At 63.3% G+C, this 56,889-nt stretch carries 51 protein-coding genes, 4 tRNA genes, 1 other RNA gene and 4 pseudogenes (1 of these 60 only partly in view); 28 read left to right on the top strand and 32 right to left on the bottom strand.

Going from position 1 to position 56,889, the window contains the following annotated elements; all coding sequences use genetic code 11:
• Positions 1-906, top strand: the 3' portion of a protein-coding gene (locus FPP74_RS06105) for a CYTH and CHAD domain-containing protein (RefSeq protein WP_144717466.1). It extends 723 nt beyond the left edge of the window; 906 of the gene's 1,629 nt are visible here — the last part of the coding sequence; the start codon falls outside the window, past its left edge; the stop codon is at positions 904-906.
• 18 nt (positions 907-924) lie between these two features.
• Here FPP74_RS06105 and FPP74_RS06100 read toward each other — a convergent pair whose 3' ends face one another.
• The gene (locus tag FPP74_RS06100; RefSeq protein ID WP_095278206.1) at positions 925-1,104 is read right to left on the bottom strand and encodes a hypothetical protein; all 180 of its coding nucleotides are present in this window, start codon (positions 1,102-1,104) and stop codon (positions 925-927) included.
• Between the two features lie 141 nt (positions 1,105-1,245).
• Between FPP74_RS06100 and FPP74_RS06095 the strand changes: the two genes are divergently transcribed.
• Positions 1,246-2,460, top strand: coding sequence for a galactokinase (locus FPP74_RS06095; RefSeq protein ID WP_144717464.1), 1,215 nt, complete (start codon positions 1,246-1,248; stop codon positions 2,458-2,460).
• 22 nt (positions 2,461-2,482) lie between these two features.
• Here the strand turns inward: FPP74_RS06095 and FPP74_RS06090 are convergent, their stop codons facing one another.
• The 5 genes from FPP74_RS06090 to FPP74_RS06070 all read right to left on the bottom strand — a co-directional run bounded on the left by FPP74_RS06090 (position 2,483) and on the right by FPP74_RS06070 (position 7,432).
• On the bottom strand, positions 2,483-3,877 hold the full coding sequence (locus FPP74_RS06090; protein WP_144717462.1) for a ribonuclease catalytic domain-containing protein: 1,395 nt from the start codon (positions 3,875-3,877) through the stop codon (positions 2,483-2,485).
• A 39-nt stretch (positions 3,878-3,916) separates the two neighbouring features.
• Positions 3,917-4,319: RNase P RNA component class A (rnpB, locus tag FPP74_RS06085), an RNA gene on the bottom strand.
• Between the two features lie 21 nt (positions 4,320-4,340).
• Positions 4,341-5,528 carry a bifunctional RNase H/acid phosphatase gene (locus FPP74_RS06080; protein ID WP_144717460.1) on the bottom strand — a complete coding sequence of 396 codons (1,188 nt, stop codon included), beginning with the start codon at positions 5,526-5,528 and terminating at the stop codon, positions 4,341-4,343.
• Positions 5,529-5,536: 8 nt separating this feature from the next.
• On the bottom strand, positions 5,537-6,259 hold the full coding sequence (locus FPP74_RS06075; protein WP_144717458.1) for a zinc ribbon domain-containing protein: 723 nt from the start codon (positions 6,257-6,259) through the stop codon (positions 5,537-5,539).
• An 18-nt stretch (positions 6,260-6,277) separates the two neighbouring features.
• A complete protein-coding gene (locus FPP74_RS06070; protein ID WP_186439397.1) occupies positions 6,278-7,432 on the bottom strand; it encodes a Nif3-like dinuclear metal center hexameric protein in 1,155 nt (384 codons plus the stop codon).
• A gap of 35 nt (positions 7,433-7,467) precedes the next feature.
• Here FPP74_RS06070 and FPP74_RS06065 point away from each other — a divergent pair, with 35 nt between their 5' ends.
• The 5 genes from FPP74_RS06065 to FPP74_RS06045 are packed head-to-tail and all read left to right on the top strand — an operon-like array spanning position 7,468 to position 11,435.
• Positions 7,468-8,127 carry an HAD-IA family hydrolase gene (locus tag FPP74_RS06065; RefSeq protein WP_255456083.1) on the top strand — a complete coding sequence of 220 codons (660 nt, stop codon included), beginning with the start codon at positions 7,468-7,470 and terminating at the stop codon, positions 8,125-8,127.
• Positions 8,114-8,614: a low molecular weight protein-tyrosine-phosphatase gene (locus FPP74_RS06060; RefSeq protein WP_304505082.1), complete on the top strand. Its 501-nt coding sequence runs from the start codon at positions 8,114-8,116 to the stop codon at positions 8,612-8,614. The genes FPP74_RS06065 and FPP74_RS06060 overlap by 14 nt, the downstream gene beginning before the upstream one ends.
• 11 nt (positions 8,615-8,625) lie before the next feature.
• Positions 8,626-9,615: an SURF1 family protein gene (locus tag FPP74_RS06055; protein ID WP_186439396.1), complete on the top strand. Its 990-nt coding sequence runs from the start codon at positions 8,626-8,628 to the stop codon at positions 9,613-9,615.
• Between the two features lie 22 nt (positions 9,616-9,637).
• Positions 9,638-10,354 carry a hypothetical protein gene (locus FPP74_RS06050; protein WP_095534942.1) on the top strand — a complete coding sequence of 239 codons (717 nt, stop codon included), beginning with the start codon at positions 9,638-9,640 and terminating at the stop codon, positions 10,352-10,354.
• Positions 10,355-10,364: 10 nt separating this feature from the next.
• Positions 10,365-11,435, top strand: a complete 1,071-nt coding sequence (locus FPP74_RS06045) for an NAD(P)-dependent alcohol dehydrogenase (RefSeq protein ID WP_144717454.1) — start codon at positions 10,365-10,367, stop codon at positions 11,433-11,435.
• Here FPP74_RS06045 and FPP74_RS06040 read toward each other — a convergent pair.
• From FPP74_RS06040 to FPP74_RS06030, 3 genes are all read right to left on the bottom strand, one after another.
• Complete coding sequence (locus FPP74_RS06040) at positions 11,416-13,236, bottom strand: exonuclease domain-containing protein (RefSeq protein WP_186439395.1); 1,821 nt, start codon at positions 13,234-13,236, stop codon at positions 11,416-11,418. The genes FPP74_RS06045 and FPP74_RS06040 overlap by 20 nt on opposite strands.
• Positions 13,237-13,572: 336 nt before the next feature.
• A tRNA-Val gene (locus tag FPP74_RS06035) sits at positions 13,573-13,645 on the bottom strand.
• Positions 13,646-13,712: 67 nt separating this feature from the next.
• Positions 13,713-14,123, bottom strand: coding sequence for a DUF3052 domain-containing protein (locus FPP74_RS06030; RefSeq protein WP_095546598.1), 411 nt, complete (start codon positions 14,121-14,123; stop codon positions 13,713-13,715).
• Between the two features lie 186 nt (positions 14,124-14,309).
• On the opposite strand from FPP74_RS06030, the gene aceE reads away from it, so the two are divergent.
• On the top strand, positions 14,310-17,066 hold the full coding sequence (aceE, locus tag FPP74_RS06025) for a pyruvate dehydrogenase (acetyl-transferring), homodimeric type (protein WP_144717447.1): 2,757 nt from the start codon (positions 14,310-14,312) through the stop codon (positions 17,064-17,066).
• 104 nt (positions 17,067-17,170) lie between these two features.
• Here the strand turns inward: aceE and FPP74_RS06020 are convergent, their stop codons facing one another.
• Together FPP74_RS06020 and FPP74_RS06015 are read right to left on the bottom strand one after the other, a co-directional pair.
• Positions 17,171-18,088: a YPDG domain-containing protein gene (locus FPP74_RS06020; RefSeq protein WP_144717445.1), complete on the bottom strand. Its 918-nt coding sequence runs from the start codon at positions 18,086-18,088 to the stop codon at positions 17,171-17,173.
• A gap of 2 nt (positions 18,089-18,090) precedes the next feature.
• Positions 18,091-19,083, bottom strand: a complete 993-nt coding sequence (locus FPP74_RS06015) for an alpha/beta fold hydrolase (protein WP_144717443.1) — start codon at positions 19,081-19,083, stop codon at positions 18,091-18,093.
• 22 nt (positions 19,084-19,105) lie between these two features.
• Between FPP74_RS06015 and FPP74_RS06010 the strand changes: the two genes are divergently transcribed.
• Both FPP74_RS06010 and FPP74_RS06005 read left to right on the top strand, forming a co-directional pair.
• The gene (locus tag FPP74_RS06010) at positions 19,106-19,417 is read left to right on the top strand and encodes an acyl carrier protein (RefSeq protein WP_144717441.1); all 312 of its coding nucleotides are present in this window, start codon (positions 19,106-19,108) and stop codon (positions 19,415-19,417) included.
• A 20-nt stretch (positions 19,418-19,437) separates the two neighbouring features.
• Positions 19,438-20,196, top strand: a complete 759-nt coding sequence (locus FPP74_RS06005; protein ID WP_095546593.1) for an HAD-IIA family hydrolase — start codon at positions 19,438-19,440, stop codon at positions 20,194-20,196.
• Here FPP74_RS06005 and FPP74_RS06000 read toward each other — a convergent pair.
• On the bottom strand, positions 20,193-21,578 hold the full coding sequence (locus tag FPP74_RS06000; protein WP_144717439.1) for an NAD-dependent succinate-semialdehyde dehydrogenase: 1,386 nt from the start codon (positions 21,576-21,578) through the stop codon (positions 20,193-20,195). The genes FPP74_RS06005 and FPP74_RS06000 overlap by 4 nt on opposite strands.
• Positions 21,571-21,927: a hypothetical protein gene (locus FPP74_RS05995; protein WP_095553508.1), complete on the bottom strand. Its 357-nt coding sequence runs from the start codon at positions 21,925-21,927 to the stop codon at positions 21,571-21,573. The genes FPP74_RS06000 and FPP74_RS05995 overlap by 8 nt, the downstream gene beginning before the upstream one ends.
• 363 nt (positions 21,928-22,290) lie before the next feature.
• On the opposite strand from FPP74_RS05995, the pseudogene FPP74_RS05990 reads away from it, so the two are divergent.
• A pseudogene (locus tag FPP74_RS05990) lies at positions 22,291-24,137 on the top strand (NAD(P)/FAD-dependent oxidoreductase).
• Between the two features lie 28 nt (positions 24,138-24,165).
• On the opposite strand, the gene FPP74_RS05985 reads toward FPP74_RS05990, so the two are convergent.
• The 4 genes from FPP74_RS05985 to FPP74_RS05970 all read right to left on the bottom strand — a co-directional run bounded on the left by FPP74_RS05985 (position 24,166) and on the right by FPP74_RS05970 (position 28,470).
• A complete protein-coding gene (locus FPP74_RS05985) occupies positions 24,166-25,083 on the bottom strand; it encodes a DMT family transporter (protein ID WP_144717437.1) in 918 nt (305 codons plus the stop codon).
• Positions 25,084-25,256: 173 nt separating this feature from the next.
• Positions 25,257-26,195, bottom strand: a complete 939-nt coding sequence (locus tag FPP74_RS05980; protein WP_144717435.1) for a nucleoside hydrolase — start codon at positions 26,193-26,195, stop codon at positions 25,257-25,259.
• On the bottom strand, positions 26,188-27,633 hold the full coding sequence (locus FPP74_RS05975; protein WP_095278254.1) for an MFS transporter: 1,446 nt from the start codon (positions 27,631-27,633) through the stop codon (positions 26,188-26,190). Before FPP74_RS05975 ends, FPP74_RS05980 begins: the two co-directional genes overlap by 8 nt.
• A gap of 30 nt (positions 27,634-27,663) precedes the next feature.
• On the bottom strand, positions 27,664-28,470 hold the full coding sequence (locus FPP74_RS05970; RefSeq protein WP_144717433.1) for a serine hydrolase: 807 nt from the start codon (positions 28,468-28,470) through the stop codon (positions 27,664-27,666).
• Between the two features lie 172 nt (positions 28,471-28,642).
• On the opposite strand from FPP74_RS05970, the gene FPP74_RS05965 reads away from it, so the two are divergent.
• Positions 28,643-30,412, top strand: a complete 1,770-nt coding sequence (locus FPP74_RS05965; protein ID WP_144717431.1) for an AbgT family transporter — start codon at positions 28,643-28,645, stop codon at positions 30,410-30,412.
• A gap of 71 nt (positions 30,413-30,483) precedes the next feature.
• On the opposite strand, the gene FPP74_RS05960 is transcribed toward FPP74_RS05965, so the two are convergent.
• The gene (locus FPP74_RS05960) at positions 30,484-30,849 is read right to left on the bottom strand and encodes a hypothetical protein (RefSeq protein ID WP_144717429.1); all 366 of its coding nucleotides are present in this window, start codon (positions 30,847-30,849) and stop codon (positions 30,484-30,486) included.
• 314 nt (positions 30,850-31,163) lie between these two features.
• Here FPP74_RS05960 and FPP74_RS05955 point away from each other — a divergent pair, with 314 nt between their 5' ends.
• On the top strand, positions 31,164-31,763 hold the full coding sequence (locus tag FPP74_RS05955; RefSeq protein ID WP_095278262.1) for a hypothetical protein: 600 nt from the start codon (positions 31,164-31,166) through the stop codon (positions 31,761-31,763).
• Positions 31,764-31,832: 69 nt separating this feature from the next.
• Here the strand turns inward: FPP74_RS05955 and FPP74_RS05950 are convergent, their stop codons facing one another.
• Positions 31,833-32,729, bottom strand: a complete 897-nt coding sequence (locus FPP74_RS05950) for a hypothetical protein (RefSeq protein WP_143340143.1) — start codon at positions 32,727-32,729, stop codon at positions 31,833-31,835.
• A gap of 640 nt (positions 32,730-33,369) precedes the next feature.
• Between FPP74_RS05950 and FPP74_RS05945 the strand changes: the two genes are divergently transcribed.
• Positions 33,370-34,071, top strand: coding sequence for a DUF3800 domain-containing protein (locus FPP74_RS05945; protein WP_095553518.1), 702 nt, complete (start codon positions 33,370-33,372; stop codon positions 34,069-34,071).
• Between the two features lie 235 nt (positions 34,072-34,306).
• Here the strand turns inward: FPP74_RS05945 and FPP74_RS05940 are convergent, their stop codons facing one another.
• Positions 34,307-34,570, bottom strand: coding sequence for a hypothetical protein (locus FPP74_RS05940; protein WP_143340144.1), 264 nt, complete (start codon positions 34,568-34,570; stop codon positions 34,307-34,309).
• 57 nt (positions 34,571-34,627) lie between these two features.
• Here FPP74_RS05940 and FPP74_RS05935 point away from each other — a divergent pair, with 57 nt between their 5' ends.
• The gene (locus FPP74_RS05935; protein WP_095553520.1) at positions 34,628-35,449 is read left to right on the top strand and encodes a phytoene/squalene synthase family protein; all 822 of its coding nucleotides are present in this window, start codon (positions 34,628-34,630) and stop codon (positions 35,447-35,449) included.
• 3 nt (positions 35,450-35,452) lie between these two features.
• Here the strand turns inward: FPP74_RS05935 and FPP74_RS05930 are convergent, their stop codons facing one another.
• Genes FPP74_RS05930 through FPP74_RS05920 form a run of 3 tightly spaced genes read right to left on the bottom strand, consistent with a single transcriptional unit; the run spans position 35,453 to position 37,445 of the window.
• The gene (locus FPP74_RS05930; protein ID WP_143340145.1) at positions 35,453-36,040 is read right to left on the bottom strand and encodes a hypothetical protein; all 588 of its coding nucleotides are present in this window, start codon (positions 36,038-36,040) and stop codon (positions 35,453-35,455) included.
• Between the two features lie 5 nt (positions 36,041-36,045).
• Positions 36,046-36,972 carry an ornithine cyclodeaminase family protein gene (locus FPP74_RS05925; RefSeq protein ID WP_095553522.1) on the bottom strand — a complete coding sequence of 309 codons (927 nt, stop codon included), beginning with the start codon at positions 36,970-36,972 and terminating at the stop codon, positions 36,046-36,048.
• Positions 36,973-36,995: 23 nt separating this feature from the next.
• On the bottom strand, positions 36,996-37,445 hold the full coding sequence (locus FPP74_RS05920; protein WP_095553523.1) for a hypothetical protein: 450 nt from the start codon (positions 37,443-37,445) through the stop codon (positions 36,996-36,998).
• 124 nt (positions 37,446-37,569) lie between these two features.
• Between FPP74_RS05920 and FPP74_RS05915 the strand changes: the two genes are divergently transcribed.
• Positions 37,570-37,642 (top strand) — tRNA-Asn (locus tag FPP74_RS05915).
• A gap of 167 nt (positions 37,643-37,809) precedes the next feature.
• Positions 37,810-38,283: a hypothetical protein gene (locus FPP74_RS05910; RefSeq protein WP_143340146.1), complete on the top strand. Its 474-nt coding sequence runs from the start codon at positions 37,810-37,812 to the stop codon at positions 38,281-38,283.
• A 72-nt stretch (positions 38,284-38,355) separates the two neighbouring features.
• On the opposite strand, the gene FPP74_RS05905 is transcribed toward FPP74_RS05910, so the two are convergent.
• A tRNA-Ile gene (locus FPP74_RS05905) sits at positions 38,356-38,429 on the bottom strand.
• 123 nt (positions 38,430-38,552) lie between these two features.
• Between FPP74_RS05905 and FPP74_RS05900 the strand changes: the two genes are divergently transcribed.
• The 3 genes from FPP74_RS05900 to FPP74_RS05890 all read left to right on the top strand — a co-directional run bounded on the left by FPP74_RS05900 (position 38,553) and on the right by FPP74_RS05890 (position 40,513).
• A tRNA-Asn gene (locus FPP74_RS05900) sits at positions 38,553-38,625 on the top strand.
• A 181-nt stretch (positions 38,626-38,806) separates the two neighbouring features.
• Positions 38,807-39,805 (top strand): NADP-dependent oxidoreductase, encoded by a 999-nt coding sequence (locus tag FPP74_RS05895; protein ID WP_095553525.1) that lies wholly within the window; start codon positions 38,807-38,809, stop codon positions 39,803-39,805.
• 9 nt (positions 39,806-39,814) lie between these two features.
• Positions 39,815-40,513, top strand: a complete 699-nt coding sequence (locus tag FPP74_RS05890; protein WP_095553526.1) for a type 1 glutamine amidotransferase domain-containing protein — start codon at positions 39,815-39,817, stop codon at positions 40,511-40,513.
• Between the two features lie 587 nt (positions 40,514-41,100).
• On the opposite strand, the gene FPP74_RS05885 is transcribed toward FPP74_RS05890, so the two are convergent.
• Complete coding sequence (locus tag FPP74_RS05885) at positions 41,101-41,550, bottom strand: Panacea domain-containing protein (RefSeq protein WP_095553527.1); 450 nt, start codon at positions 41,548-41,550, stop codon at positions 41,101-41,103.
• Between the two features lie 702 nt (positions 41,551-42,252).
• Here FPP74_RS05885 and FPP74_RS05880 point away from each other — a divergent pair.
• From FPP74_RS05880 to FPP74_RS12220, 5 genes are all read left to right on the top strand, one after another.
• Positions 42,253-44,697: a DEAD/DEAH box helicase gene (locus FPP74_RS05880; protein ID WP_095553529.1), complete on the top strand. Its 2,445-nt coding sequence runs from the start codon at positions 42,253-42,255 to the stop codon at positions 44,695-44,697.
• A gap of 357 nt (positions 44,698-45,054) precedes the next feature.
• On the top strand, positions 45,055-45,831 hold the full coding sequence (locus tag FPP74_RS05875) for a DUF6414 family protein (RefSeq protein ID WP_198947141.1): 777 nt from the start codon (positions 45,055-45,057) through the stop codon (positions 45,829-45,831).
• A complete protein-coding gene (locus FPP74_RS05870) occupies positions 45,818-46,948 on the top strand; it encodes an AAA family ATPase (RefSeq protein WP_233126943.1) in 1,131 nt (376 codons plus the stop codon). The genes FPP74_RS05875 and FPP74_RS05870 overlap by 14 nt, the downstream gene beginning before the upstream one ends.
• A 60-nt stretch (positions 46,949-47,008) precedes the next feature.
• Positions 47,009-47,161 carry a helicase-related protein gene (locus FPP74_RS05865; protein WP_095553530.1) on the top strand — a complete coding sequence of 51 codons (153 nt, stop codon included), beginning with the start codon at positions 47,009-47,011 and terminating at the stop codon, positions 47,159-47,161.
• Positions 47,162-47,318: 157 nt separating this feature from the next.
• Positions 47,319-47,477: a hypothetical protein gene (locus tag FPP74_RS12220; protein ID WP_158221614.1), complete on the top strand. Its 159-nt coding sequence runs from the start codon at positions 47,319-47,321 to the stop codon at positions 47,475-47,477.
• Between the two features lie 362 nt (positions 47,478-47,839).
• On the opposite strand, the gene FPP74_RS05860 is transcribed toward FPP74_RS12220, so the two are convergent.
• Both FPP74_RS05860 and FPP74_RS05855 read right to left on the bottom strand, forming a co-directional pair.
• Entirely contained in the window at positions 47,840-48,043 is a 204-nt protein-coding gene (locus FPP74_RS05860) for a hypothetical protein (RefSeq protein WP_143340148.1), read from the bottom strand.
• Between the two features lie 227 nt (positions 48,044-48,270).
• Positions 48,271-48,885 carry an SGNH/GDSL hydrolase family protein gene (locus FPP74_RS05855; protein WP_143340149.1) on the bottom strand — a complete coding sequence of 205 codons (615 nt, stop codon included), beginning with the start codon at positions 48,883-48,885 and terminating at the stop codon, positions 48,271-48,273.
• A 771-nt stretch (positions 48,886-49,656) separates the two neighbouring features.
• On the opposite strand from FPP74_RS05855, the gene FPP74_RS05850 reads away from it, so the two are divergent.
• Positions 49,657-51,360, top strand: coding sequence for a hypothetical protein (locus FPP74_RS05850; RefSeq protein WP_144717427.1), 1,704 nt, complete (start codon positions 49,657-49,659; stop codon positions 51,358-51,360).
• Between the two features lie 508 nt (positions 51,361-51,868).
• A pseudogene (locus FPP74_RS05840) lies at positions 51,869-52,606 on the top strand (IS3 family transposase); the annotation flags it as partial.
• Positions 52,607-52,700: 94 nt separating this feature from the next.
• Here FPP74_RS05840 and FPP74_RS05835 read toward each other — a convergent pair.
• Both FPP74_RS05835 and istA read right to left on the bottom strand, forming a co-directional pair.
• On the bottom strand, positions 52,701-53,468 hold the full coding sequence (locus tag FPP74_RS05835) for an ATP-binding protein (RefSeq protein WP_095553534.1): 768 nt from the start codon (positions 53,466-53,468) through the stop codon (positions 52,701-52,703).
• Between the two features lie 3 nt (positions 53,469-53,471).
• A complete protein-coding gene (istA, locus tag FPP74_RS05830) occupies positions 53,472-55,112 on the bottom strand; it encodes an IS21 family transposase (protein ID WP_144717425.1) in 1,641 nt (546 codons plus the stop codon).
• Positions 55,113-55,259: 147 nt separating this feature from the next.
• Between istA and FPP74_RS05825 the strand changes: the two are divergent.
• Positions 55,260-55,752: pseudogene (locus FPP74_RS05825) on the top strand (integrase core domain-containing protein); the annotation flags it as partial.
• Here the strand turns inward: FPP74_RS05825 and FPP74_RS05820 are convergent.
• The 3 genes and pseudogenes from FPP74_RS05820 to FPP74_RS05810 form a co-directional block, all read right to left on the bottom strand.
• Positions 55,736-56,096 (bottom strand): annotated as a pseudogene (locus FPP74_RS05820) (transposase); the annotation flags it as partial. The pseudogenes FPP74_RS05825 and FPP74_RS05820 overlap by 17 nt on opposite strands.
• A 56-nt stretch (positions 56,097-56,152) precedes the next feature.
• Positions 56,153-56,590: a hypothetical protein gene (locus FPP74_RS05815; protein WP_095553535.1), complete on the bottom strand. Its 438-nt coding sequence runs from the start codon at positions 56,588-56,590 to the stop codon at positions 56,153-56,155.
• A 138-nt stretch (positions 56,591-56,728) separates the two neighbouring features.
• The coding region (locus FPP74_RS05810; RefSeq protein WP_144717423.1) for an integrase core domain-containing protein at positions 56,729-56,889 on the bottom strand (161 nt) is incomplete at its 5' end.

Here is a 56,889-nt window from a genome sequence, read left to right as displayed (position 1 = left end):
GCCTCCCTGCGCGACAAGCGCGACGCCATCATGAGCTGGGAGCCGCGCGTGCGCGCCGACGAATACGACTCGGTCCACCAGATGCGCGTGGCCACCCGCGAGCTGCGCTCCCTGCTGGAGACTTTCGACGGCGTCATTACCGCCGGCGACCTCGCCCACCTCGAGGCGGAGCTCAAGCACGCCGCGGCGGTCCTCGGCATGGCCCGCGACGCCGAGGTGGTCGAGCAGCGCTTCCACGACCTGCTGGCCAGCGACCAGTCCGACAAGATCGACGTGATCACCGCCGCCCACATCAACCGCGACATGCGCGGCGTCTACGAGGAGGCCCATGCCGACATCGTCGACATGTTCGACTCCGAGCGCTTCACCGCCCTGCTCGCCGAGGTCGACGCGCTGCTTCACGACGCCCACACGCCCCACCTCCCCGGTGAGGTTGATGAGGATGAGGGTGGCGTCGACAAGCATGAGCCCGAGGAACCCGCCGACGCGGTGCTCTACGCGCACCTGCGGGCGGCGTACAAGAAGCTGAAGAAGCGCAACGCGAAGGTGGAAAAGTACTACGGCGACACCTCCCTGCCGCTGCTGCAGCGCGAGTCGTACGTGCACGACGTGCGCAAGACGGCGAAGAAGCTGCGCTACGCCGCGGTGGCCGCCAAGGACGCGGGCCTGAAGACTGGGCCGCTGGCCAAGGCGTGCAAGCGGCTGCAGACCATCCTCGGCGATTTCCAGGACGCGGTGACCGCGCGCGAGCACATCGAGCGCCTCGCCCGGGCGGCGCGCGACCGCGGCGAGGACACCTTCGCGTACGGCATCCTCTACCAGCGAGAACTGGAGATCGGACGCGCGGCGCTCGAGGGCTACCCGAAGGCGATCAAGGACATCAAGAAGGCATTCAAGCAGGTGTAGAGCCGTGGGGCTCGCGTCCTAGTCCTCCCAGGCCTCGTCCTGGTCGTCTGCGACCTGGTTGCGCTGCGCCGCGGTCTCCAGGGCGCGCTCCGCCTCCTCGCGGGTGTCGTACGGGCCCATGCGGTTGTCCCAGGACGCAACCTTGCCCTGGGTGACCTCGCCGGTGGACGGGTTGAAGTAGAACTTTTCGTCTGCCATGGTCGGCTCCTTCGTGTATTCCGGGGGTTCGCGGTGGGCCGCAAACGGTGGACATTTTGCCCCACCATACCCGCCGACGGCGGTTGGTAGTCTGGAGTTTCCTCGTACCAATCCCCCTTTGCGCAGAGTGGAGAACGCTTTATGTCTTTGTGGCCTGCCCCCGACGCCCAACCATCCGACCTGGTGGAACGCGCTCGCAAGGAGCACGAACGGCGCGTTGGCGCGCAGCCGACACACGTCGCATCCGCCCCGGCAACGTGGATCCTCGCCGGGGAAAACGTGGACCACTTCGGCGGCGCCACGCTCATCGGGCTCGGCGGGCTGCGCGCCGCGGTGGCGGTAAGCCCGCGCGACGACCATAAGCTCCGCTTCGCGGCCTCCGCGCCGGGCTCGGAGCCGGTCCTGACCACCGCCCCGCTCGGCGACCCCGACGGCGCCGACCACCCCCTGGGCAAGCGGTGGGCCGGCCTGGTCCACCAGCTGATCCAACGACAGGTGCTCTCGCGAGAAACGGCGGGCCTGGACGTGACGGTCGTTTCCGACATCCCGCTGGGCGCCGGGCTCGGGGCGCTTTGGGCCGCGGACTCGGCCATGTGCCTCGCCCTCGCCGCCGGGCACGGCGACATCAACGACGCGCCCTTCCGCGCCCGCCTCGCCGACATCGCCGCCCACGCGGTGGAGACGTACTCGTCGCTCAACGGCCTGCGCTCCCGCCACACCGCGGCCCTGCGCGCCACCGGCAACGGCATCGCCGTGATCGATTACGCGGACGGCTCGCTCACCGAGGCGCCGCACCCGACCCGCGAGGGCGTGCGCATCTTCTCCGTCGCGGAGACGTTCGGTGAGGCGGACGCGGGCCAGGTGGAGGGCATCGCCACCCACCGCGCGTTCATCAGCGCGGCGTGCGCCAACTTCGGCGTCCACTCGCTGCGCAAGCTGCCCGACGCCATCGAGCGCGTCGTCGAGTGGGTCCAGGCGCGCCACACCGTCGGCGACACCACCGCGCCAGCGCCGGAGACGGCACGGGCGTGGGTCCACTTCTGCGAGGCGGAGACGCTGCGCAGCATGGCCGTAGCCAGGGCGCTGCGCTCTCGCCACACCAACGACCTGTTCGCCCTGGTGAACTCGCCAACCGAGCTGCGCGGACTCACTGTCCCCACCGAGCTCGTGGCCCTGTGCCGCGAGCGGGGCGCGCTCGCGGCACGGCCCGCGGCCACCGGCACCTCCAGGGCGGTGCTCGCGCTCGTGCCGCGCCGGGACGCGGACGAGTTCGCCCGCCGCATGGCCGAGCAGTTCGACGTCGTCGAGATCACGCCGGGCACCACCGCGCGCCTCGAGGACGCCCCCGCGTCCTAGCCGGCAAACCTAGTCGGCAGACCTAGTCGGCGGGCCAGGCGAAGGAGACTTCGCGCTGGGTGGCGTCGGCAAGCACGAGCGAAAACTTCGTCTCCGTGCCCTCCCCCGGCGCGCCGACGGACGGGGCGAGCACCGGCGGGTCCGCGATGAAGATGCGGGCGCGGTCCTCCTCGTTGACCGTGAGCGTCACGCCCTCGAAGTTGTGGCCGACCCACGGCTCGAGCACGGTCGCCTCGGTCAGGTTCAGGCACGCCTTGTCCACGGTGTTGGCCAGCTGGGACGTCCGCCCCATCGTCTTCATCACCCTTGGTGCGTCCTCGCGCACCCACTCCGGCACCTCCGTGCCCGCGCAGATAGCCAGGCAGACCTCGGTGGCGTAGCGGTCGACCAGCCGGCGCAGCGGCGCGGTGACGTGACTGTAGTAGCCGCCGATGCCCGCGTGTACCTCCGGCTCCTTCTCCGACAGGTCCACGTAGCCCGCGCCGCGCAACAGCTTCTGCGCCTCGCGCATCATGGCCATCCCGCGCGGGGTGTCCGCGTCGATCCCGGCGAGGAACTCACCGATGTTGCTGCCGACCTCGTAGCCCAGGTTCGACGCCTCGCGCCGGAACTCGGCCTCCGCCTCACCGGTCGCGGGCCCGAGCGTGCGCAGGAACCCGACGCCAGCCTCCACCATCATGTTGCCCGCCACCATGCCGGTGAGCAGGGAGATCTCCGAGTTGTAGTCCATGACGGGGTGGCGCGGCTCGATGACCAGCTCGAAGGTCCCGCCCTCGCCGACCACGCGCACGCTGGGCAGCCGTAGGTTGATCGCCTCGCGCCGCAGCGAGCTGCGCTGCCGCAGCTGGCCGACCTCCGGGAGCAAGCGTATCGACGCGTGCGGCTCCCCCCGCGCGAAGTCCTCGTGCACCCCGTCGTAGTCCAGCCGGGCCACCGAGCGCACCAGGGCGCGCTCGACGTGAGCGCTGTCCACCTCTCCGTCCTGGTCCAGCTCGAACGTCCACAACACCGCCGGCCGGTCCACGTCCGGCAGCAGCGAAGCGGAACCCTCGCTCAGGCTCGGCGGGTGCAGGCGGGCCGGCTCGTCGGGAAGGTAGATGGTCTGGCCGCGCTGCAGCGACTCATCCTTCACCGCCCCGCCCGGCTCCACGAAGGCGGCGACGTCCGCGATCGCGTACGTGACGGTGTAGCCGCCGCCTCCCTCGCCGCGCTCGGCGATGTGCACCGCCTGGTCCAGGTCGCGGGAGCCGACTGGGTCGATGGTGACAAGGGGGATCGAGCGGGCGTCGATACGCTGCCCGGCGAACCGATCGGTGAGCTGCGTCGCTTCCTCGAGCACCTGCGGCGGAAAATCGGTGGGGACGGAAAATTCGCTCGCGATAGCGCGAAAGTTCAGCGGCGCGGCATACAGTTTCATACCCCGCCATCGTGCCAGAGTCTGCGGGAGCGCGCAGTGCGAATGAGCCGGCCTATGAGCCGGATTCTGTGCCCCGGACGGGGCGGTGACCATCCATCTGGGCCACCCATCGCTGGGCGCCTCAAGCAGCTACCTTCGAACATGGGCGGGCAGCCTCATCGCGTCCGACGACCCCTGCGCACGCGCAGCGGTTCTTGCCTTGCTCCCGGTGGGGTTTACCTGGCCGCCGATGTCACCACCAGCGCCGGTGCGCTCTTACCGCACCCTTTCACCCTTACCCCGCGACAAGCGCGAGGCGGTCTACTTTCTGTTGCACTTTCCCGCGGATCACTCCGGGTTGCCGTTAGCAACCACCGTGCCCTGTGGAGTCCGGACTTTCCTCGGCCACCCGCCAGCCCGCATGCGCGGCGGTTCGGGCGGCCGCGGTCACCCGGCCGACTCATTCGCAAGCCGTCATTGTACCTTACCTGTGGTGCGCGACATCGTTGACGCAGCGTACGACACCAAAATCGTCGTAGAAATCCACCACGGACACGCCGGCCAGGTCCAGGTAGGTGTGCTTGAACACCTCCGCCCCGGCGCCGAGCCCCTGCCGGATCACGCTCTTGATCGGCATCATGTGGCTGACCACCAGGATGGTCTGCCCGGCGCGCTCCTCCTGCAGCTTCAGCCGCGCGCGGGTCACCCGTCGGTGCAGCGCGGCGAGCGATTCGCCCCGCGGCGGGGCCTTGCTTACCGACGCCTCCCATTCCCCAAACTCCTGCGGAAACTTCCCCCGGGCCTCGTCCCTCGTCAGCCCCTCGAAGTCGCCGAAGTTGATCTCTCGGAATCCGTCGTTGGTTGCAAACGCGTCGAACCCGAGCGCGTCGGCCGCAGCTTCCGCGGTCTGCTGGGCGCGCGCCTGCGGCGAGGCGACGATCGCGTCGATGGGCCCAAACTGCGACTCTTGCGCCAGCGCGGTGAGCGCCCCGGCGGCCCGGCGCGCCTGCGCGCGGCCCAGCTCGGTCAGCTCCGGGTTGGAGGTGCCGGAGAGGCGGTGCTCTGCGGAGTGCGCGGTCTGCCCGTGGCGCAGCAGGATGAAGCGTGTGCGGGTTGCGCCGCTGTTGCCGTAGACCAGCGCGCCGGGGTGACCGGCGGCCGCGGTGGCGGAAGCGGCGCGGGTTTTCGGCGCCTTGGGGGTGGCGGTGGCGTCGGCAAGCGGCCCGCTGTGCAGGCTTGCGTCCTCCACGATGCGGGGCGTGCCGTCCTTCGTGGCGGCGTCCATCGCCTTGTTGGACAGCTCGTCGGCCTTCTTGTTCTTCGCGCGCGGCACCCAGGTGTAGGTGACGCGGTCGAAGCCGCCGGCGAGCTTGCGGGCCTTGACGGCGAGCTTCTGCATGTCAGGGTGCTTGATCTTCCAGCGGCCGTTCATCTGCTCGACAACGAGCTTGGAGTCCATGGACACCGCCACCTCGGTGGCTCCCAGCTCGGCGGCGGCCTCGAGGCCGCGCAGCAGGCCGTGGTATTCGGCGACGTTGTTGGAGGACTTGGAGCCCACCACGTAGACGATCTCGGCGAGGGTCTCCCCGCCCTCGCCGTAGACAACTGCGCCGGAGCCGGCCACGCCGGGATTGCCGCGCGAGCCGCCGTCAGTAAAGACGCTGACCTTCATCGGCTCCCCTACTCCTCGATGGTCAGGCCGGTGCGGGCCGCAGCCTCGTCTGGGGTGAGGCGCACGCGCACGAGCAAGGCGCCGCAGTTCGGGCAGGTGGGAATCTCGTCGGCGGGCGTGCCCATCACCGCGGCGCGCTCGGAGGCGGGCAGCTGGATGAAGCAGGCGTTGCAGGTGCGGCCGTTGAACGCGGCGGCGCCCATCTCGTCGTAGACTTCGAGGACGTCGTCGGGGAGCTTGTGGCGCAGCGCGGCGGTGTCCACCTGCTCGCGGTCCGGCAGCGCCTCAACGGCGCGGCGGGCGGCCTCCACCTTGCGGTCCGCCTCGTCCAGGCGCGCGCCGTGGTTGTCGCGGTTGTTGCGCAGCGCGGCGATCTCGTTGTGCGCCTCCTTGAGCTCGGAGAGCAGGTCCGCGATGCGCGACTTCGCCGCGTAGCGGTCGTGCTCCAGGTCCTTGCGGCGCTCCGGGTTGGTCTCGGCGCCGAGCTGGCGCTTGTCATCAATCTCGCGCTTCTTCAGCTTGCGCTCGTCCTCCTGGATGCGCAGGATCTCCAGCTCCATGTCGTCCACGGCCATCTGCGCGGCGGCCGACGCCGCTTGCAGGTCCTTGCGCTCCTTGAGCAGCCTCTCCAGCTCCTGCTCCTCCGGCCGCGCCGAGTCCGGGTGCGCGGCCACGCGGTCCGCCTTGGCCAACTCGAGCAGGATCGGCTGCTCCTCTGCGGAAAGCTTCACGGGTACTCCTCCCTTGTTTTACTTCTCTTCCCCGGGGCGTCCGGGGTGTGCAGACACCGTCCACGGATCGGTGCGGATGTCCAGCACCTGCGTCTGCACGCCTAGCGGCTCAACGATACTCGCCGCCTGCTCCGTCCACGGAAACTCGCTCGCCCAGTGCGCCGTATCAATCACGGCGGGCCCGCCCGCGCGCAGGTGTTCGTCCACCGGGTGGTGCCGCAGGTCCGAGGTCACGTATACGTCAACGCCAAGCTTTGCGACGTCACCGAGGAACCCATCCCCCGCCCCCGAGGACACCGCGACGCGCCGCACCAGCAGGTCCGGGTCCCCCGCAGCGCGCACGCCCCACACCGTTTCCGGCAGCGCGTCGGCCACCTGCTGCGTGAACTCGCGCAGCGTCATCGGCTCAGGCAGCTCGCCCACGCGGCCGAGCCCGTAGGCGTGCTCCAGCTCGCGCGTGCCCGCGGGCTGCGCCATCTGGACGATGTCGAAGGCGGGTTCCTCGTAGGGGTGGGAGGCGCGGAGGGCGTCGATAAGCGAGGCGCGCAAGCGCGTGGGGGCGACGAACTCGACGCGGACCTCGGGCGCGGTGAAGTGCGCGCCCACCTCGCCGTCGGTGGGGTCGGCGCCCTCGACGGGGGTGAACTCGCCGGTGCCGTCGTGGCTGAACGCGCACTCGCGGTAGTTGCCAATCGCGCCGGCGCCGGCGTCGAACAGCGCGCGCTTGACGCTGTCGGCGTCGGCGGGCGGCACGTGGACGCCCCAGCGGTCGGTGCCGTCGAGGAAGATGGGCTTGATCGGGCGGCCCGGGGTGATGCCCACCAGCTCGGCGAGCTTATCGGACACGCCAGGCCGGGCGGAATCCGCATTCGTGTGTGCGGCGAACAGGGCGCACCCGCCCGCGATCAGGGTGTGGACCACCTTGCCCTTCGGGGTGTTCGCCGCCACGGAGCTCACCCCTCGCAGCAGCAGCGGGTGGTGGACCACGAGGAGTTGCGCGCCCGCGTCCACCGCGGCCTGCGCCACCTCCAGCGTGCAGTCGAGGGCGAAGGCCACCTTGGACACCTCCGCGTCCGGGTCCCCGCAGACCAGCCCCACCTTGTCCCAGCTCTCGGCCAGCTGCGGCGGGTAGGCGGTCTCCAGGGCGCGGACAACATCAGCTACAACAGTCATGGCACCCAGCCTACAAATTTGCCATGCTGGGGTCCGTGATTGATACAGCAAACAACGGCGGGCAGGACACCATCCTGCTTGACGTGGACGGCACCATCATCGATTCCTATCCCGGCATCCGCGAGGGATTCCTCCGCGGGCTCGACTCGGTGGGCGCGGCGCGCCCCGCCGAGGACTTCATCCGCCGCATCCCCGGTCCGCCGATGCGCGACTCCATGGCGGCAGCAGGCCTGGGACCCGACCAGGTCGAGCGTGCCATGCAGGCGTACTCCGACTACATGAGCAGCGAGGGCTGGCAGCGCTTCACCGTCTTCGACGGCATGGCGGAGCTCATCGCCCGGTGGAAGGACGAGGGGTGGAAGGTGTGCACGGCGACGTCGAAAAGCGAGCACTTCGCGCGGCTGGCGCTGGAGCGCGCGGGCGTGCTTGAGCACATCGACTTCCTCGGCGCGGCGAACTGGGACGCCGGGCGCAGCACGAAGATCGAGGTCATCCAACATGTGCTGGACAACGCGGACCCGTACCACCCGGTGATGGTGGGCGACCGGATTCACGACTTCGCCGGCGCGGCCGAGTTCGGCCTGCCGTCCATAGCCGTGACCTGGGGCTACGGCGCCAAAGAAGAATGGGAACAGGCCACCTACGTGGCGCACACGTCGACTGAACTGGAGGACATTGTCCGTGAGTACTGCTAACCCCTTGCACATCGACTTCGTCTGCACCGGCAACATCTGCCGCTCGCCGATGGCCGAGGTCATCGTGCGCGACGCGCTCACCGCAGCGGGACTGGGTGGCGATGTCCGCGTCACTTCCTCTGGCATCGGCGGCTGGCACGTCGGCGGCCCGGCGGACGAGCGCGCGCAAGCCGAGCTCGCCGCACACGGCTACAACGGCTCGCAGCACAGAGCCGCGCAGTTCGGTGGCGACCGCTTCGACGCGGACCTCATCGTCGCCCTGGATACCAACCACGTCTCCGAGCTCGTCGCGCGCGGCGTACCGGAGCAGCGCGTGCGCCTGATCCGCTCCTTCGACCCCGCCGCGCCCGAGGGCGCCGGGGTCGCCGACCCCTACTACGGCGGCCCGGCCGGCTTTACCACCACGCGAGAGCAGATCGAGGCCGCCGCCGACGGCATCGTCGCCTGGGTCCGCGACCGGGTTCAGTCCCAGCCCCGCACCGACTAAACTAGGCCAGCGTGAAGGGCGAACAGGAACGAGAACAGAAGCGAGACGGCACGCGCGGAACCGTCGAGAAGCGGTGGTGGAAAACCTTTCTCACCCCGGGCTGGATCATCGCCGCGATCCTGATCGCCCTGTTCTCCTACTACGCGTTCACCTTCCTCGCCCCCTGGCAGCTGGGGAAGAACGAGGCGCTCGAGCAGCGCAACGAGCACATCAGCGAAGCGTTCGACCACGACCCGGTCCCGCTTTCTAACCTGCTCGGAGCGGACGGCACCATCAGCCAGGACAGCGAGTGGGCCCGCGTCACCGCCACCGGCCACTACCTAGACCGCACCGTGCTGCTGCGCCTGCGCCCCGTGGACCGCAACCCCGCCTTCCAGGTCCTCACCCCCTTCGCGCTGGACAACGGCCCCACCATCCTGGTCAACCGCGGGTGGGTCCCCGCCGAGAACTCCACCCAGGTGCCCGACATCGCGCCTGCCCCCACCGGCGACGTCACGCTGGAAGCCATGCTCCTGGCGGGCGAGCCCACGCACTCCAAGACGCCGATGCAGGACCAGGGCTACGACATGGTCTACTCCATCGCCCCCGCCCAGGTCGGCGAGCTCACCGGCACCGAGCCGGTCGCCCCCTACCTGCAGCTGCTCTCCGGCCAGCCCGGCGAGCTCACCGCCATCCCGCTGCCGGTGCTCGAGACCGGCAACCACCTCTCCTACGGCCTGCAGTGGATCGCGTTCGGCATCATGGCGCCGGCGGGCCTCATCTACTTCATCGTCGCCGAGACCCGCGAGCGCCGCCGCTTCCGCGAGGAGCAGGAGCAAATGCTTCTCGACGCCCCCGCCTCCGGCCCCGGGCCCGACCCCGAGTCTGCGGATGAGGAGGGTGAGGGTGGCGTGGAAAAGCATGCCCCAATGCCCCCGGCCCCTGCGCGGTCGCGGGCGCGCTACGGCGACGGTCGGCGCAACCCGTGGCAGCGCGCCTACGATAGGCAGGAGGAACGCTGACCCCGGCGCAGGAAGGATCCCGATGCCACCGCAACTGACCGTCACCGACCACGACATTCTCGCCGCCCACCTGGACCTTTTCCGCCGCGCCGGGCTCACGCTCGCCCCCGGCATCGAGATCGCCGACGTTGAGGACGGCGTCTGCGACGACCTCGAGGGCTTCCGCGTCGCCCCCGCGACAACGGTGCTCTCGCTTATCGACGCCGACGCCCACCCCTTCTTCACCTCCGTCACCTTCTCCGACGGCCTCGACGGTCCCCGCATCCCCACCACGCACGCGCAGCTGCCGGCCTACGTGCACGCGATCTGCGACCCCGCCGGCACGGACCTACGCGACGTCGCCGTCGTGCCCGACCCGGGCTCCGCCACCGCCGGCACGCTGCGCCTCCAGTTCGGCGAGTGGGACGTGGTCGATGTCTCCTACGACCTGGCGAACGGCGGCTGGGAGCCGGACCGTGTGAACGGGTCGCGCGGGCTGGTCCCCGACCTCATCGCCGCCGCACTGCCGACGGGCGGGGAGGCCGCCCTCTTCGCCACCGCCGACGGCGACACCGCGATCATCTACCTCACGCCGGAGACCGGCACGGATGCGGGCGTTGCGCACGGCCGCCCCGCGCCGCACACCTCCCCGGATGCAAAGAAGCCGGTCACCGCCGCCGCCGCGCGGGCGGCGGAGCGCAACACGGCGATTGACAACCTGCTCACGGTCCTGGCTGCGGAGTCCGAAGCAGACGCGTAGGGTTGGTGACATGACAATCACCAGCAAAGTCCTGCAGAAAGTCAGCCCCGACGCACCGTTCAAGGTCGTCGAGATCGAGCGCCACGACCCGCGCGAAGACGACGTGGTCATTGACATCAAGGCCGCGGGTATCTGCCACTCCGACATCCACACGATCCGCAACGAGTGGGGCGAGGCCCACTTCCCGCTCACCGTGGGCCACGAGATCGCGGGCGTGGTCGAAGCGGTGGGCAGCAAGGTGACCAAGTTCAAGGTCGGCGACCGCGTGGGCGTCGGCTGCCTGGTCAACTCCTGCGGCGAGTGCGAGCAGTGCAAGAACGGCCAGGAACAGAACTGTCTCAACGGAAACGTGGGCACGTACAACTCCGAGGACGTCGACGGCACGATCACCCAGGGCGGCTACGCCGAGAAAGTCGTGGTCAACGAGGGGTTTGTGTGCACGATCCCCGACGGGCTGGATTTCGACGTCGCCGCGCCCCTCCTCTGCGCCGACATCACCACCTACGGGCCGCTCGCCCGCTGGAACGTGAAGGAAGGCGACAAGGTGGCCATCGTCGGGCTCGGCGGGCTCGGCCACATGGGCGTGCAAATCGCCACCGCGAAGGGCGCCGAGGTCACCGTGATCTCGCGCTCGCTGCGCAAGGAGAAGGAGGCGTACGAGCTCGGCGCCCACCACGTGCTGGCCACCGGCGAGGACGAGGACTTCTTTGCCAACCACTGCGGCGAGTTCGACGTGATCCTGTCCACCATCTCCGCGCACTACTCGCTCGATGACTACCTGCAGCTCCTCAAGCCGCGCGGCATCATGTCCGTCGTCGGCCTGCCGCCGGAGCAGCTGGGCGTACACATGGGCAGCCTGGTCGGAGGCGGCAAGGTCCTGACCGGCAACAACATCGGTGGCATCGCCGAGACCCAGGAGATGCTCGACTTCTGCGCGGAACACGGCATCGGCGCGGTGATTGAGAAGATCGGCGTGGACGACGTCGACGCCGCCTACGAGCGCGTCGTGGCGGGCGACGTGAAGTTCCGCTTCGTCATCGACACCGCGACGTTCGCGGGGGCTACTTCCGCAGCAGTTTAATCACGGCGACGAACCCGGACAGGATCGTGCTGAGCGCCGCCCCCATGAACACGAGCGCGACCGTAATCGCGACCGGGTGCTCGCCCGGCATTCCCAGCCCGGCACCGAGCACGATGATCAGTACGGCGGTCACGGCCATCGTGATCGCCGACCACTTGCACACCCGCGCAGCGCCGTTCCGCTTCTTCGCCGGCGGCGCCTCGTCCGGCACGGCCACCGCGCTAGGCGGGGCGCTCGCCGGGGTGCTTGACGACGCCAACGGGTCTTCAAACAACTCATCCGCAGCCGAGTACGCGTACGGACTCCCCGGCACCGGGGTGGCCACCGGGCGCGGGAGCGGCTCCGGCGCTGGCTCTTTCATCGCTTCAGGCGCCGCCGGCTCGGGCGCGCCGTCGGCGGCGAGCTCCACGACGAGCTCTACGAGCTTGTTGCAGCGCTTCTCCCCCACGCCGCGCAGCTGAAGCAGGTCGGCGGCGCTGGCCTTGAGCATCAGCGGATGCTGCTCGCGCCAGGCATCGAGGTACTTGTCAATCCCGGTGCCCGTCGCCTCGGGCCGGTGCTCCGGGCGGAGGTGGGCGGACATCTCGTACAGCGGGCGTTCGGGGTTGCGTGCGATCCACAGCGCCGCGATCTGCGCCGGCGACGCGCCCGTCCGTTGCGTGTCCTCGGGGGTGAGCCAGGAGAAGGGGGCGGTGGCGGTGGCGTCGATAATCGCCCCCGCACCGCCTGAGTCCATTACGGCAATGAGCTGGGCAAACCTCGCCTCCTTCACGATGGGCACGCCGTACTCGCGGGCCTTGCGCGCCTTGCCGCTCATGGAGTCGGGGTTGGCGGCGACGAGCACCGCGCACGTCTTGGTCACCCCGCCCACGTCCAGGCCCGCGGCGGTGGCGCGCTCGGTCCACGCGTCGCGCGGGATGTCCAGCGCGCCGGTGAGCGCGACCCGGTCGCCGGGCTTGAGCACAACGCCGTCGTCGTCAGATTGCGGGTCTTCGAGCAGGCCGGCTGTGTTCACGCCCAGGGCTTCGGCGACCGCGAGCAGCTCCGCGCGCTCATCGTCGGTGATCGCCCCATCGGCCCAGGCCTCGACGACGAGCTGCCGGGTGAACTCCTCGTTGATCGCCTCGACGTCCTCCGCCGCCAACCCGGTCGCGGCGGCCTCGAGCAGGCGGGCTTCAGCGCGGGTGATCTCCTTGTCCTTGAGCGCGTGCGCCAGCCTGCGCCGATACGCCTCCTCGCCCCACTCGCCGCTCGACGGCAGTGCGCGCGACAGTTGCTCAATCCGCGTGCCCGCCTGCCGCGCCTGCTGGCTGTAGAAGTACCGCAGCAGCTCCGCCGTGGCCTCGGCGTCCGCCAACGCGGAGTGCGCCCGCTTGTTCGTGATGTTCGCCAGCGCGAGAGCTTCGCTCAGCTTGCCGACGCCCATATACTCCCTGGCCAGCCGCATCGTATCGACCCACGCCTCCGGCACCCAGTTGGCCATCCCCGCCCTGGCCAGCTCGGTCTGCAGGAACCGCTTTTCAAACGACGCGTTGTGGGCGACCGGCGTGCGCCCCTGCAGCAGACCGCGCAATTCGTCTGCGACCTGGTCGAACGTCGGCGCGTCAACCACATCGGTCGCGGAAATGCCGTGGATGTGCGTGTTGGGGATGTCACGCATGGGCTGCACCAGCGTCCGCCACGTCCGCTCCGCCGACAGGTCCGGCCCCAGCTGGACGACGCCGATCTCCACGATCCGGTCGAACTTGCCAAACCCCGTGGTCTCGAGGTCGATGACCGCATACCCGCTGCCCTGGCCCATCGCTGACATCCTCCTCCGCGTCGCGCGACTGTTCCCTCCAGGCTAGTGGGCGGCCTGAGCGCGGAGTGCGCGTGGTCCGGGTGGGGCTGCCGGCGCGCGCCTGGCGCACCTCGGTTGCGCCCTGATGTGCTCCGGTTGCGCCCCCCGCTTCGCCAAATACCGATACCAGCATGACGAGAACGCAGCCCTAAAGCAACGAAATCGGGGTCTTACTATCGGTATCTGCAAAACTGAGCGCCCCGAGGACCTGACCGCACCGCCCCCGCCCCGCGCCCACCGGCACGACGAAAGCCGCCTCCCGGCCCCGGGATGGGGCGGGAGACGGCTTCCAGGCTGTGCGCCATGAGGGGCTCGAACCCCCGACCTACTGGGTGTAAACCAGTTGCTCTCCCAGCTGAGCTAACGGCGCGCTAGCGGTAAAGGTTAGCAGAACTTGCCACGGCCGCCTAACGCGCAGGTCACGCCGTGACTCGACGCTACTTCTTGGTGCCCGCGGGGGTGAGGCAGGAGCCCTGCCATTCGCCGAAGCGGTCGGCCTTGGTCTGCATTAGGCCGGCGAGCTGGGCGGACTCGGAGATCTCGCCCGGGTGGACGCCGCCGGGCTTGGAGGCGCCCGGGGTCATGAGCCAGACGCGGCCGGAGTCGCCGAGGTTGCGGATGGCATCCATGAGCGCGTCGACGAGGTCGCCGTCGTCGGAGCGGAACCAGAGCAGGACGACATCGCAGAGCTCGTCGGTGGACTCGTCCAGAAGCTGTTCGCCGACCGCGTCCTCGATGGCCTCCGAGATGGAGGAATCGGCGTCTTCGTCCCAGCCGATCTCCTGCACGATGTCGTCGGCGTGAATACCCAAGCGGTCTGCGTACGTGTTGACACCTGCGGCGCCCAAAGTCTTGTTTCCTCCATGTTTGGTAATGAACGACAGTGCAATAGAGCTTACATCTGTTGTGATGGGAGTGATGGGTGAAAGGGGAAATGGGGGCGTCGATAAGCAACTGCCCCCGCGCAGGGGCAAAAACAAAAAACCAAGTAATGTGGGAGGAAACATTGCCCAACCATTTAGGGAGGATTTCTCGTGGCTGAGAAAGACAAGGCCAAAGCGTCAAACATCGAGCTGATTCGCGACGGTGTGGCGTCTTACCTACACGACAGCGACCCGGAAGAGACCCAAGAGTGGATGGACTCGCTCGACGGCCTGCTCGAGGAATCTGACCCCGAGCGCGCGCGTTACCTCATGCTGCGCCTGCTCGAGCGAGCGAACGCCAAGCGCGTCCACCTGCCCGCACTGTCCTCGACCGACTTCGTCAACACCATCCCCACCACCATGGAGCCCGAGTTCCCGGGCGACGAGCAGATTGAGAAGCGCTACCGCCGTTGGATGCGCTGGAACGCCGCCATCATGGTGCACCGCGCGCAGCGCCCGGGCGTGAAGGTCGGCGGCCACATCTCCACCTACGCCTCTGCGGCCGCACTCTACGAGGTCGGCTTCAACCACTTCTTCCACGGCAAGGACGCGGAGCAGCGCGGCGACCAGGTCTTCTTCCAGGGCCACGCCTCCCCGGGTATGTACTCCCGCGCGTTCCTCGAAGGCCGCCTGAGCGAGGACGACCTGGACGGTTTCCGCCAGGAGCACTCCCGCCCGCAGGGCGGCATGCCGTCCTACCCGCACCCGCACGGCATGCCCGAGTTCTGGGAGTACCCGACCGTGTCCATGGGCCTTGGCCCGATGAACGCGATCTACCAGGCACGCTTTAACAAGTACCTGCAGGACCGCGGCATCAAGGACACCGACGAGCAGCACGTTTGGGCCTTCCTCGGCGACGGCGAGATGGACGAGCCGGAGTCCCGCGGCCTGCTCCAGATGGCGTCGCTGTATGAGCTGGACAACCTCACCTTCGTGATCAACTGCAACCTGCAGCGTCTCGACGGCCCGGTGCGCGGCAACGGCCAGATCATCCAAGAGCTGGAAACCTTCTTCATCGGCGCTGGCTGGAACGTCATCAAGGTCGTGTGGGGCCGCGAGTGGGACGAGCTGCTGGAGAAGGACGAGGACGGCGCGCTGGTCAACATCATGAACACCACGAAGGATGGTGACTACCAGACCTTCAAGGCCAACGATGGCGCCTACGTCCGCGAGCACTTCTTCGGCCGCGACGAGCGCACGAAGAAGCTCGTCGAGGACATGACCGACGAGGAGATCTGGGCGCTGCGCCGCGGCGGCCACGACTACCGCAAGGTCTACGCCGCCTACAAGCGCGCACTGGAGACCAAGGGCAAGCCGACCGTCATCCTCGCGCACACCATCAAGGGCTACGGGCTCGGCCACAACTTCGAGGGCCGCAACGCGACCCACCAGATGAAGAACCTCACGCTCGAGGACCTCAAGCAGTTCCGTGACAAGCAGGAAATCCCGATCTCCGACGAAGAGCTGGAGAAGGATCCCTACATGCCGCCCTACTACCACCCGGGCGAGGACGCAGAAGAGATCAAGTACCTCAAGGAGCGTCGCAAGGAGCTCGGCGGCTTCCTGCCGGAGCGCCGCGAGCAGTACACGCCGCTTGAGCAGGCCGACTTTGAAAAGACCTACAAGGCCATGTTCAAGGACTCGGGCAAGCAGAAGGTCGCGACCACCATGGCGCTTGTACGTACCTTCAAGGCCATGATGCGCGACAAGGAGCTGGGCAAGCGCGTTGTCCCGATCATCCCGGACGAGGCCCGCACCTTCGGCCTGGACTCCTGGTTCCCGGTGCAGAAGATCTACAACCCGAAGGGCCAGAACTACGTGCCGGTCGACCACGACCTGCAGCTGTCCTACCGTGAGTCGCCGCAGGGCCAGATCCTGCACGAGGGCATCAACGAGGACGGCTCCTCCGCATCCTTCATCGCCGCCGGTACGTCCTACGCTACCCACGGCGAGCCGATGATCCCGATGTACATCTTCTACTCCATGTTCGGCTTCCAGCGCACCGGCGATAACTTCTGGGCTGCTGGTGACCAGATGGCCCGCGGCTTCATCATCGGCGCCACCGCAGGCCGCACCACCCTGACCGGCGAGGGCCTGCAGCACATGGACGGCCACTCCCCCGTCCTGGCCTCCACCAACCCGGCCGTGGTCACCTACGACCCGGCGTTCGCCTACGAGATGCCGTACCTGGTGTCCAAGGGCATCGAGCGCATGTACGGTAAGGGCTCCGGCGAGGACGAGAACGTGATGTACTACATCACCGTCTACAACGAGCCGACCCACCAGCCGGCCCGCCCGGAGAACCTGGACGTCGAGGGCCTGCACAAGGGCATCTACCTTTACGACGAGGGCGAGAAGAAGGAGCACAACGTCTCCCTGCTCGCCTCCGGCGTGGGCATGCAGCAGGCGCTGCGCGCACAGGAGATCCTGCAGGAGCAGTACAACGTCGGCGCCGCGATCTACTCGGTCACCTCGTGGGTCGAGCTGGCCCGCGACGGCGCGCGCGTTGCCAAGGAACAGCTGCTCCACCCGGGTGAGGACGCCGGCGAGGCGTTCGCCACCACGCAGCTGAAGCAGACCGAGGGCCCGTACATCGCCACCTCGGACTTCACCACCAGCCTGCAGGAGCAGATCCGCGCCTACGTACCGGGCCAGTACATCGTGCTCGGCGCGGACGGCTTCGGCTTCGCGGACACCCGCGAGGGTGCCCGTCGCTACTTCAACATCGACGCGGAGTCTATGGCCGTCGCCGCCCTCCTCGGCCTGGCCAACGAAGGCAAGATTGACAAGTCCGTCGCCGCCCAGGCAGCGAAGGACCTGCACATCGACGACCCGACCGAGCCGAACCCGAATGGCGGCACCCACTAAGGGCTCCCCGCTTATCGACGCCACGCCCCCGCCGCGCCACGCGCGGCGGGGGCGTCCCGCGTTTCAGGAAACAGCGCGCATCAGGCGCGCCCGAGGCTCACACTCTAGGCCGAGCGCGTGGGGACGGTGATGCCGTCGCCAAAAATACCCGCCAGCTGCGGGAGTAGGAACGCGACGGCGCCACCGATGGCGGCAATCAGCCCGATGACCAGGGCCGCCACCTGCGCGCTTGAGGATCCTGCCTGCGCGGTCCCGGTGCGCCCGGGCTCCGTCGGCTTCCCGGTGCCGGTAGTACCTGCAGTACCCGTGCCCTTGCTCACGCCCTTGCCGGTGTTGCTCACCACGAACGTCGTGTTGTCGGTGGTCCCGTCTGGGTAGGTCGTGGTGACGGCGAACTCGGAGCCCCACGCCGTGTCCTTGGGGATCGTCGTGGTGACGGTCCCGTGCTCGTCCACGTGCACGTTCCACTTCTCGGAGGACTCGACGTGCCACCTGTTCACGTCGCTGCCAAGCGGCGTCTCGTACAGGTTGAACGGCGAGATGGTCAGCTTCTGGCCGGGGTCGCCCTCAACGGAGTCATACAGCGGCTCGTAGAGGTATTCGCTGGTGGGCGTGAGCTTCGGGGTCACCTGCACGATCTCAGTCGAGCCGTCCGGGTAGTTGATGCGGATGTCCACCTTGTCCGAGGTGTTCGGCCCAGCGTGCACCAGGGTGGGGCGCGAATGGGTGAGGTTGACCTGCAGCTGGTCCTTCTCACGCTTGGTCATCAGCGGCTTGGTCAGGTTGTCCTGCGCGATCAGCTTCCAGGTCGCCCCGTCGGGCATGCCCTCGAGGTCGAAGAAGGCTGAGGTGCTGATCCACTGCCCCGGGACGGTGCGCACCACCTGCGGCTCCGCGGAAACGTAGGGCTGGTAGGCGTCCTTCATTGCCTCGGCGGCCTGTGCTGCGGGCGCGACGACGGCGCTCGCACCCACGGCGAGGGCAACGGCGCAGGTGACCGAGGTGGGGGCGATTCGCAGCACGGCTAGGCTCCTTGGATCAGGCGGACGATGGCGGTGGTGACGGCACCGGGTGCGTCGAGCGGAGGCATGTGCCCGGAGTCCGGCAACACCTGCATGTACGCGCGCGGCCAGATTTCGTGCAACTTCTCCGACTGGGTGACGGGGGTGACATCATCACGGTCTCCCACCAGGATATACCCAGGGATCTCAGAAAGGACTATACCTGCTTGCAGCTCGGAGTGAGAAAGCAGGTCTTGGAAGTAGCCGGCGTAGGTCTCCAGGGGTGTTTCGCGGATCATGGCGGCGTGAAAGTCCACGATGTCGTACGGCATCGGCCGGAAGTAGAATGCCAGCGCCAGGATGGGCGAGATGGTGTCCGTGACGATCTCGCGCACACCCTCGGCAAACCCGGGTGTGTAGCGCACCGCCTTCTCCAGCACCCCGCCGATCGGCCCCGCGAGCACCTGCGGCAGGCCCTGCATGGTGAACGGCTCGACGGCGCTGGACACCTGAACGCTTCCGGCCCAGGTGAATTCGTCCGCGTAGCGCCGCATCATGGACAGCGACACCGGCCCGCCCAGCGAGTGCCCCACCACGATCACGGGGCCGGTGGCGCCGCGCTCGCGGAGGACGGCGACGCAGGCGTCGGCGGCGTGGTCGATGGTCAGGGCTTCGGGTGCCGCGGTCGCGTTCTGCCCGTGGCCGGGCAGGTCCACGAGGAGCTGGCGTACCTCGGGGCACTGCTCGCGCACGTCCCGGACCTGCATGTAAAAGGTCTCCGCGGAGATGTTGAAGCCGTGGACGTAGATGACGGTGGGCGCCGCGGGGTCGGTCGGGCCGACTTCGTACCAGTGGACGCGGGGGTGGTGGGCGGTGGCGTCGATAAGCGTGGTGCCCGAGCGCTCGTAGCTGAGGCCGTAGGTGCCGTCGGCGTCGTGCAGCTTGGCGCGCGTGTCCAGCAGGTTGCGGCGCGCGGCGGGCGTGAGGGTGCGAAGGTACGCGAGCGGATGCAGCATGTTTACACCTTATTATGAGGGTATGGAACTCTCACAACGCCTCAATCTCGGGGACTTGGGCAAGCTTGTCGACGCCCCCTCAACCGACACCTCCACCGAATCCGAAGGCGCCGACGCGTTCTCCCGGCTCGCCGCGCTGATCGAGCGCATCACCGGCGAGGAGGACAGCGTGCACCGCGAATCGCGGCTGTCGGACGTGGACGTGTCCTCGCTGGACCGAGTCGAGCTGGCCATCCGGATCGAGGCCGAGTTCGGCGCGCGGGTGACCGAGCAGATCTACGATGAATACGAGACTGTTGGCCAGCTCGCAGAGTACTTGGAGGAACACGAGTGAGTATCGCGTACTTAACTGACATGGACGGCGTCCTGCACCGCGAGGGCGACATGATTCCGGGCGCGGACCAGTTCATCGCGCGGCTGCGCGAGGAGGACATCCCGTTCATGGTGCTCACGAACAATTCGATGCAGACCCCGCGGGATCTGTCCGCGAAGCTGACGCGGATGGGCCTGCACATCGAGCCGGAGCGGATCTGGACCTCCGCCACGGCGACGGCGAAGTTCCTCTCCCAGCAGGCCGGCGAGGCCTCTGCCTACGTGATCGGCGAGGCCGGGCTGACCACCGCGCTGCACGAGATGGGCTGGATCCTCACCGAGGCGGATCCGGACTTCGTGGTGCTGGGCGAGACCCGCACCTATTCCTTCGAAGCGCTGACCACGGCCTGCAACCTGATCCGCGGCGGCGCCCGCTTCATCGCCACCAACCCGGACCTCACCGGCCCGGGGCCCAGCGGCGTTATTCCGGCGACAGGCGCGGTCGCCGCCATGATCACCGCGGTGACTGGCCGCGAGCCCTACTACGTGGGCAAGCCGAACCCGGTCATGATGCGCTCGGCGCTGAACAACATTGGCGCCCACTCCGAGCACACCGTGATGATCGGCGACCGCATGGACACGGACGTCAAGTCCGGCATGGAGGCCGGTATGCGCACCGTGCTCGTGCGCACGGGCATTAGCGACGACGCCGAGATCGCCCGCTACCCGTACCGCCCCACCCAGATCGTGGACTCGGTCGCGGATCTGGTGGGGCGGATCCGCGACCCGTTCGGGGACTAGTCAGCGACGTAGAAGCGCTGCTTGTTCACAAACTCGTCCATGCCGAGCGTGCCGAGCTCGCGGCCAAAGCCCGAGTTCTTCACGCCGCCGAACGGCAGCTCGGGCCCGCGCGCCTGCGGGATGTTGACGTGGATCATCCCGGTGACCACGCGGTTGGCCACCTTCTTCGCGCGCTCCTCGTCCTGCGAGAAGACGGCGCCGCCCAGGCCGTAGTTGGAGTTGTTGGCCACCTCGACGGCCTCGTCGTCGCTTGCAACCTTGTAGATCTCGGCGACGGGGCCGAAGAACTCGGCGTAGTAGGACTCGGAGCCGACAGGGACGTCGGTAAGCACGGCGGGGGTGAAGTAGGCACCGTCGCCGGTGAGCTCGCCGCCGACGTGCAGCGTCGCACCTTCCTCGACGGCCTTCTTGACCTGCTCGTCCAGGATCTCTGCGGCGTCGCGGGAGGACAGCGGGTAGAAGTGGCCCTCTTGCGGGTCCAGCGGGTCGCCCTGGGCAAACGCCTTCGCGCGGCGCACCATCGCGTCGACGAAGTCGTCGTAGATGTCCTCCATGACGATGATGCGCTTGTTCGACGTGCACGCCTGGCCGGTGTTGGCGATGCGCTTGCCCCACGCGGTGTCGGCGGCGGCCTCAACGTCGTCGGTGTCCAGGACGATGTAGGCATCGGTACCGCCGAGCTCCAGCAACGCCTTCTTCAGGTGCTGGCCGGCGGTCGCGGCGACGGCGCGCCCGGCGCGCTCGGAACCGGTAAGCGACACGCCCTGGACACGCATGTCGGCGATAAGGTCCGCGACCTGGTCGTGAGTTGCGCGGATGTTGGTGTACAGGTGGGCAGGCGCGCCGGTGGCCTGGATCGCTTCGTCGATAATCGCCTGGATGGCCTCGGCGGAGCGGGGGCAGATCTCGGCGTGCTTGAGCAGCACGGTGTTGCCCGCCATGAGGGTCGGGGCAGCGAAGCGCGCGACCTGGTAGTACGGGAAGTTCCACGGCATGACGCCTACGATCACGCCAACGGGGACCTTGCGGATCACAGCCTCACCACCGGTGTGCTCGATCGGCTCGTCGGCGCTGAGCTCGGCGCCGTGGTCGGCGTAGTAGTTAAAGATGTTGACCACGTCGTTGAGCTCGTTTTCGCCCTGGTCGAGCGGCTTGCCCATCTCTTCGGCGATGATTCGGGTGAGTTCGGGGCGCTTGGCGTCGAAAAGCTCGGCGATCTTGTGCAGCAGGGCCGCGCGGTCCTCAAAGCTGACCTCGCGCCACTGCGCAAAGGCGGCGTCGGCGCGGTCAAGCGCGGTGGCGAGGTCCTCGTCGGAGATGAAGTCGAAGGTCTCGACGACCTGGTTGTTTACGGGATTTTGTACGCGATACTGACTAGACATGCGCCCCATCGTACGACCGTGGCGTGACGCTCGCTACAAACCCATGCGATTTTGCGTATGCGTCCAACTTCTCAGCGAACGTGACCAGCGCCTCCGCAGGCGCCCGCAAGGTTTCGCGACACTCGTAGGTGCCGTCGGCCGCGCGGCGCCACCGGGTAAACCAGATCGCGTCGTCCTCGCTCGTGGTTGGGGCTTCCGGCAGCTCGCAGAGCAGCTTTTCGACGCCACGCCTCCGCCGCCCCTCCATCCCGGCCACCGTGAGCGTGGCCGTGGCGGTGCTGTGCTGGCGGGTGTGGGTGGCTTCGCGCGCAGTCAACGAGGTGTACGGCGCGACCAATGTCGTAGTCATGGTGTGGGGGACCTTCCGTGGATTGCTTCGCGGTTTCGGTGAACAACACCCCACACCCGGTGACTAGGCGGGTTCCGGCGCGGTGACTAGGCGCGCCGGCGGGGTGCAAGACGAGAGGTTCGTCTTCCCCAACGGCCTCTGGCTTAACGCGACCAATCTTGCGCCACACACGTTCACTCCGGCAACCCTAAACCCCAGGTTGATCCCCCTATTCACTCAAGCTGAGGTAGAGGGTGAGTGCCCCGAACACGGGCGGAGCCACACCGCGGTCCACCACATCCACCCCTTTATGTGGGCTACGTCTCCCCCGGGGGTCTAGTGTGTGTAGAAACACTCTTACCCATCACTTCGGAAAGGTATCCCATGACTGAGACCCTGCAGGCCAACGCGGAACACGTGAGCGAAAACGACCAGTTGCGCGACGCTGCACAGCAATGGCTCGCCGACCTGGAAGCGGCGACGGCGACAGCCGACCCAGACGCGGCGGGCCAGGCCGCCGCCGACCTCTTCGAACCAGAGGGGTTCTGGCGCGACCTCATCGGCATGACCTGGAACCTCTACACCGCTGAGGGACGGGAAGAGATCGCGCGCATGGTCTCCGCAACGCACCCGGACAGCACGATCACCAACACGGAGCTCACTGACGTCGAGGACGAAGGCGACGGCGTCACGCGCGTGCACTTCACCTGCGATACGGGCCACTTCCACTGCTGCGGCATCGCCAGGCTGCGAGACGGCAAGGCGTGGACCCTGCTCATCTCCGGCCGCGAGCTGAAAGACTTCCCGGAGAAGAATGGGCGCAACCGCGAGCTGGGCGCGCAACATGGTCCTCAGCAGGATCCGGAGAACTGGGCGGACCGCCGTGACAAGCGCCGCGCCACCCTCGGCGTTTCGGAGCAGCCGTACGTGCTCATCATCGGCGGTGGCCAAGGCGGCATCGCGCTGGGGGCGCGGCTGAAGCGTCAGGGGGTGCCGGCGCTGATCGTCGATAAGGCGAATCGCCCCGGCGACCAGTGGCGCGGCCGCTACCACTCCCTGTGCCTGCACGACCCGGTGTGGTACGACCACATGCCCTACCTGCCGTTCCCCGACGATTGGCCGGTGTTCACCCCGAAGGACAAGATGGGCGACTGGCTCGAGCACTACGTGGGCATCATGGACCTGGACTACTGGACCAACGCCGAGGTCAAGCACGCCGAGTTCGACGAGGCCCGGCAGCGCTGGGACGTGCGCCTGACCCGCGACGGCAACGAGATGACGCTGCATCCGACCCAGCTCGTCTTCGCCACCGGCATGTCTGGGGTGCCGAACCGCCCGCAGCTGAAGGGCCAGGAAAACTTTGCCGGCGAGATTCGCCACTCTTCTCTGAGCACCCCGGCGGTGATGTGGACGCGGGCAAGGACGTGGTGATCCTCGGCGCGAACAACTCCGCCCACGACATCGCCGCGGACCTGGTGCACAACGGCGCGCGCCCGGTGATGATCCAGCGCTCGTCGACTCACATCTCGCAGTCGGATTCGCTGATGAAGTACGTCTTCGGCCCGCTGTACTCGGAGGATGCGGTGGAGGCTGGCATCGACACCGACACCGCGGACCTCCTGTTTGCCTCCTGGCCGTACAAGGTGCTCCCCGACGCGCAGCGCCCCGCCTTCGACCAGATCCGCAAGGACGACGCCGAGTTCTACGACTCGCTCGCAGACCGCGGATTCATGGTGGACTTCGGCGACGACGACTCCGGCCTCTTCCTCAAGTACCTGCGCCGCGGCTCTGGCTACTACATCAACGTCGGCGCCTCCGAGCTTGTCGCGGACGGCTCGATTCCCGTCCACTCCCCTACCACGATCGCCGAGGTCAAGGAGCATTCAGTCGTGCTTGACAATGGCACCGAGCTCCCCGCCGACGTCATCGTGCTGGCCACCGGCTACGGCTCTATGAACGGCTGGGTCGAGCGCCTCATTGACAAGGAGACCGCCGACCGCGTCGGCCGCGTGTGGGGCCTTGGCTCCGACACCACCAAGGACCCGGGCCCGTGGGAGCGCGAGCTGCGCAACATGTGGAAGCCCACCCAGGTCGACCAGCTCTGGTTCCACGGCGGCAACCTCCACCAGTCCCGCCACTACTCGCGCTACCTCGCCCTGCAACTCAAGGCCCGCTACGAGGGCATGGACACCCCCGTCTACGAGCTCGCGGAGGTCCACCACACCTCCTAGCAGTTTGCTTATCGACGCCACCGCCCCCCTACAGCAGCCGCACCGCCAACACGCCGGCGATGATGACTGCGAGGCCGAGGGCGCGGGTGGCGTCGATAGGCGTCTTGCGCGCGCCGAACGCCCCCACCGACTCCATCACCTGGCCGCCGACGATCGTGCCCGCGTTAAACGCGATGACCGTGGTGGCGGTGCCCAGGATCGGCACGAGCGTGGCGCCGCCGATGACAAAGATCGCGCCCACCACGCCGCCGAGCCACATCCACCACGGCCCCGGCTGCACCTTCCGGGTCAGCTGCTTCGGGCTGGTCAGAAGCACCGCGACCAGCAGTAGCACCGCGCCGACGGCCAGGTTGATCTCGGCCGCGTGCAGCGACGAGCCCGCGATCGTGCCCAGATGCCCGTTGACCGCAGCTTGGATCGACGAGCACATCCCCACGCCCACACCGATGAGCCGGTAGAGCCACACCTCGGGCCCGTGCGCGTCGCCCGCGACGTTTTTTCTCCCCACGCCCAGCGTGACCACGATGCCCACCAGCACCACCAGGGCACCGACGATGCGCATAAAGCTCACGTGCTCCTGCGGCGAGTGGAACAGGCCGAAGTGGTCGATGCTTAACCCCATGATGATCTGCCCAAGGATGGGCAGCACCACCGTCTGCACCGCGCCGAGCTTGGGAAACAGCAAAATATTGCCCAGCACGAAGCAGGACCCCATGAGTCCGCCGAGCCAGATCCACCACGGCGTCTCCATGCCCGGCGCGAACTGCGGCAATGGGTTTCCTACCAGCACGGTAGTGGCCAGGATGGACAGCAGCAGCGCGATGCTAAACGACGTCAGCGCCGGGACCACCGGCTTATTGTTCACGCTCTGGCGCAGGCGGGAGTTGGCGGCGGTTTGGATGGGGATGATCGCGCCGATCGCCAGCGCAATGGGGAGGTGCAACATAGGCACTCATGCTATCTGGTGGGGCGCCGCGAGGGGACGGCGCGCAAGATTTCCCCGTCCCGCGAATGGACTAGACCGTGCCACCTGGGGAAACGTTTGATGGGGTCGCCGGAAAAGGGGAAATTTTACGCATTCTTGTCATCCGGCAGCCCCGGAGACAACCCCCGGGACCCCTACCCCAGGTTTTCGGCGGCGCCCACGACCAGGTCCCAGAACCGGTCGGCGTCCAGCTCGGTGGCTACCGAGGTGTGGCAGTCGGCGGGGGCGGGGGCTCGGAAATCGGCGACGGTACGGCCGGCAGTGAGCGCGCCTGAAAGTTCCACGTCAACTGGCACCGGCACGGTTTTCACCACGGACGGGTCGATGAGGTAGGCGATGCAGCAGGGGTCGTGGACGGGTGGGTTGTCAAAGCCCTGGTTGTCTTTGTAGTTGGTGCGGAACGCGTCGAAAAGCCCGACGACCAGGTCGCCCACGGGCGTGCCGAGTGCGGCGAACCGCTGCTCCACCTCGGGCGTGGCCAGGGCCTGGTGGGTGAGATCCAGGCCGACCATGACCACGGGCCAGGACTCGTTGAACACGATGTGGGCCGCCTCGGGGTCGGCGACCACGTTGAACTCGGCGGACGCGGTCCAGTTGCCGGTGCCGTAGGCCCCGCCCATGAGCACGACCTCGCGGACGCGCTCCACGATGCGGGGCTCCAGGCGGGCGGCGAGGGCGATGTTGGTCAGTGGGCCCGTGGGCACGAGGGTGACGGTGCCGGGTTCCTCGGCCATGACGGTGTCGATGATCGCGCGCACCGCGTGCCCCTCCTGGACCGCAACCTCCGGTTCCGGAAGGTCGAAGCCGTGGATCTCCATGCCGGAGTCGCCGTGGATGGCCTCGGCGGTTTCCACCGGGCGCACCAGGGGGCGGTGCGCGCCGCGGTAGACGGGCACGTCGGTGCGGCCGGCCACCGTGAGCACCTGGGCTGCGTTACGGGTGACCTTGTCGATGGTGTGGTTGCCGCCGATCGTCGTTAAGCACAACAGCTCGATCGAGGGGTCGCCGAGGGCGAGGAGAATGGCTACCGCATCGTCGTGGCCCGGGTCGCAATCCAGGATGATCTTACGCACGCGCGGCCTCCTCGGCGGCGATCGTGTCGGGGAGGTCCTGTGGGCGCGGGATGAGGAACGAGGTGCAGAACGCGGCGATGAGCAGCACCAGGCCGGCGATCATGCCGGCGCGGTAGCCGCCGCCGTTGTCCGCAAACGAGGTGACCACGGCGAAGATGACGGTGAAGGAGATTCCGGCGCCCAGGTTGAACGCGCCCGCGTTCAGGCCCGGCAGGTAGCCCTGGTTGGACTTCGGCGCGAGCACGACGTGGAGCGAGCCGAGCATGATGTTGGCAATGCCTGCGTAGGTGACGCCGGCGGCGACGGAGACGAGGAAGAGCAGCCACGGCGTCGGGTTGCCCACCACGAACACGCCGAGCAGGACGGACAGGGCCGCGCCGCCGATGCCGATCTTGAGGACCGTGGTGTAGCCGAGGCGGCCCGCCATGTAGCCGGCGATGGGGCCGAAGATGAGGCCGGCGATGGCGTAGGGGGTGAGCGTCCAGAAGGAGACCGTGCCGGCGGACAGGCCCGGGCCGTTCGTCGCGTCCTGCGCCAGGTTGGGCACCAGGCCGTTCATGACGGCGAAGATGCCGGTCATGGTGAGCGTGGTGGTGGTCAGCAGCGCCCAAGTGCGGCGCTGGGTGAGCAGCTCGGGCTGGACCAGCGGGTGCGAGCTCGAATTTTCGGCGCGCCAGAAGAAGAACAGCGCGACCGCGCCGATGATGAGCAGCACGATGACCAGGAACCAGTTGGCCTCCGCGAGCGCGCCGGCCTCGTTGAACGCGGTGAGGATCGTGCCGATGGCCACCACCAGGAGGGCCACGCCCAGCCAGTCCATGCGCTGGGTCTCGCTGGACTTCGTCTCCGCCACGCCGAAGCGGATGGTAAAGACGGCCGCGAGCGCGAACGCGCCGATGACCCAGAACAGGGAGCGGAAGCCGAAGGCGGAGGTGAGCCAGCCGCCGAGCAGGGCGTCCACGCCGGCGATACCACCGTTAATGGAGGTCAGCACGCCAACCAGCAGGGCGAACTGCTTCTCATCGCGCACGGCCTGGCGCAGCATGACGGAGGTCAGCGCCACCGTCGGGCCGGACACGCCCTGCACCACACGCCCCAGGAACAGCATCGGCACGTTGGTGGACAGGGCGGCGATGATGGAGCCGATCACGGTCACGCACATCATGGCCACGAGCACCTTGCGGCGCCCAATCAGGTCGCCCCAACGGGGCATGAACAGGGAGAACAGCGCCGCGGCGGTAAAGAACGCGGTCTGCGTCATGCCGATTTGGTTGGTGGTAGCGTTAAGCTCCACCTCCATGGTCGCCAGCGCCGGGGCGAGCATGGATGCGTTGAGCTGGAACGCAAAAATAGCGGTGAGCAGGGCCAGCATGAGCGGCCAGACCTGCGAGGACGGAAGTTTGTGCCCGGCCGCGCCGGACGCCTGGTTGGGTTGCATACCCATCAGCCTAGGGCATGCGCTGGAAAATCACTTCCCCAGCGCTGCCCAGATCGCGGTGTTGGTCTCCTGCCACAGGGGCTTGGCCCAGTCGCCAAACTCGCGGTTCGTCAGCGCCACCATCGCCTGCCCATCGGCGACCCACAGGTAGGTGCCCGCCATGCCGAAGTGTCCGACCGTGTCTGCAGGCATCCCGTCGCCCGTCCAGTGCGGCGCCTTCTCCCCCTTGATCTCAAAACCCAGCCCCCACGGGCACGGCTTCTGCATCCCGTAGCCCGGCACCACGCCGCACAGGTCCCCGAACTGGTTGCTGAACGCCTCGCGCAGCGTCTCCTCGCTCAAAAGCTTCGGCGCCAAAAGCTCCTCCGCGAACAGGGCGAGATCGCTTATCGACGCCCTCCCGCCATGCCCCGCCGACCCATACACTTCAGCCGTCTGCATCCCCAGGGGCTCGAAAACCCCCTCGCGCATGTAGTCCGCGAAGGCGAACCCAGTCTCTTGTTCCAGGTGGTCCGCGAGGATCTCGTAGCCGGCCGACGAGTAGATGCGTCGCTCCCCCACCGGCTTCTGCGGCTCGCGGGAGGCGAAGCCGACGCCGGAGGCGTGCGCGAGGAGGTGGCGGACGGTCGCGCCTTCGGGCCCGCAGGCGCTCTCTAGCGAGAACGCTCCTTCTTCGACGGCGAGGAGGAACCCGTAGGCCGAGAGCAGCTTGGTCACACTGGCGAGCTCGTAGACGCGCTCGGCGTCGCCGTAGGTGGCGGTGCGCGTGCCGATCAGGGCGGCGCTGACGTTGTCGGCGGGCCAGGTGTCGAGGTAGTCGTCAAGGCGGAAATCCATGGTGCCGAGCGTACCTGCGCTCCGCTGATGTGGACGTGACACACGTGGCGTGTAAGCTAGCTCTCACCTATGTGCCTCCGGGCCACGGGTCACCGGCCGAACGGCCTTCATAACTGCACGCAGCCTGCGCGGAGACCCGGGCAGGCCCCAACGAGCACGAGAGGGAGAATCGATGACCGGTTCCTCCAAAGTCACGCCCGGTTCCGCGGGCACAAAGACGAAACCCGACAAGCGCGACGACCGCGCACACAACACGCACGGCGAGGGCGCTGGCTTCCTCGGCATCATTGAAAAGATTGGTAACAAGCTGCCGGACCCATTCTGGCTGTTTGTCATCCTCGCGGGTGTCGTAGCCGTCACGTCCTGGATCGGCCACAAGGCTGGCATGTCCGCGGTAGACCCCGGCACGGGCGAGACGATCGAGGTCCAGTCCCTGCTGACCACCGAGAACATCTCGCGCATGGTGACCGACGCGGTGGAAAACTTCATCGCTTTCCCGCCGCTCGGCGTGGTGCTGTCGGTGATGCTGGGCGTGGCCGTGGCGGAGCAGACCGGCTTCCTCGGCGCGCTGGTGCGCGCGATGGTGGCCAAGGTCGGCCCCGGCATGCTCACCTTCATGGTGGCGCTGGCCGGCGTGACCGGCTCGGTCGCCTCCGACGCGATCTACGTCATCATCATCCCACTGGGTGCGCTGGCGTTCCACGCGCTCGGCCGCTCGCCAGTGGTGGGCGCGATGGTGGCGTTCGCGGCGTCGTCGGCAGGCTTCAACGCGTCGTTGATCCTGAACATCACCGACCTGTTGCTTGCCGGTATCTCCACCTCCGCCGCCAATATTGTCGACGAGGCCTACGAGGTCTCACCGCTGGCCAACATCTACTTCGTCATCCCGTCCGCAATCGTGCTCGCGCTGGTGATCACCGCCGTGACCGAGTTCTACGTGGACAAGAAGGCGCAGGCGCTGGTCAACCACGACCACATCGAGACCGAGGAGCTCTCCTTTGACAAGATCGAGAGCCGCGAGCACGCCAAGGCGCTGAAGGAGGCCGAATCCGGCGACCCGCTGCTGGAGGAGGCCGCCGGCAAGACCAAGGAGAAGGCCGCAGCCGAGAACGCGGCGGCCGACGGGCGCCCCGACGACTACCAGGAGGGCGAGCTCACCGAGGACCAGCTCAAGCTCTCCCCCATCGAGTGGAAGGGCATGGTGTGGTCCACGATCGCCCTGGTGCTGTTCCTGATCGCCTACTTCTGCCTGCTGTTCATCCCTGGCTCGCCGTTCGCGCGCCCCGAGGAGGGCTTCATGGAGTCTCCGCTGATCCGCGCGATCGCGGTCCCGATTTCCCTGGCGTTCTTCCTCATGGGCCTGGTCTACGGCCTCATCGTGGGCACGATCACCTCCGCCGCGGACATCCCCGAGTTCATGGCCCGCGGCCTGAAGACGCTGCTGCCCATGCTGGTGCTCTTCTTCGCCGTCTCCCAGTTCCTGGCCTGGTTCAACTGGTCCAACCTGGGCGCCTGGACGGCGATCAACGGCGCGGAGCTGCTGCAGCGCTGGAACCTGCCAAACGTGCTGCTCTTCCTGGGGTTCGTACTCATGGTCACGCTGATCAACCTGTTCATCACGTCCGGCTCCGCACAGTGGGCGCTCATGGCCCCGGTGGTCGTCCCGATGATGATGTACGTGGGCATCGCCCCCGAGGTGACCCAGATGCTCTACCGCATCGGCGACTCCCCGTCCAACATCATTACCCCGATGTCGCCGTACTTCGCCCTCGCGCTGACCTTCCTGCAGCGCTACTACAAGAAGGCCGGCGTGGGCACGCTCATGTCACTGGCCCTGCCGTACACGGTTGCCATGCTGGCAGGCTGGTTCATCTTCTTCCTCATCTGGTACTTCGTGGGCATCCCGCTCGGCCCGGGCTCGCCGATGCACTACCAGGTCTAAGTCAACGACGCGTTTTGGCCCCGCGCTTTCTCCGTTCCGGGAGAGCGCGGGGCCTCGGTGTTTTTGGGCGTTTACTTCGACGCCGACGGGATAATCCCAGGCAACGGGTTGGGCACCATCCCCTGGAGCACCATGTAGTAGCCGGTCGACCCGGCCGCGAACGCGCCGAGGAGCGCGGTAAGCACGATGTCGGTGCGGCTCGCGTTGCGCCCCACCGCGGAGAGACTGCCCGCGGCGATGGCATCCTCGAAGCTGGAGCCGACGGCGCGCTCGTAGCTGTGCTTTACCGAGCTGCCGGAGTTGACCACTACGGTAGCGTCTCGCTGGAACTCTTCGTAGCTCGGGCGACTCGGGGTGGCTGCGTGGGAAGAAATTGGGGAGATTGACATGGTGGCCACGGCAATTGCGGTGGCGACGGCGGAGGCTCGATGTTGCATACCCCTCACGGTAACACTTTTTTGTATCGTTTTGGCGGGGTAGCGCACCTAAACGATCGCCCCACACCGTTGAGCGGCCGCCGCCCTCACTGCCCGCTTGATGGCCAAACACCACCCAGGCCCCCACAGCCCCCTAGGGCACTCCCCACAGAGGCACCCTCTCCGCCAAAGAGGGGGAACTGTCAGCGCAACCTCCCCCGCTAGCAACTCAGCCGCCCTCTAATCCCCTGAGATCTTACTGAGATAAGTTGCGCAGGTGACAGTCAGGTTATTTAATACGTTTGTCCGGCCTTTCGTAATCTTGAAGGATTTTCATGAACAACTTCAAAGACATCAACAAGCTCCTCAACAACGTTGAAGCTCTCATCCCCCAAATTGTCGGCGCAATCGTCGCGTTGACCGCGCTCATCGGTACTGTCGCTGGCCTGGCGGAGAACGGCAGCAGCGTCAACCCGAGCAACGGCGACTCTGGAGCCGTCGCCCCGTCCAACCCCGGCTCGACTCCGAAGCTTGCAAAGGAAAAGCTGCTTATCCCAGGTAGCAGGGACGGCATCACCTACAACGACGTTGACTACGGCGTCGAGGTCAAGGCAGGCGATAAGGTCTACACCAACTCCGCGCGTAGCGGCCAGTGCTATGGCCACAACGGGTGCTACGTGGAGCGCAAGCTGAACAGCGAATTCCGAAAGGCCACCTTCACCGCGGTGTGGGACGAGAACGTCGTCAACGACGAAGTCAAAGAGGGCGAGATCAAGATCTACGTCAACGGCAACCTCAACCAAAGCAAGATCGTGAAGAAGGATGCCGCCGTCAAATTCGAGGTGCCGGTCAGCAAGATTGACACGCTGAAGATCCAGTTCCCCAAGCGGGATGGTCAGGGTCTCTCGATCATCAACGGTGTGCTGTACCGCTAAAACCAATCAGCACCAGCGAGTGGGCGGGATCTGAAACCAGACCCCGCCCACTTTTGTATGCGCTAGCGACTACTCCAAATCGTCAGCGCCCATGCCCTCACCGACTGCCCCATCCCCAGCCGCGCCCGCCTCCTGCTCCGCGATCATCGCTTCCTGCGCGGGCCACATTTGCGACGCGCACTGCTGCGTCCAGCCGCTCGTCCCATCAGTGAAAAACGTGGTCCCGGTTTCGTGGATGCTCGGGTCGCCGCACGAGGCAATCTGCTTGTCCATCACGTGAGGTGCCTCGTTGCCCGGCGCCTCCGTAAAGCCAATGACGGGTTCAGCGGGCTCAGCCTCGGCCGGCGGGAAGGTCTGCTCAGTAACCACAGTTGCGGAGGCCTCCGATGCAGGCGCGTCCGCCGACTCCGTAGCCTGCGTCGCCGGAAAGGCGTGGGTAGCACTGCCCGTTTCCACTTCCGCTAGGTCGAATTTCGCGCCCTCAATCCCCAGCGTCATCGCAGCCTCCGGGACCGCAAACGCCCCGTACACACGCACCTTCTCCTCCGCGGATGCGTCAGTCGACCACGGCTCGTACCCCGATGGCTTCTCGCACGCATCCACAGGCTTGCCCGTGTTCTTGAAGTTCTCCTTGTCCCACACCACCGGCGCGTCAAGGCGAACCTCCCCGTCCTCCGCACTGAGTACGCCACGCACCTGCACGAGCGTCTCTCCCTCAGCCACGGCGGCGTCCCCGCCAGCTGCACACTGCCCGCCAAGCAGGATCTCTTCGACCTCAAGGCTGCCCTGGCACTCCCCTCCGTCGCAGCCAACGGGCAGGGTATCCCCAACCGCCGCGAACTCCGACACGGAGGTTGTCGACGTCACCGTCGTCGACTCCGCCTCCCCTGGTCCGGCCCCAGAACCCGAACAACTCGAAAGCACCAGCACGCACGCCGCACCGAGCGCCACCATCACACGATTCACTTTGACTCGTACTCCTTGCACAGGAAAAACAATGACACACTTCTCACACTAGTGAGCCACGACTCCATTACCCGTGTTCCTGCTCTTCCCCGGCCTGCCCTGCACCTGTGCGTTGAGGAAAGAGTCCCTCCGCAACGACTACCTCGATGCTCACGATTTACAACACGGTAAAATACATGCACGCGCTCATGTCCAAGGCTTCCGGTTAAAACCGTTCTGCGAAGCTTCACAGTATCAAGGCTGGATTGGGTCCCCGCATCATCTTCAAAACGGTCCTCTGCGGCGTCCCTGCCCGTATTCGCCAAGGCATTTGACAACGGTACAACGCACTGGTTCCACTCCCGTGCAGCGCCCTCTTCAGCTTGTTCCCGAAGCTTCCTTCAGCGGTTTCGTCATGCGTATTCATACCGAATGCCCCCCTCAGCTGATCCACTCCCCGTTTGCTGTACCAATGCAAGGGACAGGTCTGTGTGTGAGGCGGTGCCACCGACAGCGAGTGCACCGACGTGGGCCATCCCCAGGTGCGTGAGCCAAATCTGTGCATACACCCTATTCACGTGGCTGCGCTATCAACGTCTCGTTGTGGAGTTGGCACATGGGTTAAGGTCTTTAGTGCCCACCCGATAGGAGAACACCCCACATGTATCAACTCTTCGTTGACGAGTCCTACCAGAAAGGTCACTATTACGTGGCGGGCGTCCTCGTTGACGAAAAGCAATGTGAGACCTTGGTGACGCGACTCGATGAGCTTGCTGACGGTCTGCGAGAACGCAACGGCTGGCTTGCCTCACCCGAGTTTCATGGCCATGCCTTGATGAATGGGTTAGACGACTGGAAAAGCCTCAATGGCAACTTTGGAGCGTGTGTGTCCATCTATCAAAAGGTGCTGCACGCAATACAGAACTCGGGTGCCCGGGTATACCTTGAAGGCGTTGATGTTAACCGGCTTAATGCGCGATACAAGTACCCCGATAGCCCTCACGACGTGGCGCTCCGCCACACGCTTGAGCGCGTCAATGAGTACTGCGCACGCAACGGGGAGATGTGCAAGGTCATCGCCGACATGGTGCCGCAGCAAGACGATTTTAACGAGGCAATCCAAGGAGTTACCCGCGTCAGCACTCCGGGCTATCGCAGTCAAAAACTACTTTGCGTTGACGGCGACATCGAGTTTGTTGACTCTAGGGAAAGTAGGGGCGTGCAGGCAGCAGACATGTCTGTCTATGTGCTACGCCGCCACCGAGAAGAAACAACCGCTAGTAAGTTGGCACGCAGGGCAACTGCGCGACTCGTAAAGGCACTCGGTCCCGCTCTCGTCCACGAGCGCAAGTGGCTTCCTTAGCCCAGAAAAAGCTCTGGAGCCTACGCGGCTCCAGGCGACAACGTTCCGGTATCCGGCTCGTCGTAGTCTTAATTTAACCGATTTTGGCGCTTTTGGTCAAGATTTTGCACAGTTGAACTTGCGTTGCCCTCGTACACGGACAAAACCCGGGCACATCTATCGCCTCTCCCGAAGACCGCAGTGCAATCACCAATTCTGCCCGTGTCAACCTCTCCTTGCGCAGGGCATTTCCCAATCACCGCGGCGGAAACAGTGCTATCCCCCACACACCAAGCGCCACGGCAAGGCCCACGAGCACCCACCACAGCACCCCGCGCGGCCGCGCAAACCACAGATCCGCAGCGAGCCACACCGCGCTCGGCACCGCCAGCGCCAGGCCGAGGAATGTGAGTGCTCGCCAATCGGGCAGCTCCCGGGCGCTGAGCAGCATCACCACGCCTAGCGCGAGCAGCCCTCCCGCCAACGCGCGTGGCCGCGGCCATCCAAGCGGAATAATCATGGGCCCGATGCTACCCACGCCCTCCACACGCGCACCAACAAACTACGCTTATGCACCATGACCGGCCACTACCTCGACACCTATGACGCCGCCTGCAACCGCACAGCCGCGCAGGTCATGGCCCACTACTCCACCAGCTTCTCGCTGGCTACCAGGCTCCTGCCACAGCCCATGCGCACCGACATCCGCAACCTGTACGCGGTTGTGCGGATCGCGGACGAGATCGTTGACGGCACCACCGCCCAGGCCCACGAGTGCGCCGAAACCGCCATCGACGCCTATGAGGCCGCCGTCCTCCACGCGCCCGCGCACCGTTTCCACACCGATCCCGTCCTGCACGCCTTCGCCGCCACGGCCCGCGCGTGCCGCTTCCCCGATGCCGAGCTGCGCGCCTTCTTCGCCTCCATGCGCTCGGACTTGCCCGACCAGCCGGACCTTCCGCTCGACGACTACATCTACGGCTCCGCCGAGGTCATCGGCCTGCTCTGCCTGCGCGTCTTCTTCCGCGGCAACGAGGCCGCGCTCACCCCCGACCTCTCCGCCGGCGCCCGCGCGCTCGGCTCCGCGTTCCAAAAAATCAACTTCCTCCGCGACGTCGCCGAGGACTCGGCCCTCGGCCGCAGCTACACCGAGCACTCGCTTATCGACGCCCCCGTGCACCCCTTCATCCCCCAAATCCGCACCGAACTCACCCAGGCCAAGGAGCAGATCCCCAATCTACCGGCCCGGGTCCGCCCGGCGGTGAAGGTCGCCACCGCCCTCTTCGAGGACCTCACCGACCGCATCGAGGCGACCCCTCCGGCCCAGCTACGCACCACCCGCGTGCGCGTGCCCAATTACCGCAAGCTCGCGATCGCGGCCCGGGCGCTGCGCCAGTAGCAGCTACGCCGCGCAGGTGAGCAGCTTGTCGGTGAACTCCTGGGGCGCGCCCTGCTCGCGCAGGCGGCCGGTGTTGTAGCACTTGAAGCCGGTCTCCGTCTTGCCGTCGGGCTCGACCACGTGCCACTGCTCGCCGTCAGCGCGGAAGGCGACGATCCAGTCGGTCTGGTTCGCGCCCGCAACCGCCCACTTGCCGTCGCAGTAGTCCACGTTCGTGCCGGTGGGGTTGGGCCATCCGGGGACGAGCTGATCAAACGCGCCCGGCTGACAGGACGCGGCCTTCGCATTGCCGCCCTTGGCTGCGCCGGCGCCGAGCGCCGGGATGGCGATGCCGGCGGCGCCCGCCAGCGCGGCGAGCTCGCCGAGCCCCGGGACCTCCGGGATCTCCAAACCGGGGACGTCGATAAGCCCCTGCGAGACGGCGAAGTAGCTGCCGGCGCCGACGAGCGCCAGCACGCCCAGGCTAATGCCGGCGATGGCGCCGGGGCTCAGCGACGAAGACTCCTGGGCCGGTTCGGCGGCGTAGGCGGGGCAAACGGCGGTGGCGGCGACGGCGGAGGCGACGCCGAGGGAAAGCAGCGTGTTCTTCATGCCCACTACTCTAACGGGTTTTCGGCCGCCTGCGCGACGGCCTGGGCGGTGGCGAGGTCTTGCCACGGCATGCCGACCGTCTTGAACACCACGCGGCGGCTCGGGTCGAGCGCGACCTCGCCGCGCACCACCTGAGCCATCGTGATGAGGTCCTCGCGGCGCACGGTGCCTTCCTCGGTGGCGAGCACCACGTCCCCGCCCTCGCGGTAGGCCACGGTCGGGTCCTCCACGATCACCTGCGCGCCGGTGAAGACGTCCGCGGCCAGCTCGCGGGCGTCCGCGGTGTGGGCGCCGACGGCGAGGACAGTGGCGTCCTTGCGAAGCTCCGCTCCCGTGACGATGGGCTCAGGCGACGTGGTCGCCGTGATGACCAGCCCGGCGCGGGCGAGTGCGTCCTGCGCCGCCGCAGAGCCGGAAGCGGCCCAGGGGTAGGCCAGGTCCGCGGGCTCCGTGCGAGAGATGAAGGTGATGCGCGGCTCGCGCACCCCTTCCAGGACGCTTTCCAGGGTGGCGGCGTGGCCGAGGCCCTGCGCCCCGGTGCCGAAGATGGCCACGTCCAACGGTTCGTTCGAGGCCGTGAGCCGGTCCAGCACCCCAGCGATTGAGGCTGCGGGGGTGCGGAGGGTGGTGAGCGCGGTGGCGTCGATAAGCGTGTGCGGCGTGAGCGTCTTGGAGCCCATGAGCAGGTAGGACCCCTGCACGAGCGGGACGTCCACCGTGGAGTCCGCGGGCTGGATGCCCAGGATCTTCACGCCCACCGCGGTGCCGGCCGCCGACGGCATGAGGTGCATCTCTCCGTGCGGGAGCGGCACCTTGGTGCGGAGCGGGTCCGTGGCGGGGTCGAAACCCGCGGCGAGGGTCTGGCGCAGCTTCTCGACGGCCTCCGCCGGCGACACCGTGCGGAAGACGTCATCGTGATCAATAAAACGCATGGGCCCACCCTACGTGGAGGCGACTAGACGCGGCCCTTGAGCGAGGCTGCGCCGTCGTCGAGGTGGCGCGAGTCGTCCTTGTCCCTGTCCTGGTCCTGCTTCGGCTGCGGCGAGGGCAGCACGCCCGGCAGCGGGTTGGGGATCATGCCCTCCTGCACCATGTAGTAGCCGGTCACCGCGACCGCGCCGAGGCCAAACAGCACGGAAAGAACAACCTCCGTGGTGGTGGACTTGCCCTGCTCGGAGGAGCCGCCCTTGCCCGCGACCAGGTCGTCCAGGCTGGAGCCCGCGGCCTTTTCGTAGTTGTTCTTCACCGAGCTCATGCTGTCCACGATCTCGGACGCGTCCTGGCGGACCACAGGCATGCCGCCCAGATTGACGGTGTCCCCATTCGCGGCGTGGGCGGGTGCGGCGGTGAGCGAAGCAGTGGCCACCGTGAGCGCGGTAGCGGCGGCGATGATGCGTGAATTCATGAATCAAACACTAACACTTGCGCGTACTTTATGCGCGATTTACCCCTTCTGAACTGGCGATTTTGTTTTTGAAAAGATATACGCCAGAATGATTAACCGTTGCACAGAATGGCAACGTAAATATTCCTCCATAGCTCAGTTGGCAGAGCATTCGACTGTTAATCGAAGGGTCACTGGTTCGAGCCCAGTTGGAGGAGCAGTACTTGCAAAACCCCGCACTATACCGACAGAGTCGGTATAGTGCGGGGTTAAGCGTATGCGCAGGCTTTCCGCACATTACTTTCACCCCTACGCCATCCCTCCACAGCGCAGCCCCCAATTTCCTCTTGCCGTCACCCGTGCCTGCAATTACCCTAAGTGACACGTGCCATACATCATCCAACCATCCCCGGAGACCACCATGCACACTCGCCCTACCGCCGCGCTCGCAGGCGCCGCCCTCGCCCTCACAGCCATCGCCCTTTCCGCCCCCGCAGCTCACGCATCCACGCACACCTACTCCAACCAACGCGGCGACGTGCGCTGCGAGATCTACAACACCCCACAGGGCCACACCACCCTCTGCGTGTCCGACAAGGCCCGCAAGGCCCACCCCGAATGCAACCCACCGGAAGCGCTCATCCCCGCCGTCAAGGTTGAAGACGACTGGGCCGGCACACTGTGTTGGAACCAAGGCTTTACCCAACCCCCGCAAAAGCTCAGCCCCATGTCCATACGCTCCGGCGGTGGCGCCACCGTCTTCGCAGCACCAGGCGGCGACCTCTTCGTCCTCGACACCATCAAAATGGCACTGATCCAAGTCGGCAGCGCCACCAAGGTCCTATTCCCCGGGTTCTAGTACGGGTTCTAGTACCGCCACCGCAACAACAAACCGGTGACAGGAAGTGTTCTCCTGCCACCGGTTGTGTTGTGGGGCCAGCGGGGCTCGAACCCGCGACCAGCGGATTATGAGTCCGCGGCTCTAACCGACTGAGCTATAGCCCCTCTCTGAGCGTCGATGCGCTCCAAAAACTATACCGCGCGAGCCGTGGCATACGAATTCCGGCCCCGTCGCTTCCCTCGCCGATTTTCCATTCGGCAGCGTTTCCTCTTATAATCGTTACACTTTCCTCCATAGCTCAGTTGGCAGAGCATTCGACTGTTAATCGAAGGGTCACTGGTTCGAGCCCAGTTGGAGGAGCGCTTGCACACACCCCGCAACCAGCCTGGACGCTGGTCGCGGGGTGTTTTCCATTGTTCGGCTTGGGGTAAGGAATAACGGCGTCGCGCACGACGTTCCAACGAGTATTCAGGTGCCATGGCCGGGCCCGCCGAACGGGCCCGCGGTGGCGCCGAGAGAACCACCATGAAGGAGGAATGCGTTGACTACAGCCAAGCAGTGGGTTCTCGCCTCGCGCCCCGAGGGGTCGCCGAGCAGCGAGAACTTCCGACTCGAAGAGGTAGAGCTGCCTGAACTGGCCGATGGCCAGATTCTTGTAGAGAACACCTTCGCCAGCGTCGACCCTTATATGCGCGGCCGGATGAACGACACGAAGTCCTACATCGAGCCGTTTCAGATCGACCAGCCTCTGACCGGCACTGCTGTCGGCACAGTCGCAGAGTCCCGCTCGGAAGAGTTCAAGGTGGGCGACACGGTCCGGCACTTTGCTGGGTGGCGCACCCACGCTGTGTTGCACGAGGACCAGGTGGAACAGATTGACACCGGCATCGCTCCTGCCGAGGCGTATTTGGGCATTCTGGGCCTGACAGGTTTGACCGCATACGTCGGGCTGACCGCCGTCGGCGAGATGAAGGAGGGCGATGTCGTGTTCATCTCAGGCGCGGCAGGCGCCGTGGGCTCCGCGGCAGGACAAATTGCGAAGCACCTGGGCGCGGCGAAGGTGATCGGGTCTGCGGGTTCCGCGGAAAAGATCGACTACATCACCGGCCTCGGCTTCGACGAGGCGTTCAATTACAAGGACGGCGACGTGACAGGCCAGCTCGCCGATGCTGCGCCCGAGGGCGTCGACGTCTACTTCGACAACGTGGGCGGTGACCACCTCGAAGCTGCGATCGCGAACGCGAATACGTTTGGCCGCATCGCGATGTGCGGGGCGATCGCCCAATACAACGACACTGAACCGGCGCCAGGCCCGCGCAACCTGGGGCTTGCCATCGGCAAGTGCCTGACGCTGCGCGGATTCGTGGTTGGCCAGTACTCCCACCTTGCCGAGGAGTTTCAGGAGAAGATCGCCCCACTCGTGGTCGACGGTTCAATTGGCTACGAGACCACGGTGCGCGAGGGCATCGACACCATGCCGAAGGCGTTCCTCGAACTGTTCGAGGGCGGCAACACCGGCAAAATGATCGTCAAATTTTAGGCGGACACCATGACCAAGGTACTGATGGTTGTTTCGGCAGCGGAGCATTGGACGCTTAACGACGGCACGCTCCACCCCACCGGCTTCTGGGCCGAAGAGCTGGTGACCCCGTACTCGATCTTCACCGATGCTGGGTGGGACGTGGACGTGGCAACGCCGGACGGCAAGGCTCCGACCGTAGACAAGGTCAGCCTGGATGACAGCGCAGGCGACGCGGAGACCCTGGCAGCGGTAACAACGAAACTTGAGGCGTTGGAGCCAGTTCTGGCCAAACCGCTTGATCTCGACGACGTCAAGGTCGAAGACTACGACCTCGTCTTCTACCCCGGCGGGCATGGACCGATGGAGGACCTCGCGGTCAACGAGACGTCCGCCCGCATCCTCACCGAGCGCATGGCAGACAACGCGCCAGTGGCCCTTCTTTGCCACGCCCCGGCCGCTGTCCTTGCAACCGAGAATGCGCAGGGTGGCTCCCCGTTCTCCGGGCGGACGCTGACCGGGTTCTCCAATGATGAAGAACGCGCCGCTGGGCTCGCCGGCAAGGCACCGTGGCTGCTCGAGGACCGTCTCGTGGCCCTGGGGGCGGAGTACACCAAGGCACCAGAGCCGGCCGCACCCTACGTCGCCGTTGACGGCAACCTCTACACCGGGCAGAACCCGGCATCGTCGCAGGAGCTCGCAGAGCGCCTCGTGAAAGACCTTGCCTAAACGGAGACGATAGGCCTCGCCGCCCATTGGGGCTCCAGCGCTTGAATTCTTACAGCTGACTCTTCACCCCAAAGGGCGGTTAAGGCTCATTTCCGCCACCGCAGATGCTGTTCGCCCTACCGCAACTGCGCTAGGGCTTCTTGCGCTGCTCCGGGCCAACTATGAGTGGTTGTAAAGATCGTTGTATTCCTTTTCGATCCAGATGGGATAGAAAATGGCCCCATCCCTCCAACCAACAAATGGCAGGTTTCCTTGATGACGGAAAACTCTAAATTTTTCTACGTCCTGGAACTGTCGGGGAATTGCTGGCTTGATTTGGCTACTCGGGATAAACTCCGACCCCAATCCATGTCTCTGGTGCTGCGCCAACTCTTTCCACGTGAACGACGATCGTTTATGCCACTTTTCCAGAAAGGCGAGGCGCATAGAGTCGTCCAAGGGACTAAAACCCCAATCCTTTTGAAGAAACCTCATCGAAAGGAGCGGATACTCGTCTTTTTGACCGCGCAGTGAAGCTAAAACATCTTGATCAGGAGCACTTGGCTTTCCTCGGGAAGGCCGAGACCCCTTACGCTTACTACTCATTCCTAGCAGAAATGCTCTTTGAGGTCGGCGTCAGAGATCTCCGCTCCTCGCTCGCCGTCTACGAAATTCTTCTGCCACGGGGACTCAGCATGGGTCTTGTTGCGCAATGCCCAGGCGGAGTATGGGCCGTATTTATCCCAGGTTTCGATCAGCACTTGCTCAACATCGCGGTAATCGTCCCAGTTAAAATCTTTCGAGACGAACTCGTTGGGGTCAATAGGAAGCTTTCCATAGCTCTTGACCTGGTGATAAATGTCGACCACCACTGGCCCATGAGCCCAAGCCTCCATCCGATCTGCAAAGAGCGAGAGTCCGGCTGAGGATCGCATGTACAGCCCTTTTGCGTAGTAGAGAAGCTTTTGCAGCTTGAGTTGCGTAATGTCCGCACCATCAACTTCTTCGGCCCATGCTACAAACCATTCAGCAATTTGCCGTGCGCTTAGCTGTTTCATTGTGCTCCTCCTCTCGTCGCATCGCCAACGATACATCACCGGCATGACACCAATGCTATTACGTAAGATGCTCGGCAGATTGTGGCTTCAATAATTCGAACCCAAAAAATCTCCCAACCGAAGCAGAAACGTCAATGTCATATTGTCCCGCTCCATGAACAAGCGGTACAAGAATATCCCCCCACAATTGTTCCACGATCTTCGTTTAACTCAACTGAAGCCGCGAAGTCATTTGGAGTCTCAAGGGGGAAACTCGCAAGAACAAGGTCTAGCGCATTCTGGAGGAATTTTACCGCTTCCTGTGCCTTCCGATCCGAATATTGTTGAGTCCCCCGCCCAAAATTCAGTCCTCCTGCAAAAGAATCTTTACGCGACACAATTCATCGTAGATGGCGCGTTCTTGCTGAGTCAGAGCCCCTGAATCCGCTAAGACCCGTAAGTTTTCCGGTGCAGCATCTTTTTCGCCTAACAACGCTTCGAACTCGGACAAAAGGCTCCGCTTCCGGACGCTCAGCTCTGCATCATTCGTACGCTTCAATTCTAACTGCATTTGGGACCCCCTCCTCGCGAAAATTCTACCCACATACTCACTTCGGAGTGGCAATCGTTTATCACCATAACGGTAGTCACTCTATTCCAAACTCTCCGCACCAACTACACTGACCTCGTACAATCCCACACTCACAACTCCGTGGAGCACCAATGCCAGATGCGCAGGATCTCGAGGCCCGCGTGCAGCTTCTGGAGCGCGCGCTCGCCAAACTGCTCGGCACCGACGACTTCGAGACCTTCCTCACGCAATCAGCGCCCACAACTACCTACCGCCGTACCGAATCCCGCAGCGCCAGCGCCGACCGCACAGAAACCCCCGCTCCACGGCTCCCGCTGGCCCCAGAAACCGCACCTCAAGCTGAACCCGCACCCGAAGCCAAAAGCACACCGGCAGAAACCACAAAAATCACCAACGCCACCGCCCCGGACGCGAAGCTCCGCCTGTTCGCGGACTACTTTCGCGGCCGCGAGGACGTGTTCGCCACCGCCTGGCGCAACGGCGAGAAGAAAGGCTGGTCACCCGCCTCCTACGGACGCTACGACCGGAACAACCCGAATCTCAAGCCGCTCACCCCGCAAATCCTCGAGCAGCACCTCCGCCGCGACAACACCCTCCACGTCGGCCTGTACCCGCTGTGCAAGGGCGATACCTGCTTCCTCCTGGCGTGCGATTTCGACGATGCAGACTTCCGCACCGCGGCCCGCGCCTACGCCACAATCTGTCGCGAGTTCGGCCTCGACCCGCTCATCGAGCTCTCCCGCTCCGGCACTGGCGCACACGTATGGCTCTTCTTCAACGAGCCCGTCCCGGCCTCCCTCGCCCGAACCGTAGGCATCGGACTGCTGGCCAAGGCCAGCCCGAAGCAGTACTTCGCCAGCTTCGACCGTTTCTTTCCTTCCCAGGACACGCTGCCTGGCAAGCGCCGTGGCTTCGGCAACCTGATTGCACTTCCGCTCGCCGGTCAGCATCGAGCCGAGCAGCGCACCGTCTTCGTCAACAACGACTTCGAGTCCGCCGACGACCAGTTCGCCGCCCTCGCCAACACCACCAAAGCCTCCATACAACAGCTCAAAGAGATCGTCTCAGCACTCGAGCCGGACCCGGAGACCCAACTGCCCCAACCACCCACCAAGGCAGAACTCAAAGCGCTCAAACGCTCCGGGAAGGTCCGAGTCACGCACGATTCCCGGGTCCACATCAGTCTCGAGGGCGTCGACCCCACCACCGCCACCGCACTTCGTCACCTCGGCGCGATTCCCAACCCGCAGTTCTACATCCGCCAGGCCCAGCGTCTGTCTACCTACCAGACACCGCGCCTGATCATCCGTTTCGACGAACACGACGGCACGCTCACCCTCGACCGTGGCGCTCTCGACGAAGCCATCAGCATCCTCAAAACCGCCGGCTACACCGTCACCCGCCGCAGCAAAACCCCAAAGCCGCGCATCATGCCCACAGAGTTCACTGGCGAGCTGCGGTCCGAACAGCGCACAGCCGTCGCCGCAATGCGCAAACATCGCACCGGCATCCTCGTCGCCCCGCCGGGTGCGGGCAAGACCGTCATGGCCTGCGCGTTGATCGCGCAACGACAAGTCCCCACCGCCATTATCGTGCCCAACGTGGAGCTCGCCGGCCAGTGGCGCGACGCGCTCACCACCTTCCTCAAGAGCCCCGCAAACAGCCCCACACAAAGCTCCACCATCGGCCAGTACGGCGGTAAGTCGAAGAAGCTCAGCGGCGACATCGACATCATCACTTCCCAGTCGATCAGCCGCACCGACTCCCGGACGGATTTCCTCGCCGACTACGGCTACATCATCATCGACGAGTGCCACCGCGTTGGCGCCGCCGGGCTTACCCGCGTGCTCGCGGATCTCAATGTCCGCTTCGTCACCGGGCTTACCGCCACTCCGTTCCGCTCCGACGGCCTTGACGCCCTCCTACCGCTTATCTGCGGCCCGATCCGTCACACCATGGAGATTGAGCGCCCGGGCCCAAAGCACTACGTCGTGCAGACCACCGACTTCACCTTCGACGAGCCGCACCTCTACTGGCCGGACCTCGACAACGCCCTTGCCGCCGACCCCGCCCGCAACGCTCTCATCGCCGAAACCATAGCCCGCGCCGCCACTAGTGGTAAGAACGTCCTCGTCCTGGTGAAGCGCCGCGAACACATCACCACGCTCGAAACGCTCCTCACCCGCAACCACCCCGACCTACCCGTCCCCGTCTTCACTCTTCACGGCGCGCAGCACGCGAAAGACCGCACAGCAACCCGCAAGTCGCTCACCACCGCGCCCCGTTTCGTGCTCATCGCCATGACGCAGATCGCCGGCGAGGGCGTGGACCTCCCGGCTCTCGACGCCCTCGTCTTGGCCGCCCCAGTCGCGTTCAAAGGCAACATCATCCAACAGATCGGCCGTGTCACCCGCGGCGCCACAGCTTCCGCCACCATCTTCGACTTCCACGACCACCGCGTGCCCGCGCTTACCGCCGCATTCCGCAAGCGCAGCCGCGTCGTGCGCCAGCAAGGCTTCACCCCGGGGCTTTCGCTTATCGACGCTTGCCAGATCCCCCGTTCACGATCGCGATAATGACAACAAGTGCAGCCTCCGGTGGCAGTCCTCAGATGACCACTTCAGCCTTCAAACGCAGCTCATGAGTCCCAAGGGAGGAAATCCATTCGCACCGCAGTGCAAAAATCCGAGCAGCAATTATTGATTAACTATTTATTAGCTTTGGTTCCTACTCGGCTGTCCACGCTTGCCCAATCTTCAAAAAGACCGGTGCCACACGACACCGGTCCACCTCAGGAAGCCAACAGCACGAGATCCAAAACAGAAACAGCAACCGGTCGAACGTATAGGCTACGGTTAGGGTTAGGCGGGGTCAGCTTGCCCGACAGATCTGATCACTACCGCCCCAGATAAGTATGACGACAAGGAGCGAATATGGCTAAACGCAGTGAACCACCTGGGCAACCGTTTGTAAAGGTAGTCTATTTTGACGAGGATTCTGCTTCTGATTTTCTCGATATGAGACTAGGAGGGCAGGTGTATAAGGAAGAAACGAACATCGCGGAGCGGAATAACGAAGCCGCTGCCAGGGCCGCAGCAGAGGCAGGCGCAAAATTCAAGTGGCTCAATTTCTTTTCCTTTGGGGTAGATGCCTCCGCCGAGGGAGAGCTGGGAAGAAGCAAACGTAGCTTGCTCAGCAAAACCCTTTCAAACACAATCCTGACCGACTACCTTAGGGAGACGAAAAACCCAAAAGGCATTACGGTACTCAACGGCTATTCGGTGACACCTGCACCAGAGTCGCTTACCCATGTCAAAATGTTTTCTCCATATATCAACCTGATTAAAGATGAGGGACTACCGCTTGACTTTTCGCGGATGGACGAAGTCTTGGCGAGCGCCAAGGGCTACTACGAAATGATCGCATCCCGCGACGATGGAGAAAAGTGCGTATTGAGGTTCAACCTAGAGGCTTTCCGCAACAATTACGGGCTGCCTGATCTTCCACGGATGAATCTAGAATACCACGGCATCAGGGTTGGAACGACAGCAGAGGACAGTCTCGACGCAGAGTCTGAGCTCGACCCCAACACGTCTAAGCCCAAACACACGCCGTCCTCCATACTAGATGGGCCAAAAGCGCAGAAGACCAATACGCTAAATGTTTATGATGTGCTATTTGCCGGAGTGAAGCCCAGTGAGCAAGACTAAGTCAAACATCCGCGTATTTTACGGGCCGTCTCACTGGTTTCTGGAGCAACTACCGAAAAATGCACAGTCTCTGGCTGAAATCGTGAGGGAGAGAGATGCTCAACGGCAGCACATATACGTAAGTTCCGATGGGCAAACCGTAAAAGATGATGCTCCTCTTGAGGGACCACGCTCAATATATGCTGAAACCACTGATTATGCCATGCTGACAGAGGGGGCGATCAATAGTTTTTCATCGATGATTCAATCGATAGATCCGCGTGAACTCATCCTTCAGAACCCACCGTCACCTTTGGTAAAGCAGCTCCAACAAGTCTACGAAAAAGTCTCCGAAGAACACTTTACATATCCACGGCCTCATTGGGATGCGTTGTTAAAGTTTAGAAACAGGCTTCAGGAGGAAATTGTCGGCCAAGAGGCGATGAAAGAAGAACTCGTCGCTAGCCTCTACCCCCTTACGAGAGAGCGTCAAAGAAAGCCGATTGTCCTACTTTTTTATGGCCCATCTGGTGTCGGCAAGACAGAAACTGCAAAATTAATTAACTCGCTATGCGGAGGAACGCTTTTCAGGCAACAGTTCTCCATGTTTAACAGTCAAAAGTTCTTCCCGTATCTTTTTGGAGGAGAGCACAGCGAAGCTTCTTTTGCGCGCGACTTACTTGAGCGAGACAACGGTGCCATACTCCTCGATGAGTTCGACAAAGCAAATCAAGTTCTTCATAGCGCGTTTTACCAATTGTTTGATGACGGTGTGTTCGTTGACAAAAATTACAGCGCACAGGTGGGGCCCGCAGTGATTATCTGCACTGCGAATTATAGAAGCAGAGAAGAAGCCTCAAAAGAATTGGGGGATCCTCTATCCTCAAGATTTGACGCGATGATCGAGTTTCAACAACTTACCGCTTCCGAGATTGCATTCGTCATCGACAAAGTGGTAGATGAACAAATGTCCCATCTACATGACGATGAAAGGGAGCTACTCAACGAGCGAGAGCTCAAGTCGAATTTGCAAGAGGCGCTTAGGCAGCACAAGAACATTAGAGAGCTATCAAGACTAATTGGTTCCACCATTAACTTGAGCATCGTAAGGGAACGCCTCAACAGAAAGTGTCAGTGATTTTGTTTGTGAGACTCTGATTTGAAAGCAGCTTCACCGATAAGGGAATTTATTCCTTGAATGCACTCACCATCGCGCCCCTGCGTCGTGCTCATGACCACGACGCAGATCGCCGGCGAAGGCATAGACCTCCCGACTCTCGACGCCCTCATCCTCGCGTCCCCAGTCGCGCTCAAAGGCAACATCATCCAGCAAATCGGCCGCGTCATCTAAGGCACCACCACCTTCGACTTCCACGACCACCGCGTGCCCGCGCTTAGCGCCGCATTCCGCAAGCGCAGCAGCGACGTGCGAAAGCAAGGCTTCACCCCAGGGCTTTCGCCTATCGACGCTTGCCCGATCCCCCACCCACCACCATCTTAAGTGACACTTGGCACACATCATCCAACACTCCAACCATCCCCGGGAGGTCACCATAAAGACACGTAGCACCGCCGCACTCGCCGGCACCACCCTCGCCCTTGCTGCTGCAGCGTTCGCCACGACCGCACCAGCAGCCCACTCCTCCGCGCACACCTACTCCAACTGACAAGGAGACGTGCGCTGCGAGATCTACAACGCCCGAGACGGCCACAGCACCCTCTGCGTATCCGACAGAGCGTGCAAGGCCCACCCCAGGTGCGGCCCACCGGGGTACCTCGTCCCGCAGTAAAGGTCGAAGACAATTGGTTGGGCACACTGTGCTGGAAGTCTTCACCCAACCCCGGAGAAGCTCAGCCCCACTTCGGTGCGCGCCGGCGGCGGAGCCATCATCTCCGCAGCCCCAGGCGGCCACCTCTCCGTCTTCGGCACCGTCACAATGACGTCCAGCCGGGTCGGCACAACCGCCAAGGTGCTGTTCCCCGGCTTTTCACGCACGGCTCCAAAGCACCGATTCGTAACGGCCCGTTCCTACGCACCTACTGCCGGGCTGCTGCCTACCAGCTTGACCTTCTCGTAGTAGTCGGAGTGCGACTGCACCACGTCGCTCACGTCGTGATTTTCTACAAAAGACTCCTCGGCGCCTTTAAAACCGATGGGTTTGCTGCCGAGCATTGCGGCAGGATAGAGGACGCCAAGAACGTTGTCTTTACCCGAATGGTAGTTGTGGATCACGCCTGCGAAATGCTCACCCTATTGATCGCGCTGAGGATCTGGACCTTCTAAGTAGAGGGTGACGCGACACCATCGTAGTGTGATTTCACGCAAACATTAACAATGAAAAAACCCGTTCTGTACCAGGCGTGCGGAACACCGGAACCAACTTGGCGGACTCGCGACACAAACCACCACAAATCAACATCCTAAACTGTTTTCAACTGTTAAAGACCTACCGAGCGAAATCAAAGTAACTTTTTTAGCTCGTCAGTTAGAAGCTCGGCAACCACAGTGTGGCCTAAGGGATTCAGATGGAGGGTATCGTAAAAAAGACTTGGTCTCCCGCTTAGAGCAGCGGCAAGGTCTATAGTGCGGACATTCATGGAGTGTGCAGCCCTTTTAGCCGTTTCGTTAATTTCGTTGTATCGATCCCGGTACTTTGAAAGACTTTCTTCGGTGCGGAAGAGATCCGTCAGGAAACTATCCGCCCCTAAGGGGGCGTACCGAAAAGGGGAAAGAACAACGATTGGTTCTTGACCAAATTCGTTACAAAGCGCGATGAGTGAGCGGAGAAGTGCGAATTGCGGCTCGGTGTTCGCAGGGACTTGCTTCCCATACGACGTCGTGGCTCGATCATGCACTATGGGCGAATGCATTTTGTGCTTAATCCAATATGAGTCGGCGTCAATTTGAGGGCGATTATCGCTCATTGAAGTAAATAACAAAACACGTTCCGTGTCGCGGAACAGAGGAATTACCTTATTTAGGACGATATTGTACACATGAAGCAAAGTTGCTCCAGAGTATCCCCCATTTAAAACCTGAAATGGATGCCCATCTTCGTTGAGGATCTTCTCCACTTGCGAAGGGAACCGCAGGGTCTCTCTAGAGAAGAGAGATTCTACAAACGATCCGCCGAGCATAACTATTTTCCGCTTCGACTCGGGGTTAGGGATAGTATTCCCAGTTCTGATAAAACCTGCTGAATCGGTTTGTAGATGGTAGGGCTCGCAACTAAGGGAACCATCAGTATGCTCCAAATAAGAGTCCTGGGGGGTTTTGAACGTGTCCTGCGAAAGGCCCCATTCCTTTAATCTAATGTACCGCTTTGAATCCATCGCGCGCTGTTTCACTCCCTGATCTCTTAGGTGTACAAAGTTGGATCCCGCGACTCTCAGTATGGACATACGCTAACTGTCCGCGGGGATCAACCTAGGATTCTTTAGGGTATCAGAGTTTGTGTAAAAATTAGCGCAGTGGAGGCTGCTGTCGAAAGCGGATGCTGCAATGTTATGGCAGGGTCAAGCTTACGAACTGGGGGTTCATCAGTTGCCATAGGCCCTTAAATTTTCGTTATGTACAGTGATTCGCTGATACTGTCGGCGAGGTATGCTCGTGGAAGCGCCGATTTAGTTCGATTTGACGTGCAGGTAGAGCCACCTCACAATAGCCAACAGTTAGGAACGCCTTTGTTCAATAGTCCAGTATATGTGTGTCTAGAAGAGTCCCCGGTGGGGGATAGCTGGAACAGGTCGCGGTGGATTTCGATTGGAGGCCGCCAAGTCGGTGCCGACAGCGCAAATCTGGAGGTTCAGAGTTTTAGTGGTGGCGGTCGTGTGGCAGGCACGTTTGTGTCTGACCTGATTGGCCTACAATCCGTTCTATCCAGTAGGGATGCGAATGACCTCCCCCAAATCATTGCGGCTAGCACAGGCTCTTTCACAGCTTCAATTCTTGACGGTGAATCGGAGGTGACTTACCTTCTGACGGATCCTCTGGGGGGTGGAATGCTTTTCCGATACCAGGGCGATGGGGTCGTTGCGTTTGGTTTCGATGTGGAATCCCTGAGAGGAGTTCTCACTTCATTCGGGTTTGTCACGAAGAGGGATCCCTTATTCGAGCTGGGGGCCATAGGTGTCGGTACAGGCTATTTGGGCGCGGACTCCCCTATTGAGGATTTCCAATTAATTGCCTCGGACACCGTTATCAAACTAAATCCTGATGGTTCGTACGATGAACACCTGCTGGGGGTAGATCACAAATGCTACAGCGCAAACCGAAATGAATACGAGGATCTGATAAGCGAGGGTGTGCGGAATGTTAGGAACAATGCACTTGCTGTCGCCAAAGCCTCGCAAGGGGAGATCTATGCGGATATTACCGGTGGGTTTGACTCCAGGCTCGTAATATCTGGACTGAATAACGCACAAATTCTAGATAAGGCTTCGTTTTACAGCTTGAAGTCTTCAAGCGAGTGGGAGACAGCCTGTGGAATTGCGAGAGTCTGTGGCAGGCCCATCAGCTGGATATACCCGGTCTCTTCTGTGGTTGAGGAAAATACAAACTTCTTATTCAGTTGTCTTGAAGGTTCCCGAGATTCTTCCGGTACCATAAACCACTCCACGCGGGACTTTGCAGGTCGCTCTCCTGTTACGTCCCTATCTGGAGGGTACGGGGAAACCTTCCGAGATTTCTATTTGATTTCTGAAGAGCTTTTGCATAAGGGCGTTACAGGTACAAGCTTCGTTGAAGCGGTTTTCTCCAAGTACCCGATATACACCTGGTCGATAGACGGTCGGCGGATCTTTCTTCCCGAATTTGAAACGAAAGTTAAAGACCGGGTTGAAGGTGTTTTCGAGCGCGGGCGGCATGCTGGAGCGCGTGACGACCAGCTCGGTAACTACCTGTACCTAAAAGGGAGAAATAGATTCTGGATCGGCCAGCTCGCATACTGGAGCTCGCGGGCACAACTGAGGTTTGACATCCTTTACAGTCCTGAATTAATCTCGGCTGCAAATACACTCGACAGGTATCGCCGTCGCGCAAATTTCGTTGGTCTTGACGCGATGCGCAAAATGGCCCCCTACTTATTGAACTACCCGTTTCATGGTTCGGGCCATGAGCGCATCCCCGCCATCTACCGGAGCGAACGCTTCGACCCTCCCCGATACCATTTCCCAGAGGGGAGAAATGAGGTTGTGGCGCCTAATTTAGAACCGCGATTCTTGAGGGGTTACGAAATCCTACCGGATGAAATCACCGAGAATGATCAACTGGAATCGAAACGACTGGGGATCACGCCAGAACAAGTATACGGTCTTCGGACTTTTGGAGAAGAAGCTGCGGAGGCATTGAGTCACCCGGCCATTCGTGACTATCTCAATCAATCAGATTTGAAGCACATAATATCTACCTCGCTAGAATCCCCTGCGAAGGCGAAAATATCACTAAAATTCATCGTCGCGCTGGTGCGTTTGGGGCTGGTTGCTAGTGAGCGACTCAGTATTGAGGACCGCATTCGATTTGCGTATAGTACGAAGTCGCTGAGACTTTAAGCTGTATGAAGGCGCGGTTTGTCTAAGCGCTATCCGACAAATTGCTTAGCTGTGTAGGGGAACTGACCAAATCTATTCCGTTTCTTCCGTAGCGGATATTGGCGGTCCCCCTCCAATGGTGGGGCTGCCAACTATTGCGCGGCAGTAGCTGGTGCCTGAGACCATTTCGTAACGAAACATCGCGATGCTTCTCGCCGGCTTGAGTTATCTGCTGTCATGTTTGGGATTAAGGGTCAGTGTGTCTGGCTCGGCATGAGTGGGGGTGTTAGATTTGGTTTTTTGATGCCGATTGAGTGGGTGTAGTCGGTGTCTATAGCGTTGTCGAAGAGGCCTGGTCGTCCTATTTGGTGGTAGGCTTCGATCTCGCTGTGGCGCAGGGTGAATGTTCAGAAGACTGAAATGGTAGCGGTGTGGTGAGTATCTGGTAGCGCCTGAGTGAGTATCCGGTAGCGGTGTCTTGAAGCGTCCTGGGTTTAGTTCCTACCTCTGCTAAGGAAGGATTGGCACTATGCCCAGAAAATATTCCGCCGAATTCAAGGAGAAGGCGGTCCATCAGATCATCGAAATGGTCCGCCTGGAGTCTTGCTCACTGCAACGCGCCTACACGGAGGTCGGGGAGCTTCTTGGAGTATCCCACCACACGTTGCGGGCTTGGTACCGTGACAGCGCTTCAGTACGCGATAATTCTGACGCTTCAGGCGGCGAAACAATCGAAGAAGAGCTTGGGGCGTCTGCGCCGCGAAAACCGTGAGCTGAAACGAGCAAACGGAATCCTCAAGACTGCCTCGGCTTTTTCGCAGCGGAACTCGACCGACCCACGACCAAATGATCTCCTACATCGACGCGTACAAAGATCAATTTGGGGCCAGGGCCATCTGCCGAGTCCTTAAACAAGCAGATCGTGGATTCATTACTTCACGCGGCTACCGGAAAGCCACCACACGTGTTCCCAGTGCAAGGGCCTTAAGCGATAGCCTGCTCATCCGAAGAGATACAGCGTGTGCATGCGGAGAATTTCTCGGTCTACGGCATCCGCAAAATGTGGCACGCGATGAACCGTGAAGGCTTTCATATTGGCCGCGATAAGACTGCCCGGTTGATGAAACTCGCAGGTGTTTCCGGCCGCCGACGTGGACGAACCCCTGTGACAACGATTAGCCCGAAGACACCGGATCATCGCCCGGACCTAGTGCAGCGAGACTTTCGTGCACAAGCGCCAGGCAGGCTTTGGGTTGCCGACATTACCTGTTCAGACCACTGATTTAGTAACGCCATGGTGAGGATCGAGTAACGCCCGGGTGAGTATCCAGTAACACCCGGGCGTTTGGGGTTGGGTGGGGTTAGTGGGTTAGGCGCATGTTGTCTCCTTCTAGTGTGATGATCTCGGCGCCGACGGCGAGCCGGTTGAGGATCGACTCAGCGATGACAGCGTCGGGGATGGACTTGCACCATTCGATGGGGGCGAACTGGGATGTCACGATGGTCGCTCCTCGGTTTTCTCGTTCCGCAATGATGGTCAACAGTTGGTGTGCGGTGGCTTCGTTGATCGGGGTGGTGAGAAAGTCATCGAGTACGAGCACATCGGTGTTGTGAATGGCCTCGAGGAATTTCATGCGTTCAGGATCCGAGTGATGCAGCACGGCAAGCTGGTTGGCCAAGGTGTCGGTGCGGAAGAACTTAGCGGAATAGTCCTTTCTGCACGCTGCGTTGAGCAGTGCTTGGGCGAGGTAGGTCTTGCCAACGGAGGATTTGCCCAGGATGACAACGTTTTTCGAATCCTGGCACCATTGGCATTGAGCAAGTCGGGCGATTTGCTCTTTGTTGATGTTGCGGCTGGGCGTGTAGACAATGTCTTCAACACAAGCATCGGGGTTTGGCGATCGTGATGCTTTGAGCAGTTTGTTGACTCGTCTTTCGTGCCTGGCCGCGACTTCTTTATCGAGCGCGTAGAGGATTTTGTCGGAGAAGCTCCACTGGTCGAATGCTTGATCCGCGGCAATGTCGATGACCGTGCGGCCGAAGGCGGTCATCCGCAGTTGTGTGAAGATGGGCAGGACTGATTCGTCTAAGAATCGTGCGGTTGTTGATGCTGGTTGTGGCGCATCCATGGGTTAGTTGTTTCCTTTCTTTGTGAGGTTTTCGATGCTGAACTGCTCCGCGCCGCCGAGGTACGCACCGCGCGTATCACGCTTGCTAGGCGCTTTTGCGGTGGTGGAGGTGGCAGCGGCATCTCGCGCGTTGGGTTGAGGCTGTGTGGTGGTGCGTACCGTGTCTTCTTTGCGCACGGCTGCCATCATGTTTTTCACGGCGGTGTAGGACACTGCCTGACGTCGGCCGTCAAGGTCGACGAGCCGTCTACAGGCCTCTTCCAAGACGGGCTTGTTGTCGTGTTTTCCCATGGAAAGCACGTTGCGGCATGAGAAGAACGCTTGTGCTTTGATTGGGCGCGCATCCATAAGCTCAGCGATGACCCGGCGGGTGTGCGGTCCTACCCGGGCAGCTTCGCGCAGGAAGTATTCACAGGTCCAAAGTCCATGGGTGTTGGCCATCTGCGGCGGGATGTGGTCGGTATCGGTGACGAAGGCGCCGTGTTGGTGCCCAAGCGTATGTACTGCTTGCCGCTCGCCGGCATCGAAGACCGTAAGCGTGTTGCCGGTGATGCGTACATCAACAGTGCGGCCGACAAGTGTGTAGGGCACGGAGTAATGCACGCTGGCGACGGTGATATGGAAGTCGGGAGCGACTTTGGCCCGCTTCCATTCCGTGCGCTGCCACCGCTGTTTGGGAAGGTCAGTGAGCAACTCTGCTTCAAACTCTTCAAACAGCTGCCGCCGACTGGTGGTGTTGCCACGAAACGGGGTGTGCGCATTGATCGCGTCAACTCGTTTGAGTATGCGACTGTTGAGCTCATCAAGGCTGACGCACTGATGATCGTCAAGAGCATGGATGACCTGTTGGGTAACGATTTTGACCGCTGCCTCAACATTGGCCTTGTCTTTCGGCCGTCTCGCCCGCGCTGGCAGCGCAGCGGTGTTGTAGTGCTCCAGAAACTCCTCGTAGGTGGTGTTGACACGACGGTTGCGATCAGCGGCGCTGATCGCGTTCGATGCCGTCGAGGCGTTATCCGGGACGATGACCTCTGCCACCCCGCCGAAGTACTCAAACGCCTGCATATGCGCGTCCAGCCACGCTTGTTGTCGTTCGTTGTTACACGCACAAGCAAACAGCATCCCGGAATACGGCAGCGAGGCGACAAACACACTGAGCTTGCTTGGACGTCCCCCGGTGGGGTCGAACAAGCGCATCTTCGTTCCTGCCCAGTCCACCTGCATAGTGTGAGCTGGTGCGTGCACGATCCGGGCGGTTACCCCGGTGGCATCAACATGCTGCGCCACAAGCTGGCGAAACCGCTCGTAGCTGTAGTACCGCTGCCCCGGCAGCGCTGGCGTTGAGGTGTACTTGCCCCACAGGACCTGCAGCGTGGTCTTATATCTTCCGGTCCGTGCTTTCACCACGGAATCGAAATCGAACGGGACGAACACACCCTGACCTGTGGATCTTCCATCATGAAACAGCACAGCTACGGCTTCATCATTGAGCCCAGCAAGCTGGGCCGTCGTCGTGATCTGCTCTGCTTGCAGCATCTTACGAACTTTTTGCACGGTGGAATGCGAGCATCCCATCGCCGCTGTGATCTGGCGAACGGACCAGCCTTTGAGCACAAGGTCCATCACCGCCCTGTAGTCAGTCACAATCGGACTCCTTTGGCAATGCCGCGTGCCCTGAAGTCACGCGGTCACCAAAGAGTTTCCCCCGAAAACTGCAGTGTTACTCGATACTCACCATCGCGTTACTCGATACTCACCACGGTGTTACTAAATGCACGCGCGCAACACATTACCTACGTTCGCACCCTGTCAGGATTCGCCTATACCGCGTTTGTCGTGGATGTATTCAGCCGAAAAATTGTTGGTGTCGCTACACGCTCGACGATGCGTACCGATGCGCTGCCGATGGAGGCTTTGGAGCATGCGTTAACGACTGCAGGGCGAATCCATGGAAACCAGCCTCATTGACCACAGCGATCGGGGCAGCCAGTATGTGTCACTGAAGTATTCCACTGCGCTAGCTGAGTCAGGAATCCGCCCGAGTGTGGAAACAGTCGGCGACTCCTATGACAACGCATTGGCGGAGACCGTCAACGGTCTCTACAAGGCGGAACTGATTCATGCCCAAGGTCCGTGGACGTCGGTCGGAGAAGTCGAACTGGCCACCTTGCGGTGGGTGCATTGGTGGAACACTAAGCGACTTCACGAAGCATTGGGCTACGCCACCCCACAGGAAGTAGAAACCGAGTACTATCTCACGCAGCCCGTCAGTACGGGGCCGTAAAAGAAGCGGAACTAAACCCAGGACGCTTCAGTTGGTTGATGGCTTGTTTCCGCCGATGGCTTTCGCGCCTTCAATATAGTCGTTGCCGTCGGTAGCGCGCTTGGTATTCTTCGCCCGCTGCGCAGCACGCTTGTCCTCAATGTTGCAGATCATCAGCCAAAGCGTTTTCAGCGCCGCCGTATCATTGGGGAGTTGTCCCCGATTGCGAGTCGCTTTACACAGCTCAGCGTTGAGCGACTCGATCGAGTTGGTCGTGTAGAGCAAGTTTCTAGCCGCGGGTTTCTAGCCGCGGGTGGGAACTGCAGAAACGGTACCCCCCGCTCCCACGCGTCGCGCCAAACCTTGGCCGGCGGTCCCCTATGGAAACTCAAAGTTGTCACGACGCTACTTACGTTCTCACTTACTCCGCATGCTTCTGTACGATCTGGCCGAGCTTGGGCAGGGAAGGGCTGACAACATTCGCCGCCTTATTGCGCAGCGAAACGTATACTTTCTTTACCGGGACCGGCGCTGCATTCACCACAGCGTCGGCAGTATTGACCAAGTCCTCGACGACCTCGTCCTCGTGGTCGGCAAGGTAGCTGCCAAAATCTGTGCCCCCTTCGGCCTGGAACTTCGACCAATGAGGGTTTAGCCCCTCAACAACCTTGGGAAGCACCTTGCTCATGCCTTTGGGGACTCCTTGTGCATCAGCCTTCCTGCTAGCGGACAGTGCGGATCTCAATGCCATCCCGGTAAGACCAGACTGGCTGGTAGTGGCGATCTCTGCCAGATCGGCCAGATCCTGGGCCACTGCGGGACGGGTATCGGGCTCAAGCAACTTCTGCAAATCAGACATGCAAGCAAGTCTACTTCCAAGGAATAAACAATCAACATATAGACGTACTTGAAATCACCAACGCTACGCACCATTGAGTCGCGGGGCGGGTTCACAACCAAAGCTTTTTGAAGCGTCCTGGGTTTGGTTCCGCTTCTTTTACGGCCCTGTGTTGATGGGCTCGGTGAGATAGTACTCGGTTTCTACTTCTTGTGGGGTGGCGTAGTCCAACGCCTCGTGAAGACGTTTGGTGTTCCACCAGTGCACCCACCGCAGGGTGGCTAGCTCGACTTCTCCTACTGATGTCCACGGGCCCTGGG

Source organism: Corynebacterium sp. NML180780 (assembly GCF_007786415.1).
Taxonomy (GTDB): Bacteria; Actinomycetota; Actinomycetes; order Mycobacteriales; family Mycobacteriaceae; genus Corynebacterium; species Corynebacterium gottingense.
This window is presented reverse-complemented; position numbering and strand designations above follow the sequence as displayed.

What these genes read in the sequence shown, in the direction of transcription:
- FPP74_RS06100 (WP_095278206.1), bottom strand. Translation starts at nt 1,104, where the DNA reads ATGGCAGACGAAAAGTTCTACTTCAACCCGTCCACCGGCGAGGTCACC.
- FPP74_RS06095 (WP_144717464.1), top strand. Translation starts at nt 1,246, where the DNA reads ATGTCTTTGTGGCCTGCCCCCGACGCCCAACCATCCGACCTGGTGGAA.
- FPP74_RS06090 (WP_144717462.1), bottom strand. Translation starts at nt 3,877, where the DNA reads ATGAAACTGTATGCCGCGCCGCTGAACTTTCGCGCTATCGCGAGCGAA.
- FPP74_RS06080 (WP_144717460.1), bottom strand. Translation starts at nt 5,528, where the DNA reads ATGAAGGTCAGCGTCTTTACTGACGGCGGCTCGCGCGGCAATCCCGGC.
- FPP74_RS06070 (WP_186439397.1), bottom strand. Translation starts at nt 7,432, where the DNA reads ATGACTGTTGTAGCTGATGTTGTCCGCGCCCTGGAGACCGCCTACCCG.
- FPP74_RS06050 (WP_095534942.1), top strand. Translation starts at nt 9,638, where the DNA reads ATGCCACCGCAACTGACCGTCACCGACCACGACATTCTCGCCGCCCAC.
- FPP74_RS06045 (WP_144717454.1), top strand. Translation starts at nt 10,365, where the DNA reads ATGACAATCACCAGCAAAGTCCTGCAGAAAGTCAGCCCCGACGCACCG.
- FPP74_RS06040 (WP_186439395.1), bottom strand. Translation starts at nt 13,236, where the DNA reads ATGGGCCAGGGCAGCGGGTATGCGGTCATCGACCTCGAGACCACGGGG.
- FPP74_RS06015 (WP_144717443.1), bottom strand. Translation starts at nt 19,083, where the DNA reads ATGCTGCATCCGCTCGCGTACCTTCGCACCCTCACGCCCGCCGCGCGC.
- FPP74_RS06010 (WP_144717441.1), top strand. Translation starts at nt 19,106, where the DNA reads ATGGAACTCTCACAACGCCTCAATCTCGGGGACTTGGGCAAGCTTGTC.
- FPP74_RS06005 (WP_095546593.1), top strand. Translation starts at nt 19,438, where the DNA reads ATGGACGGCGTCCTGCACCGCGAGGGCGACATGATTCCGGGCGCGGAC.
- FPP74_RS06000 (WP_144717439.1), bottom strand. Translation starts at nt 21,578, where the DNA reads ATGTCTAGTCAGTATCGCGTACAAAATCCCGTAAACAACCAGGTCGTC.
- FPP74_RS05995 (WP_095553508.1), bottom strand. Translation starts at nt 21,927, where the DNA reads ATGACTACGACATTGGTCGCGCCGTACACCTCGTTGACTGCGCGCGAA.
- FPP74_RS05985 (WP_144717437.1), bottom strand. Translation starts at nt 25,083, where the DNA reads ATGTTGCACCTCCCCATTGCGCTGGCGATCGGCGCGATCATCCCCATC.
- FPP74_RS05975 (WP_095278254.1), bottom strand. Translation starts at nt 27,633, where the DNA reads ATGCAACCCAACCAGGCGTCCGGCGCGGCCGGGCACAAACTTCCGTCC.
- FPP74_RS05970 (WP_144717433.1), bottom strand. Translation starts at nt 28,470, where the DNA reads ATGGATTTCCGCCTTGACGACTACCTCGACACCTGGCCCGCCGACAAC.
- FPP74_RS05965 (WP_144717431.1), top strand. Translation starts at nt 28,643, where the DNA reads ATGACCGGTTCCTCCAAAGTCACGCCCGGTTCCGCGGGCACAAAGACG.
- FPP74_RS05960 (WP_144717429.1), bottom strand. Translation starts at nt 30,849, where the DNA reads ATGCAACATCGAGCCTCCGCCGTCGCCACCGCAATTGCCGTGGCCACC.
- FPP74_RS05955 (WP_095278262.1), top strand. Translation starts at nt 31,164, where the DNA reads ATGAACAACTTCAAAGACATCAACAAGCTCCTCAACAACGTTGAAGCT.
- FPP74_RS05945 (WP_095553518.1), top strand. Translation starts at nt 33,370, where the DNA reads ATGTATCAACTCTTCGTTGACGAGTCCTACCAGAAAGGTCACTATTAC.
- FPP74_RS05940 (WP_143340144.1), bottom strand. Translation starts at nt 34,570, where the DNA reads ATGATTATTCCGCTTGGATGGCCGCGGCCACGCGCGTTGGCGGGAGGG.
- FPP74_RS05935 (WP_095553520.1), top strand. Translation starts at nt 34,628, where the DNA reads ATGACCGGCCACTACCTCGACACCTATGACGCCGCCTGCAACCGCACA.
- FPP74_RS05930 (WP_143340145.1), bottom strand. Translation starts at nt 36,040, where the DNA reads ATGAAGAACACGCTGCTTTCCCTCGGCGTCGCCTCCGCCGTCGCCGCC.
- FPP74_RS05925 (WP_095553522.1), bottom strand. Translation starts at nt 36,972, where the DNA reads ATGCGTTTTATTGATCACGATGACGTCTTCCGCACGGTGTCGCCGGCG.
- FPP74_RS05920 (WP_095553523.1), bottom strand. Translation starts at nt 37,445, where the DNA reads ATGAATTCACGCATCATCGCCGCCGCTACCGCGCTCACGGTGGCCACT.
- FPP74_RS05890 (WP_095553526.1), top strand. Translation starts at nt 39,815, where the DNA reads ATGACCAAGGTACTGATGGTTGTTTCGGCAGCGGAGCATTGGACGCTT.
- FPP74_RS05885 (WP_095553527.1), bottom strand. Translation starts at nt 41,550, where the DNA reads ATGAAACAGCTAAGCGCACGGCAAATTGCTGAATGGTTTGTAGCATGG.
- FPP74_RS05880 (WP_095553529.1), top strand. Translation starts at nt 42,253, where the DNA reads ATGCCAGATGCGCAGGATCTCGAGGCCCGCGTGCAGCTTCTGGAGCGC.
- FPP74_RS05875 (WP_198947141.1), top strand. Translation starts at nt 45,055, where the DNA reads ATGGCTAAACGCAGTGAACCACCTGGGCAACCGTTTGTAAAGGTAGTC.
- FPP74_RS05865 (WP_095553530.1), top strand. Translation starts at nt 47,009, where the DNA reads ATGCACTCACCATCGCGCCCCTGCGTCGTGCTCATGACCACGACGCAG.
- FPP74_RS05835 (WP_095553534.1), bottom strand. Translation starts at nt 53,468, where the DNA reads ATGGATGCGCCACAACCAGCATCAACAACCGCACGATTCTTAGACGAA.
- FPP74_RS05815 (WP_095553535.1), bottom strand. Translation starts at nt 56,590, where the DNA reads ATGTCTGATTTGCAGAAGTTGCTTGAGCCCGATACCCGTCCCGCAGTG.